The sequence below is a fragment of the Pseudomonas sp. ACM7 genome (assembly GCF_004136015.1).
Lineage (GTDB): Bacteria > Pseudomonadota > Gammaproteobacteria > Pseudomonadales > Pseudomonadaceae > Aquipseudomonas > Aquipseudomonas frigoris.
On sequence record NZ_CP024866.1, the window covers coordinates 5,183,737 to 5,227,858 of the forward strand.

The window sequence follows — 44,122 nt, forward strand, 5'->3', positions numbered from 1 at the left end:
GTGTTCAGCTTTCCGGCGGATCACGGTCCTCATGACGGTTTTCGCATCGAATGGTGGTACGTCACCGCCAACCTAAAGGACGATCAGGGACGCGAGTTCGGCGTGCAGTGGACGTTGTTTCGCAGCGCCTTGAAAGCGACGCCCGAGGTCGCTGGCTGGGGTAATCAAATCATCTGGCTTGGCCACGCGGCCGTGACGTCGGCGACAGTGCATCACGCCGCCGAGCGCTATGCCCGTGGTGGTGTTGGTCAGGCTGGCGTGAGTCTCGCACCGTTCAACGCGTGGATCGATGATTGGCATTTCAGCAGTCAGGGTTCCGACCCGTTGGCGGATCTTCAACTCAGCGCCCGGGACAAGGATTTTGGCTATCAACTGCGGCTGACCTCCACACGTCCTTTGGTGCTTCAGGGCGACAAAGGCTTCAGTCAGAAATCTGAACAAGGGCAGGCGTCGTACTACTACAGTCAGCCGTTTTTCCAGGCCAATGGCACACTGGAAATCGACGGTAAAATATATCAAGTCAGCGGCCCGGCCTGGCTCGACCGGGAATGGAGCAGCCAGCCCCTGACTGCCAACCAGACGGGCTGGGACTGGTTTTCCCTGCACCTGGACAGCGGCGAACAGGTGATGCTCTACCGCATGCGGCAGAAGGACGGCGCGCCTTACCTCACCGGCACCTGGATCGACGCTCAAGGCCAGACGCAGTTGCTGCACGCCGCAGACATAAGCCTCACACCGCAAGACACCGCCAAAGTGGCCGGACGTTCGATGCCGGTACGCTGGTCGATCAAAATCCCCGACAAACACCTCGACATCACGATCAGCGCGCTCAATCCCAATGCGTGGATGGCTTTGCGCATTCCCTATTGGGAAGGGCCGGTGCAATTGAGCGGCAGCCATGGTGGGCAGGGTTATCTGGAAATGACCGGGTATTAAGGCTCCCCTGTAGGCTGGCGAAGCCTGCGATCCTTTGACGTTGATCTTGATCCCCCGAAATCCCCCCGGAACTCCTCGCGACGCCCAACCCTCTACCGTGAGAACCCCCGCAGGAGCCCACACATGAGCGACGACCTAAAACCACCTGACCTTGCCTCGTGGCAGCGCCTGTTCGAAGACAAGGCCTACTGGCAACAGTCCCCTGATGCCCATTACGCCGAACTGCTGCGGGTGGCCGATGACTTGCTGGGGCAGGGCGCCATCGACCTGGAACAATGGCAGGCCTTGAAGGCCAAGGCCTATCAATCTCATAAAGACTCGCCTGCCGTGAACGTCGCCCAGGAGGTTGACGATCCCGAAGCCTGAGGAGAATTTCCATGAATCCCAAACCGCCTGACACTTTGGAAAACCCCGACGAGCCCCGACCACCGGGTGAAGTCGAGCGCGACAACGACGCCCTGCGCCCGACCGATCCAACCCGACGCAAGGAAAGCGGCAAGGGCACAGACAGTGGTGAATCCACCGCACAAGAAACCGCAAAAACTCCCTGATCAGCGTCTATGCTCATCTGCGCAGAGGGCGCTGGACGGTGGTTCAGCGCTCGTTGCTGCCTCCAAATCACAGGGAATGTACCGCTTATGAAACTTCACGCACTGACCAAAGCCATCACCCTTGCGACCCTCCTGTCTGCCGCCAGCCTTAGCGCCATGGCGGCGGACATCCCGCTGTCTGCCGTTGTGGAGGCGGATCAGGTCACCACCAAAGTTGTCTCGGTCGATGCTGCCAATCACCAGGTCGTCCTGGAGGGGCCGGAAGGTCGTCAGGTCCATGTGCAATTGACCGACAAGGCCAAAAACCTCGGCAAACTGAAAGTCGGCGACCAAGTCGATGTCAAGGTTACTAGCGCTGTCGCCGCCTACCTCGACACCGACGTCGACAAAGGCCTGCCAGGCACCGTCGAACGCGCTGGCGAAGTCCGCGCAGCTCCCGGCAGCGACAACCCGGGTGGCGAAGCCTACCGTCAGGTGCAGGTCCAACTAAAAATCACCAAAATCGACGTGAAGAAAAACCAGGTCACCTTCGAAAACCCCGCCGGCCAGTCCAAGACCGTTGACGTCGTAAGACCCGAAGTTCAAGCGGAATTGAAAGATCTGAAAGTTGGGCAGAGTGTCGTTGTCACCTATACCGATATATTGAAAGTGAACAGCAAGCACGGAAGTTGAGTATTAGCTCTATAGGTTGCTTGTACAATTTTTGTATAAGAACAATCAGTTTTAATGGTCTAACTGGTGAGTTTGCTAGTCTGTAAAATAGTATTTGGGCCGACATTTAATCGAAAGTTGTTTCGATAAATTTCATGTTCATATACGCGGACATATTCGAAAACTTCAATTAAAATACTTCCCGTTCGCCCAGTGTCAGGGCTCTTTACCGGTGCATGGATTGCCAGGCCATTACACTGGGCGAACACCTTCTCTGGAGAGCAGTTTAAAAGCTTCAGACATAAAAAATGGGAGACCGTGGTAGTCGCCCATTTTTATTGCCTGGATTAAACCGGTGCCTGCAATCGCTGCCTGGCCGCATCGCAGCAAATTGCGACTGTCGCGGAATTGAGATCTGTGGTCAGTTCGTTGAGTGATGCAGAGGTTTTCGCAGGCGTGGTTTAACAGGTTTCAGTGTCGATGGCCGGGAGGAGGGTGAAGACGAGGCCGGCGGGGTTGGATGTTGTGGATTGCACTGACGGCGCGTTGGGTTGCTTTGCTGAATTGGAGGGGATCGGGATACTCGGGTGGAAACATTTTCATGGTGAATCTCCTGAACCAACATAGCCACAAAGCGGCATTTGCATGCCTTGATTGTGTCCGATCTGTCAAAACCGGTTGCCGGGGCTTCAGTGATAGGCTCGGTATCGGGCTTTGTGGTGCAGGCGGGGAGTGATAAGGTTCTGGCATGGTTGTAGTTGATAAGGAAATCGCTTGTGTTACGTCAGCTTGTATTTGCCCTGCCAGCATTGATTCTGCTCGGCTGCCAGGCAGAATCCGAACCCTTGCCGCACAGCCAGAAACTCGCGCCAGAAAAAGTCGCGGCGATCGCGGCCACGATCAAGAATAAATACCCGAACTTTTCCAGCGAACTGCGTGGCAAGGTGCTCAACACCGTGGTGCAGTCGATCGACAATATGGTGTTTGTCGAAGGCGGTCAGTTTGATATGGGCGACTTCGGGTGGATTTGTGAGTATGACGAAAAGGATGTGTGCACCTGGCCTTGTGGTCAGGATCCGGAGGAGCTTTGTAATATCAGTTCGGGTGGTGATGATGATTTTGTGCATCCGGTAAAGCTGAGCAGTTATTACCTGTCGAAATTTCAGGTTGCGTTGGGTGATTTCGATTTGTTTTTTGTTGCGAACGGAAAGCCTCTGTTTGATGCTAAATATCGAGATAGAGAAGATCTAAAAGATATACTTTTTAATCCAGTATTACCTGCTCCCACACAAAGCTGGCAGGAGGCCAAAGATTACTGTCAATGGATTGGCCAACTAAGTGGTTATCCCGTGGACCTACCCTCTGAGGCGCAGTGGGAGTATGCCGCCCGCAGTCGAGGCGAGCATGTGTTGTTTCCAACCGATACTGGGAGTCTCAGTTACGGGGAAAATTTTCCAATGGAGTCTGAAACAGCCACGTTTCCTGTGAAACGTTTCCCTCCTAACCCTTTGGGTCTTTACGGTATGTCAGGCAATGCTATTGACTGGGTCAACGATTGGTATGGCAAAGATTATTATCAGCACTCACCCTTAGAAAATCCGCAAGGACCAGACACTGGTACTAAGAGAATAAAAAGGGGATCAAATCATTCTGAGGCGTCTTTGTTCGCCGCTCCTATAGTCCGACGTTGGGCTGAAGAGCCAGATCAAGGTGGTCACTATCAAGGTAACAGCTTCCGTTGTGCGATTCAGTCGGATAGGCCGCTATAGCTCACTGATCCGAAAACTCCGAGGTACAGCGGGGAAAATCAGTAGTCTGGCTTTGTTGTGCAGGCGTGGGATGTTAATGTTCGGTCTTTGTCGCATTTTATAAGGATATTGCCAGTGCTACGTCAGCTCGTACTTGCCTTGCCAGCCATGATGTTTTTGGTCGGCTGCGAGGCGGAATCCGGCCCTTTGCCAAACAGCAAGAGCCTTACCCCAGAGAAAGTCGCGTCCATCGCAACCACTATCGCGAAGAAGTACCCTGATCTTCCCAGCGAACTGCGTGGCAAGGTGCTCAACACCGTCCTGCAGTCCATCGAAAATATGGTGTTTGTCGAGGGTGGTCAGTTTGATATGGGTGATTTCGGCTGGATTTGTGAGTACGACGAAAAGGATGTGTGTACCTGGCCTTGTGGGCAGGATCCTGAGCAGCTTTGTAATATCAGTATGGACGGTAATGACGATTTCGTGCATCCGGTAAAACTGAGCAGCTACTACCTGTCGAAGTTTCAAACTATTTTGGGTGATTTCGATCTGTTTTTTACCGTGCAAAATAAGCCGTTGTTTGATACTAAATTCCGCGACAGAGCAGATTTGAAAAGTATGTATGCCCCGAATTTACCGGCGCCCACAAAGAGCTGGCAGGAGGCGAAAGATTACTGTCAATGGATTGGGCTGCTGAGTGGCTATCCGGTAGATTTGCCTACAGAAGCTCAGTGGGAATATGCCGCCCGTAGCCGCGGGCAACATGTGCTATTTCCTACCGATACCAGAAGCCTGAGTTTTGGGAAGAACTTTCCGGTAGAAGGTGAAGGTGAGACTTTTGCAGTTGGCCGATTCACCCCTAATCCCTTGGGTATTTACAATATGTCCGGTAATGCTACGGATTGGGTTAACGATTGGTATTCTAAAGATTATTATCAGCACTCGCCGTTGGAAAATCCGCAAGGTCCGAAGACAGGGGCAGATAAAGTTAAGCGCGGCTCGTATTATCCTGAGGGTCCATTGCTAGCAGCTTCAATTGTAAGGCGATGGCCCGATAAGCCAATACAGGATGCTTATTATCCTGGTACGAGCTTTCGCTGTGCTATTCAGTCAGATAAAAACCTATAGAGTATTAAATGTTAGGGCACCGATGGCGCCCTTATAATTAATTGTATATTTAAGACAAGCCATCAAATAGATTGCTGCGCCGTGCTGGAACCAAAAGGGGACACCCATTAGCCGGTCTCAAGTCAAGGCTAATGGGTGTCCCTTTAATCCATTTAATCCAGTCCCCCCTTTAATCCAGCGAGCAGCCACAGGTCGTTCCATTTGGCTTTCGGGTGTTGGGTCAGCGCCAGGAAGTGGCCGCTGACCAGCAACGGCTGATCGCTTTTGCCTTCCGCGAGTTGGAAGTCGCTGCGCTGATGCTCAAGGGCGCGTTCGGCCAAGTGATTGCCACGTTCGCGGTCGATGAAGCGACCGGGGTAGTCGTAGTCTTTTTCGAAGGCGTAGTGTTGGGCTTTGTTGTGCATGCGTAGGGTGGTAATGTTCTGCCCTTGTCGCATTTTATAAGGATATTCCCAGTGCTACGTCAGCTCGTGCTTGCCCTGCCAGCCATGATGTTTTTGGTTGGTTGCGAGGCGGAATCCGGCCCTTTGCCAAACAGCAAGAGCCTTACCCCAGAGAAAGTCGCGTCCATCGCCACCACTATCGCGAAGAAATACCCTGATCTTTCCAGCGAACTGCGTGGCAAGGTGCTCAACACCGTCGTGCAGTCCATCGACAATATGGTGTTTGTCGAGGGTGGTCAGTTTGATATGGGTGACTTCGGCTGGATTTGTGAATACGACGAAAAGGATGTGTGTACCTGGCCTTGTGGGCAAGATCCTGAACAGCTCTGCAATATCAGCAGGGATGGGAATGATGATTTTGTACATCCAGTAAAACTGAGTAGCTACTATCTCTCAAAGTTTCAGACCCGGTTAGGTGATTTTGACGTTTTTTTTATCGCGCAGGGTAAGCCAATACTTGATAATAAAGATCGAGAACAAGAGGATCTGAAACATCTCTATGCACCAAACTTACCCGCACCTACACAAAGTTGGCAAGAGGCTAAAGATTATTGTCTGTGGGTTGGTCAGCTAAGTGGATACCCTGTTGATTTGCCTACAGAGGCGCAGTGGGAGTATGCGGCCCGTAGTCGTGGTCAGCACGTACTATTTCCTACTGATAATGGCAGTCTAAACTTTGGACGCAATTTCCCAGTGAAGAGTGGCGGCAGCACATTTGCAGTCGATAGCTTTACTCCTAATCCTTTAGGTATATATAACTTGTCCGGAAATGCTACGGACTGGGTCAATGACTGGTATGGAAAAGACTATTATCAGCAGTCTCCTATGGATAACCCGCAAGGGCCTAAGACTGGTACTCAGAGGGTTAGACGCGGTTCAAACTATCCAGAGGGGCCTATAGGTGCAGCTCCGGTTGTTCGTCGCTGGGCTGATGCTCCCTCAAAGGACGCGCATTATCCTGGAACGAGTTTTCGATGTGCTGTTCAAACTGATAAGTCTTTTTAATTGGCTGAAAATCAGGGCGCCAACGGCGCCCTTATTAATTAGTTAAGTTTTACGCCAAGCCGTCAAATAGATTGCTGCGTCGAGCAGCGACTAACACACCTTCTTTACGCCACGGCAAACCTGGAGACCAAGCCAACATTCCATCGGTTCGTGCGGATGAATCGCTATTAATCGCTAAAGTTCCTATAAAACGATTGAACTCTCGTTGTTCGCTCCCATCCAGAAGCGCATTAATACGATCCAAACTATCTATCGCTTTGACTTTGCTGCCATTTTTTGAACAATGTTCCAATACTTCAAGGAAATGACGCCAGGTACGCAAATGAGATAGCAATAAAACAACGGCTTTTTCCTGGTTTTCGGCCCAGCTTTCAACAAAGCTCTCGGTTAACAAATAAAGCATGGGGCCAATGGTTTCAGGTGGCAGTATTTTGAGGGGGATTTTTTTGCTATTTACATTGATGGCTTGATTACTGAGTAGATATGCGGCCAAATTTTGGGCTTCTTCTTTAGTGGCCTTTCGTCTTAGCCACCAACGTTCCATGCTTTCAAAGCCTTCTACGAAAGCTTTTCCAGCTACTTCTCCTGGATGTGTTGCAACGTGAAATAGCCCCTTGGCCATGTAGCTAAAAGCCTCTTCCGTCACTGCCAACTGATAATGAAAGTCTGCTTTTGACAAGGCGCTGCATAAAATAAATGCAAGATTCCCAACCTGTTCTAAATCCACGGATGTACCAAAACCGCCTCCAGCCCCCGGGCCAAATACCAGACTGGCCTTGCAGTTGATCGCCAAACGATCCGCGTTGATTTCAATGCCGAAATCAAAACTTGCTCCAATGCCAAGCGCCACATTGCCTTCAGTCTTGATCTCAACCAGACTCGCCCAGTCTGTACTGCCACTGTCATTCGCCTGGCCCGCGACAATTTTGCCGCCCCCTTGCTTGGCCGGATCAAGCCACTTCAACGTTCCGGTTACGGTGCCGCCACTTTGTACGCCTGCAAAGGCATTGCCCTTCAAACCTACGGCACCTCCACGCTTTTTATCCACCGCCATGCTGGGTGAACTGAGCAGCGCCGTCGCACCCGAGGCTTCAACTTCCTTGGGTTTGTATTGTGCTTTAACGCCAGCCTGACCTTGTGCCGTCGCACCGACGAAACACGACAGCTCCACTTTTCCGTCAAGACGGAAGATGCCGATGTCGCTCACTACTTCCTTGCCTTCGGCGTTGCGATAAGGCATCCGCACCACATAACCTCCCTGATCGGGAAAGAAACTCTTGAGGGCGGCCGAGCCTTCTGCCAACGAAATCGCAGCGCTGCCCTTAACTCCCACCTCGATGTTGCCCTTGCCGGGTTCCCAGCTGTTGATGCCGGCGCTGGCGGTGGCGGCGAAACGGAAAGCGTGGGCTTCGGCGGAGACGGCGTATTTAGCCGAGTCTGCCTGGTTGGAAGTCCAGGAGCATTCTTTATGCAGCGCATTAAGCAAATTGTCGTCCTTGCTCGTCCAGGTCGTAAATTTGGCTTCCAGACCGCCCAGGGGACTGGTTTTACGGCTTTCATTGACGGCGGACTTAATGTCCTTGAACAGTTCTTTAGCCAGGTTTTTATCGAGCGGCTTGCCCTGCATTACCTTCGTGCTGACCTTCACTTTCCAGTCAAGCTGTTCCCGGTAACTCATCGGTATGTAGTGCCGGCGGCTTGGGTCGCTGAACGAGATGACTTCGATGACGGTAATGCCCGTTTTTACTTGCCGACCCTTTTGGCTTTCGGAGGTTTTTCCCTTGCCATGCTTGATGTCAGGCGCAGCGCTGTTGGCGCTGGTGGAACTGTCGCCGGCTTCGGCCTTTCCTTGCGCTGCGATTTTGGTTCGCAGGGATTCAATCTCGGCGTTCAATTCGAGTACTTTTTTGGCTTGCAGCTGTTTCCAGTTGCTCTCCAGGTAGTTGCCCCCAAGCGAAACCTTCGGCGTATAACGCTGATACCAGTCACGTGCCTGCTGCACGGTTGCCAACTGACCTTGCAAGTCTTCTTTGCGCGTAACCGCCTTTGCGGTCGCTTTTTCCGGCTGTGGCTCTGATCGCTGTACCAGGCCGGCATCTTCGGCCTTGGCGTTCCAGGCATCTTTGATACAGCGCGAGCAGGCGCAACTGGTCTGAGGATTTGACGCCTTGGTGCATTTGCTCGCTTCGGTAGCTTTGGCCAGGTTCTGGTGCAGCTCGTCCATGAGTTTCTTGACGAGGTCAGTCTGCGTTTTGAGTGCTTTTGACTCTTTTTCTGTCAGAACGTAAAAAGTGTCTTCACCGGTGATATGCACCACGTCCACCAGTTCGTCCTTGCATTGGGCTTCGCCCTTGACGCTGGTGGTGCTCTGGTTGTCCGCATGCTTGGGCGGCGGCAATATTTTGGCTGCGGGCAACGTCAACACCCAGCCGACCTTGATGTGGTTGGGGTCGGTAATGATTGGATTCAGTGCCCGCAGGTCTGCCGACGAGCATTTGTTCGTACTGGCGATACTGCCGAGGGTGTCGCCACTTTTAACCGTGTAGGTGTTGCTCATTGCTCATCGTCCTTGTGATTCAGAGGCTTTCCAGCTGAGTCAATTTTTCACCCAGCGCCACGTCGTTACGAGCCAGGAGTTCTGCATCAGGGGCGTTTGCCCAAAAGGAGTCTCCACGGCTTATGGCGAGGCGTAGCCAGCGCTCCTGATCTGCCATCTGTTGGTAGCCTGCTTGTTGTCCGGCCAGCAATTGACGATGTACAAACTCGACGGTGTCTTCGGCGGGTAATACTTCGCGATAGTCCTCGGCAAAGCGTGCTGCAATGACCTTCAATCGACCTTGTTCAATCGATTCTTCGCGCTCCGGGCTCAGGTACAGCCAAGCGGGCGGTTGCAGTTCGGTGGCGGGACTTTTGGGGGGCTTGGCGCAATACCGCCAGCCCATTTCGTTACGCCAGGCCATGCCGGTGAACGGCCCAATAAACTGGGCGCGCTCAGTTTCATTGAGGCTGCGCAGCAGGGGCTCCAACCAACGTGGATCGAAAAACCGCATCATTTGTTGCGGCGCGTCGTCGGTGCGCACAGTGAGCAGGCTTTGCCAGTGTTCAACCCCGTTATCCAAGGCTTGCTCATTGCTCAGCCAGGCCACGCAGCCGGCGTCGGACTGCTCCAGCAAGGCACTGGCATAGGCCGTCGAGTCGCCTTTTGCAGGGCACACGACAACGTAAGGTCCAGCAGGTTGAAGTTCGGCATATGGCGTGTTGAGGAATAGTGGAATACACCGAGGGCGAGATTGTTCGTCACCTTGAAACAGACGCGTCAGCAAATCCGCATCAAAGCTGCCATCCAGAATCAGGCACATGGTGCCCGGTGACGCAGCTTGCTCGAACGGCGAAGGAATCGAGTCCATCATGCTGTTTTACCCGGCTGGTGAATGGGGCAATGGCCGGAGGCATCGAGGTGGCACGAAGGAGTCGGCAGTAGCACCCCTGTCTTTGCTTGCGCTTTATACGATGCAAGGGAGGGCGCAACAACCTGGCCAGCCTTATCCGCATCCGCCTGTTTCAATACCCCCGGCATCAATGGCGCAGCACCTGTCCCATTTCCCGGACTGCCGCCGGAATTCATGTTGATCACCGGCCCGCTCAGCGTCACACCGCTGGCGTCGATCTTGATGAAGCTACCACCCCCCATGAGGGTCAGTTCGCTGCCCGCTTCGAGCACGACTTTCATGCCGCTGCTCAGGTGGATTTCCTGGCCGGCTTCGATGAATTGGCCTGTGCCGACCTTGATGTGCTGGTTGACGCCCACGGTGAGGTGGTCGTTGGCGCGGGTTTCGACTTTGCGGTCGGCGTAGACGGTGTGGTGTTCTTCGGCCTTGAATTCGCTGTAGCTGTTTTGCTCGACGGTGTCGTGGCGTTCGTTGCCGACGCGGATTTTCTGGTCGTGTTCGACGTTTTCGTCCCAGTCGCGCTGGGCGTGCAGGAAGATTTGTTCCTGGCCCTTTTTGTCTTCGATGCGCAGTTCGTTGTAGCCGCCGCCACCGGGGGAGCTGAGGGTTTTGAAGGTGCTGCGGGTTTTGTTCGCCGGCAGGGCGTACGGGACGACGTTTTCCTTGTGGTACAGGCAGCCGCTGATCAGCGGTTGGTCGGGGTCGCCTTCGAGGAAGCTGACGAGCACTTCCATGCCGATGCGCGGGATGGCGATGCCGCCGTAGTGGGCGCCAGCCCAGGCGGAGGAGACGCGCAGCCAGCAGCTGGTTTTGTCGTCGGCCTGGCCTTCGCGATCCCAGTGAAATTGCACTTTGACGCGGCCGTATTGGTCGCAGTGGATCTCTTCACCTTTTGGCCCGGTGACCACGGCGCTCTGGCTGCCGAGGATGCGCGGTTTTTTCTGGGTCAGCGGTGGGCGATTCGGCACGTCCCACGGGGTGGCCTGGAAGCGGTTGCGGTAGCCCTGGTGGAAATCGTCTTTCAGGTTAGTGGTGCTGCTGGTGACCGACTCTTCCAGCACTTGCGGCTGTTTGCCTTCGTGGAGGATTTCGGTCAGCAGCCACAGGTCGTTCCATTTGGCTTTTGGGTGTTGGGTCAGGGCCAGGAAGTGACCGCTGACCAGCAACGGCTGATCGCTTTTGCCTTCGGCGAGCTGGAAGTCGCTGCGGTGACGTTCGAGGGCGCGTTTGGCCAGGTGCTTGCCGCGTTCGCGGTCGACGAAGCGACCGGGGTAGTCGTAGTCTTCGAGGTCGGGCAGGGCGTCGCCACGGTTTTCGCTTTCCAGGGTCAGGCGCGGTTTTTCGAAGTCGTAGTCGCGGCGGGTGGTGCGGCTGGTGCGGGTTTCCAGGCGCAGGTCGAAGCGCTTGATCACCGGGTCATTGGCGACCATGCCGGAGTCTTGCTGGTAGGCCACGGGCGCGAGTTTAGGGAACACCGTCTGGTCATCGCCGAACACCAGCTTGTGGGCGGTGGCGCTGTGCTGAAAGTGGTAGTGGATACCTTCTTCCTCGCACAGACGCTGAACGAACTGCAGGTCCGATTCATCGTACTGAACGCAGTAAATGCGCTCCGGATAAATCGCCCCGACTTTGAATTCATAGGCGTTGCTTTGGATGCCGTGCTCTTCGAGGACGCTGCCGATGATTTTCGGCACGTTAAGGTTCTGGAAGATGCGTTGGTTGATGCGGTGCGCCAGGTAAGACAGTTGCGGGCGCAGGGTCACCGCGTAGCGGGTCAGGCGTTTGCCGGAATCACCCTGGGCGGCGCGGTAGATCTGGCCATGGATGCCGCTGCCGTCAGGCGAGAGCTGCAAGAAGGCCGGTTTGTGCAGCAGGGTCTCGAGGTCCAGGGACGGCTGTTCACTGACCAGCTCCACCTCAAACACAAAGGGCTGGCTGATGGCTTCCCGACCTTGCAGGGAAAGAACCTGGAAGTCGCTGGAAAGACCTTCGATAGTCAGGGCAAAGTGAGTTTGATTGGCCGGCGCGAACATCCCTTGTTCCTCGTGCAGTGCTGTGGCGTTCGCCAATACCGGAAAAAGGAATCAGCAGACGCAAAATTCTGAAAGGGCGTAAACAACATCGACCAGCAGAGCTGGCCGATGCGTGAAGCGGTCAGCCGCGATTAAGCGACTGGCTGACGCCAGTCATCGGAACCCGAAGTACCGGATACTTCGTGGGTCCAGGTGATTTTGCGGTAGGTGAACTGCACTTCTTCCAGGTGAGTGAAGTGCGAGTTCGACGGGTCCTGGCAGTTGTGCATTTTGTTGTTGATGGCGACGATGATCGCGTCTTCCAGTTTGGTGGTGTAGTAGTGCTCTTGGGTACCTTGAGCCGAAGTGCGGTACCACTGGATAACGATTTCGCTCATGCGCTCGCCGGAGGTCAGAGCAGCTTGCAGCAGTGGCGAAGCCTTGTCGTAGACCTTGGTGATCACGACTGGCTTGTGAACGCGCTGACCGGTCGGTTGGCCGGACTGTGGGTCACGCGGGATGATCACGTCGTGGCTGAAAGCCTGAACCATGACCTGGTCTTCGTGACCTTCCTGGTAGGTGTTGCCAACCGAGTCGGCGGTGAATGCGCCGGCAGTGATCAGACCTTGTTTCTCGCCAGTGACGGACATGTACGCTGGTGTAGCCATGGATGTGCTCCTTGCTAAAAATTGAGGGTGCCCGGGAGGCGGTATCGCCCGGTGGGTGCCTGACTGTTATCAAGGTCCGTGCCAGAAACGGTTAACGCTATATAAATCAGGTGGTTGAGAGGTTTTTTCGGCCGCGTGGAGAATGTTCGGCAGCGATTGCCTGTGAATGTGCGCAAGAAGTTGCGCAGTACTGCGCAACTTCTTGCGCACTTGGCTGGGGCGCCTGACAGGCCGGGCGATCAGCCCCCCGGGAAGGGCTTTCGCACCGTTGATTGCGCAACTTCTTGCGCATCAAGGCGCTTGGCCATCATCGGGTGACCAGTCGTCTCATTGGCCGAAAACCGGCAGCAGAAGCGCTAGGGTGACAGGTGCAACGAACACTGCAGCCTGGAGGTCAAACTCAGCGCCGAGATAAATGAACATCTGCGAACTCAAGGAGTACGACATGAAAATCCTGATGGTTCTAACGTCACACGATCAATTGGGTGACACGGGTAAGAAAACCGGCTTTTGGCTGGAAGAATTCGCCGCACCGTATTTCGCCTTCAAGGACGCCGGCGCTCAGTTGACCCTGGCCTCGCCCAAGGGCGGCCAACCGCCGCTGGACCCAAAAAGCGACGAGCCGGACGCGCAAACCGCGGCCACCGAGCGCTTTCGCAAAGACTCTGCCGCCCAGTCCGCATTGGCGTCTACCGCTCTGCTGAGCAGCGCGAGAGCTGAAGATTACGATGCGATTTTCTATCCGGGCGGCCATGGCCCGCTGTGGGATTTGGCCGAAGACAAAATTTCGATCGCTCTGATCGAGACGTTTTACCAGGCGGGCAAACCGGTCGCGGCCGTCTGCCACGCACCGGGTGTGTTGCGTCACGTCAAGGGCGCGGACGGCCAGCCGCTGGTCAAAGGCAAGCGCGTGACGGGGTTTACCAACACTGAGGAAGAGGCGGTGCAACTGACGAAGGTTGTGCCGTTTTTGGTGGAGGACATGCTTAAGGAGAAGGGGGGTGTTTATTCCAAGGGGGCTGACTGGGCCAGTTATGTGCTCACTGATGGTTTGCTGATCACCGGTCAGAATCCGGCTTCCTCTGAAGCAGCGGCACAAGAACTATTGGCGAAGCTCCGCTAAATCTGACGTGTAGCAGCTGGCGCAGCCTGCGTTCGGCTGCGCAGCAGTCGTAAAACCGGCAAACACGGTGTGTCTGAAAGACCGCGGCGGCGGATACAACGACTGCTGCGCAGCCGGACGCAGGCTGCGCCAGCTGCTACATGTTTGTGCCACGCTTCAGACAGCGAGGCTCGACGCTGCGAAACATTCCTCGATCGAGCGCCGCTGCGTCTCGGCATACAACGCCAACTCATCAATCGTCGATCGCCCCAGCGCCTTCTCGAACACCTGCCGGTTCGATTGCACACCATAGTGGGTTTGCGCCGCATCGCCCAGGTTCGACTGAAAAATCCCCGCAGCGCTGACTGGCAGGAAATCTTCGTACACCAACGGTTCAACCCGCAAATACCCGCCGCTGAGCAGATCCTCCAGCGACCACGATTTCAGCTCATCGGCCCCCAAACCTTTTTCCGTGACGAAGTAGCGAAAGTACGCCAGTTCCTGTTGGCGCATGCCCTCAACGGTGTCAGGGAATTCTGCAAAGTGCTGCGCCATCAGCGCGTTGTAGCGAGCGGCGTTGGCTTCGTTGGGGAAGTCTTTCAACTCATCACGGGCAACGTTGAGCAAACGGTCGTAAAGCGCCCGGCCTTTGGGGGTGAGCGCGGCACCGCGTTGCTCGATTTCGCCGAAACGGGCGCTGTGGCTGCCACGATTCTCGGCTTGATCGGTGAAGGCGACAGGCTCGTCCAGGGCCTTGAAACTGGTCTGGCGCAGCAGGATCGGGCACTGACGGCGGGGCGGGCCTTCGATCACCGCTTTGGGGGTGATGCCGTGGGCAGGCATTTGCGCCTGGACGATGTCGATGTCCAGGGTGCGCGGCGTCAGGTGGTTGATATGCGGGCCGGTGAACGCCACCACGTCGGCGATCAGGCGATGCTGGGCGCTGAGTTTGCGGTACTGCTCGGCGGTCACGGTGGCGGTGTGATGCCAGCGGAACGTTTCCAACGCCTGTTCGACGAAGTCCTGGGCCTCCTGTTCGGTGAGGCCGCCCTGGGTTTCGGCGCGCTCGATGAGAATCAGCGCAGTGGGCGTGAAGATCGAACGCTTATCCAGCACCGATTGGGCGAACGCGCGCAGTTCCAGGTCGTCGATCAGTTCCAGGCGCAGCAGGGAGGTGAATACCCGGAACGGGCTGACCTGCAACGCTGCTTCATGCACCGCGCGAAAAGCCGTGGAGTGCACCGGCACGCCGGCCGGGGTCAGGTCGTAATAACCCACCGGTTGCATGCCCATCACGGCAAACAGCCGGGCGAGGGTGGCCAGTTCATCGGCGGTGCCGACACGGATAGCGCCATGCCGCTCCAGGTCCAGGCGCTGGATTTCACCGGTGCTGTTCAACTGTCGGGCGATCTGTGGATCGCTGTCCAGCACGTGACGGTTGGTCTGTCCCACCAGTTCCATCAGCGCGCCGTACAGCGGCACTTCTTCGCGGTACATGTCGGACATCGCTTTGGAGAAGCGTTGGCGGATCAGGTCAGGGCTGACGAAGTTCGGGTGACTCATGAAAGAATTCCTGGCGCGGTGACGTAAAGGATGCGGGAAAAGATCGCAGCCTTGCGCGGCGCTGACAAACGAAGAATCTTACGAACTTCATTCTGCAAAGGACTGCTTGTTGTAGCAGCTGCCGAGCCTGCGAGGCTGCGTTCGGCTGCGAAGCAGTCGTGAAATCAGCCACTGTGGTGTGTCAGAAGGAACGTGCATACAGGGTTTGCGACTGCTGCGCAGCCGAACGCAGCCTCGCAGGCTCGGCAGCTGCTACACCGGAAGTTCCGAGCGCAGCGATGCCAAAAATTCCCGATACAGCCGCGCCGTGTTCGTCGGTTGTTCCACCATCGGCATATGGCCGGTGTGGTCCCAGACTTCCACTCGCAGATCGGCGATGCCTTTGCTCCAGATCGCCACGCTGCTGACATCGATCAAGCGGTCCTTGTGTCCCCACAGCAACAGCGCCTGGCACTTGATGTCGGGCAGTTTCGGCTCCATCGGCGGGCTGGCACGGAAGTCGTTGAAGATTTCTTCCAGCTCATCGCGACTCTGTTCATAGCGTTGCGCGATGGCGTCCAGCACCACCTTGGGTACCCACGGCGGTTCGGCCATGGTCATGGCGTAGAAACGCTGGAATTCTTCCCTTGAGTGAATAAGGAACGGGTTGTGGCCCTTGGCCAAATGCCGCTCCAGGTCGCTGGCTTCGGGGGCGGTGACACCCGCGGGGTCGATCAGGGCCACCGAAACAATGCGATCCGGGTACGTGGCCGCGAGCCACGCTGCCATGTAGCCGCCCATCGAGTTGCCGATCACGTGGACTTTCTCGACGCCGCAGACATCGAGCAACTGGATCATCCGCTTGGCCTGCAAAGGAATGTCGTAGCCGCCGCCCGCCTTGAAGCCGGTTTCGCCATGGCCGGCGATGTCGGGGATGATCACCCGATAGTTGCCGACAAAGTGCCGGGCAAAACGCAGCCAGATGTTTTTGTCGGCGCTGTAGCCGTGGAGCATCAGCACGCTGCTGGACGCTTCGTACGGCCCGCCTTGCCAGGTCGAGACGGTCATTTCGGCGATCGGCACGACAATTTTGTGCAGTCCATACAGCTTGGCCTCTATCGACATGTCCAAGTCATAGAGCCAATAACCGATGGCCGGGTAACTCAACCAGCTCCAGGCCGCGAAAACTGCGATAGCGACAACCAACAAAAGCATCAGGCATCTTCCTTTTACGTGATCAGGACAGAATGTGATCGGCGGGTTTCAGCGCCCTGGTCAACCGGTGATAGCTGAAACTGAAGCCCGGAAACATCGCAATCACATGACCGCTCTTGCTTTGATACCAACTGTGGCAGCCCCCGGACTTCCATACGGTGCGTTCCATCTCCCGGTGGATCATTTCAGTGTAGGTACGTTCTGCTTCGGGGCGTACTTCGATGCTGCGCAAACCGTGTTCTTTTAACGTGCGGATGCAATCGAGAATGTAATTCATCTGGGACTCGATGATGAACAGCGCCGAGGTGTGGCCAATGCCCGTGTTGGGGCCGGTGACGATAAACAGGTTGGGGAAGTCCGGCAGGCTGGTGCCGAGATAGGCCCGCGGATACTGGGCCCAGAAATCTTTGAGTTGTGTGCCGTTTTTGCCGGTGACCGGGTAGGAAATCACCCCGTCGGTGGCGTCGTAACCGGTGGACCAGACGATCAGGTCCAGGTCGATGTGTTGGCCGTCCTGGGTGACGATGCCGGTTTCATCGATGGCGGCGATGCCTTGCTCGCGGCTGTGCAGGCTCACGTTGCTGCGACCCAGCGCCGGGTACAGGGTGCTTGAGATGATCACCCGTTTGCAGCCGATGACGTAGTCGGGTGTCAGTTTTTGCCGTAATTGGGGGTCGGGCACTTGCCGTTTGAGGAAGCGCAGGGCGTGTTGCTGGACCAAGCGGATCGCTGGTTTCGAATACTTGAAGGCAATCACCCGGGTTTCGAACAGCCAGTAGATCATCCAGCGCAACAGTTTGTAGGCCGGTTTGAGCCCCAGTAACCAACGCTGGAATGGCCCAAAGGCACGGTCGGCCCGAGGCAATACCCAGTGAGGCGTGCGCTGGAACACATGCAGATGCTCGACGTCCGGGGCAATCGTCGGAATCACCTGGGCCGCGCTGGCGCCGCTGCCAACGATGGCCACGCGTTTTTGCCGGTAATCGTAGGTGTGATCCCAGTTGTTGGTGTGAAAAGTCTTGCCCTGAAACCGCTCCTGGCCCTCGAAGTGTGGAATCACGGGTTGGCTCAACGGCCCGGTGGCGTTGATCAGGAACTGCGCATGGAACGTGCCTTTGCTGGCGGTGTGCACCGCCCAGCGTTTGCCGTCATCGTCCCATTCGATGCGCTCGACATTGGCCTGCAGTTCCACCTTGTCTCGCAGGCCGAAGTGCTCCACCACGTACTGGGTGTAGTGGTGCAGTTCGGCCTGCTCGGCGAACATTTGCGTCCAGCGGTAGGGCGCGAAGGACAGCGAATAGAGTGGCGAGGGCACGTCGACCGCGGCACCAGGGTAGGTGTTTTGGCACCAGGTGCCGCCGAAAAAGTCCCGTCGTTCCAGCAGGCGGAAATCGTCGATGCCTGCCTTGAGCAAATTGATCGCCGCGCACTGGCCGCCAAAACCGCTGCCGATGATCAACACTTGAAAGGTCTGCATGGGCCTCCTTTTTTATCGTTATTGATCGAACCCTCCTTTCATGTATAGCCAAACATTGGGCGCTCGCCTCATGGCTATGCCTGGGTATTCAGACCGCCAGCCGGTGATGGCTATTTGACGTTACCCTGATAGACTCTCACCACACTTGAAACCCTAGTGTTTTCAGGTTCCGTTCTGTGGCGCAGAGGCTCCTATGGGAAAAACGGGAGGAAAAGGACTTTCACTGGCCAGGAGGCTTTATACATCGCGAATCCTGGGATTAGCTTTGGGGCTGTTGCTCGTGAGCGCGGCGATGTATCCACTCAACCCGGCACCGTGGGTCTGGGTGGCGATGCTGCTCAACGCCGTACTCTGGCCGCACTTGGCTTATCAATGGGCGCGCCGCGCGCAAGTGCCTTATCACGCTGAACACCGCAACCTGCTGGTGGACGCCTTTCTCGGCGGCTTTTGGGTCGCTGCCATGCAGTTCAATCCGCTGCCCAGCGCGACGACCCTGTCCATGATGGCGATGAACAACGTGGCCATTGGCGGTTTGCGTTTCCTGTTGGCGGGAACCGTGGCGCAGATTCTCGGGATAGGCGTCGGACTGCTGATTTTCTCCCCCTCCTTCATCCCGCAAACCAGCCAAGTGCAGATGTATGCCTGTTTGCCCTTGATGTGTTTGTATCCGCTGGCATTGGGCTGGATCTGCTTCCGCCAGGCCCACACCCTCGGCCGACAAAAGCGTGAATTGCTGGCCCTGAGCCGCACCGACAGCCTCACCGGCCTACTGAACCACGGCGCCTGGAAGGATCAACTGGAAGTCGAACTCCAGCGTTGCAAGCGTCAGCAGCAGGGCGGGGCGATTGCGCTGATCGACATCGATCATTTCAAATCCATAAACGACACCTACGGCCACGTTGCCGGGGACATCGTCCTGCGTCAGTTGAGCAAAATGCTCAAGCAGAACTTGCGCGCGGCGGATGTTGCCGGGCGCTACGGTGGCGACGAGTTCTGCGTGATCCTCCCGGACCTTCCGCTCACGAGCGCTGCGGCCGTGATGGATGCCCTGCGTGATCGCTTCGCCACCTTGGGTTATGAGCAGAGCCCGGCGCTGACAGTCAGCCTGAGCATCGGCCTGGCCGCCTTCAACCCGGCACACACCGACGCAACCCTGTGGCTCAACGACGCCGACCAGGCGCTCTACGAAGCCCAAGCCACCGGTCGCAACCGCGTCATCTGTTGCGGCGATGGCGAACCGCATCACGAATTACTTGATTCGGTGTGATCCATCACCAGTAATGTCGCCTGACATTCCGCCATCGCGAGCAAGCTCGCTCCCACAGGGGATCTGGGTGCTGCCCACATTTTGCGATCACCCGGATCACTGTGGGAGCGAGCTTGCTCGCGATGGCTTCAACTCGGTCCAAAGCCGAACGCTCAGTGTCGCATCGGGTCTAGAGCCTTGCGCCGTAGTCAGGTAGGGTGTTTTTCACCCCCGACACGAAACAAGGATCGATTCATGACGTTCAATCTCCCTCGCTCCCTACTGGCCACCAGCCTTGGCCTGACCCTCGCCCTCGGCGCTTTCGCTCCCGCCGTTTTCGCCGAACCGCACAAGCAAGTCCTCGCCGATTCCGAACAGTACAAGGGTGAAGCCCTGAAGTTACTGGAACGTTTGGTGAACATCGACTCCGGTTCCGGTTATGAGCCCGGCCTGACCCAAGTGCGCGACATCGCCATCGACGAACTGAAAAAACTCGGCGCGACCATCGAGCTTGTGCCCAATACCCCGGACAAAAGCAGCCACGTGATCGCGACCCTGAAAGGCGCTGGCAAGGCAAAAATCCTGTTGATGGCGCACATGGACACCGTCTTCAAGGAAGGTTCGGCCGCCGAGCGTCCGTTCCACATCAAGGACGGCCGCGCCTACGGACCGGGCGTGATGGATGACAAGGGCGGCATCGTTGCCGGGATCTACGCGCTGAAAGTCCTGAAAAACCTCGACTTCAAGGACTACGCGCAAATCACCTTCCTGCTCGACGCCAGCGAAGAAACCGGCTCGGACATCGCCACCGACCTGATCAAGAAAACCGCCAAGGCCCACGACGTCACCCTCAACCTCGAACCCGGCCGCCCGGCGGATGGCCTGGTGGTGTGGCGCAAAGGCAGTGCCACCGCGGTGGTCGAGGTCAAGGGTAAGGCGGCTCATGCCGGTGTCGCGCCGGAGCTGGGACGCAACGCCGCCATGGAAGCGGCACACCAGATTTTGCAGCTCGGCAAACTGGGCGATGCGGAGAAGAAAACCACCATCAACTTCACCGTGCTCAAGGCTGGCGACCGCACCAACGTGATTCCGGATCAAGCCACCGCCAAGGCAGACGTGCGGGCAGCGGTGCCGGAAGAGTTTGACCGGATCGAAAAGGACCTGGCGCGGGTTTCGAAAGACAAGCTGATTGCTGACACAGAAGTCACCACCACACTGCAGCGCGGATTGCCGCCGATGCCGCAAACGCCGGAATCGGATCGGCTGATGGCCATGGCTCAGGGGATTTACGGTGAAATTGGCCGCAAGTTGACGGAAGAAGGTAGCGGTGGGGCGGCGGATGCCAGCCTGTCAGCGGGCGTGGGTACGCCGACGCTGGATGGGTTCGGGATTGTTGGCGGGAATATTCATACGCCGGAGGAATACGCGGAGGTTGAGAGCGTGGCGCCGCGGATTTATCTGTTGTCGCGGATGATTATGGAGTTGGCCAAGCGCTGATCTCACTGCTGATCGTTCCCGCGCCAGAGCGTGGGAACGATCATTGTGTGGCTCACAACTTTCCAAGACGTTTCCTACGACGTACCCTGTTGCCGCGTTTCGGCATCGACCCCTATAGTTCGGGCTCGCGGAAAACACCGCGAACGACCTTGGCCGGTCGAGTTTAGGAATGCTTCAGCGTCCATAACACCATTTCAGACGTTTATTACGTCTGAAATGGTGTGTTATGGCGGCTGTGCGTGGGACACCTTCGGGTGTGCCGGGTCTTTCAGGTACCGGTCGGCCAACCCGCACACGGCTGCCACCTTACATTCGCTTGGCCGCGAACGGTGGTAGCTAAACCTGGAGTTAAACCCATGTTCGACCAAGTCATGCCCCGTTACCTCCCCATCGACACCTACGACGCCGAAACCCCGGTGCTCTTCATCAACACCCACAAAGAACTCAGCGACATCGCCGCTTGCGCTGCGCATCGCTTCACCGTCGTTCGCGATCTGGCGGACACCTTGTCCAGCCTGAACCTCAAAGACATTTCCGATTGCGATCTGATGCGCGTTACCCGGGCGGTTCATCTGCTGATGCGCGAAGGCTGCGCGATGCTGGATGTGGTTCAGGCGCGGGCGTTGCAGCGGGAGGTGGAGTTCAAAGCCGCGGTGTAGGCAAGATCAAAAGATCGCAGCCTGCGGCAGCTCCTACATAGAGATGGCGTACACCCTGTAGGAGCTGCCGAAGGCTGCGATCTTTTCGGTGGAATCGGTTACTCCTTCACGCTCATAAACTCTTCCGCCCAACGGATGTATTCCTCAGGCTGCGTATAGGTGTGGGTCAGTTCGGTAGCGCTCAGGTCCGACGCCTGATTAAAGATCTGCCGCTGTTCCCGCAGGCTGTCATACGTGGCCTTGATCGCGGCGAAGTAGGCGCCGTGACCATCGATGGTGACGCGCACACCCAGTTCGGCCAGGCGTTTATCGTCGCGCAGCAACGGATTGCCATAGGTGACCAGCATCAGCGGCACGCTCAGGTGCTCGGCGATTTGTTCGAGGTGGTCGAAGTCCCGCACGCCCACCATGCAAATCCCGTCCGCACCGGCCTGCTGGTAATGACAGGTACGGCTGATGACTTCCTGCACCGGCAGGATCCCGGCGTTGGTGCGGGCGATGATTGCCATTTCCGAATCGACCCGTGCTTCCAGTGCCGCACGAATCTTGCCGACGCCTTCCGCCACCCCGATCAGGTCAGTGGACTTGCGGCCGAACTGGGCGGGCAGGAGCGTGTCTTCGATGGTCAGGGCGGCCACACCGGCACGTTCGAGTTCGACGATGGTGCGCATGACGTTGAGCGCGTTGCCGTAGCCGTGGTCGGCGTCGGCGATGACCGGCAATTGGGCGACACGGCCAATGCGAGTGGCCTGCTCGGCAAACTCGCTGAGGGTGATCAAGGCAAAGTCGGGGGCGCCCAGTACCTGCAACGATGCGACTGAACCGCCCAGGATCCCCACTTCAAAACCCAGGTCAGCGGCAATGCGGGCCGACATCGGGTCGAAGACCGACGCCGTGTGATAGCAGGCGTTGGAGGCGAACAGCTCGCGAAAGTTACGGCGTAAATCTTGATGAGAAAGCCTGGACATATGAGTTCCACCACTGCAATGGGAATGGAAGGGCTTGAGCAAAAGTGTCAACGCCGAAGGAACAAAAGGCTATCACGCGAGCGGGGGAAGGATGATGACGAATTTGCAGAGGCGGATGGACCACCGTCGCTCACGCCGCCACCGACTGCTGTTGTTGATTGAGCAGCGGCACGGCGCGTACCGAGTTGCCGGGTTGCAGTTGCAGGCGTTTGGCGGTGAGGCGGTCGACGATCAGGCTGTTGCCCACCTGCCTGGCCTGGGCGGCGGTGATGCGGCAGTTCTCCAGGCGACGGTTATGGATCAGCCACACCGGGGCCTGCTCGTCGGGTGTGCCGATGGCCAGCAGCAGCGGTTGGCTGTCGCGCACGGCACGAATATTCGAGACCGGGGCTTCGATCACCGGGCCGGCGTCGAAGATGTCGATGTAACCCTTATGGGCAAACCCTTCGGCGGTGAGGATTTTCAGCGCCGGTTCAGTGTTCGGGTGCGCCTTGCCGATCACGGCCTGGGCCTGTTCGGTAAGCAGGCAGGTGTAGAGCGGTTGGCGTGGCATCAGTTCAGCGATGAACGACTTGCTGCCCAGCCCCGACAAGTGATCGGCGTGGTTGAAATCCATCTTGAAGAAGTGCCGGCCCAGGCTGTCCCAGAACGGTGAACAGCCATGTTCGTCGGCGCTGCCACGCAGTTCGGCGATGAGTTTGTCGCCGAACAGGTGCGGAAACTCGGCAACAAACAACAAACGCCCCAACGACAGCAATCGACCGTTACTGCCGTGGCGTTGATCGGGTCGCAGAAACAGCGAGCAAATCTCCGATTGGCCGGTCATTTCATTGTTCAGGAACAACGTCGGAATCTGTCGCCGGATACCCAGGTCCGGTGACGAACTGACCGTAAGCCCGACCCGGTAGTTGTACCAGGGCTCACGCAGGCCCACGGCGCCCACCAGGGCACTGACGCCCACCAGTTGCTGATCGTCGTCTTCGAGCACGAAGAGGTAATCGGCATCGGCGCGTTCGACCTGTTCGGCGAAGGTTCGTTGGGCCCAGCGCACCCGGTGGGTCAGGCGTTCCTCGTTGGCCGGCAGGGTGGTGAAGCCGGGGCCAGCCTGGTGCACCAGGTTCAGCAAGGCGGGCAGGTCGGTGACGTGAACCGGGCGGACAATCATGATGCAACTCCTTCTGCACGCCCGCTCGGGCGCTGTCGTTGGGCGCGGGGCCGGGTGATGCTCACAGGGCGATCAGCCGGATCGGGCTGCCTTCGGTCACGTTCAGGGCGGCGCACATCTCGGCGCTCAACCCCACAGGTTGCCCGGCCTGGTAATCCAGATCGGCGACGATGGCGCGATAGTCCTTCAGCGAATCGTTGCTCACCAGATAGCTGCCACGGGCATCGATCTGCGAGCCCGGTTCCGCCGTGCCGGTCTGGCTCTGGGCGATGGAGCGGATGCCGGGAGTGCGTGCATACAGCGTCGGACCGCCGTCGAACAGGTCGATATAGCTGTTGGTTTCGAAGCCTTCGCGTTCGAGGATATCGAAGGCTTCCTGGCCATCGGGGTGGATGCGGCCGATGCTGTCCTGTGCAGCCTGGGGCAGCATCGGCACGTAGATTGGGTATTGAGGCATCAGTTCGGCGAGGAAGGTTCGGCTTTCCAGGCCGCAAAGCCGCTCGGCCTCGGCGTAGGGCAGGTCGAAGAAGTGCTTGCCCACGGCATCCCAGAACGGCGAGTGCCCTTCATCGCTGCTGAAGCCGACGATCTCTGTAATGACGGCTTCGGCAAAGCGCCGCGAGTGGGCGGCGATGAACAACAGCCGTGCCCGGGACAGCAGTTCAGAGAACCGTGTTCGCACCAGCGCTGCGTCAATATGAAAACCTCGCAGCAAGGTATGGCCGCTGAGGTCGTGACACAACGACAGCGCGGGCACGCCGTGCTCGATGTTCAGCTCCCGCGAGGCGCTGGTGAAATGCCGGTTGCGCAGGCTGTAGAACGGCTCGCTGAAACCGGCGGTGGCAAGGATCTCCGAGCAACCCACCAAACGCTCTCGGGTCAGATCTTCCAGCACGAAGAAATAGTTCTCCGGGCCATGACCCTCAACGTCTTTTTCGAATGAGGCGCAGGAATCGAGAATCTTCTCGCGCAGGCATTCGGTGTCGTCCGGCAAGGACGTGACGCCTACCAGACTGTCGCGCGCCAGTTGCTGCAACTGGGGCAGGTCGGTTAACTCGACTGGGCGTAAGACCAGCATGGATGCACTCCTGTATCAAAGGGTTCGGCGGTTGGCACCGAACCTGACTATCACTGTCGGTTTCCACGCGTTAAATCGGCGGTCGCCTGATTTTTTGTCAGACGCCGCTCTTTTTCTTGTCAGCCGTTGCTTGGGTCGGGCAGTACCGTGCGGGTGCCCACCTTGTTGAGTACAAACAGGTAGACCAGGCCCAGGGCAATCCAGATCAGACCGAGTTTCTGTGCATCGACGCCCATGTTGTACATGATCGCCGCGACGATGATGAAGCCGATCGCCGGGCAGATCAGGTGACGGATCACCTGGCCGGATTTCTGCCGACGCCAGTAGTAGTTGATGACCGTCAGGTGCAGCAACATGAAACCGCTCAGTGCGCCGAAATTCACCAGCGAGGTGAGGGTGTCCACCGAGTTGATGAACAGGTAGCAGATCACCAGCGACAGCACGGCCACCAGGTAGATGCTCACATACGGCGTGTTGTGTTTGGGGTGAACCTTGGCCAGTACCTTTGGCAGCTTGCCGTCCCGGGCCATGCCGAACAGCAGACGAGACACTGCCGCTTGGGAGGTGATTGCCACCGCAACACCCCAGGCCAGCGCAGTAGCCACGGCGGTCAGGATGGCCAGCCAGCTGCCGGCCGCGAGTTCAGCGATTTCATAAAAAGCCGTGTCAGCCGATTTGAAACCCATGCCGGCCGCCAGATCTGTCGCAATCCAGGTCTGCACGACGAAGATCACACCCATGACCACCAGCGTGATCAGCGCGGCCTTGCCGACGCTGCGGCCCGGGTCACCCTTGATCTCTTCGGCGAGGGTGGAAATCGCATCGAAACCGAGGAACGACAGCACCGCAATCGACACCGCTTGCATCAGCAGGGCGAAGTTGAACGTCTCGGGGTTGTACAACGGCGCCAGTGTCAACTGACCGTTACCGCCGCCACTGTGCAGCGCGTTCCAGGCGTAGAACAGGAAGATCCCCAGCACCACCAGTTGCGCCAGCAGAAAGATGATGTTCATTCGCGCGGTGAAGGTGATGCCCCGCAAGTTGACGAACGTCGCGCTGACCAGGAAGGCCAGGATGAAACCGACCTTCGGAATGTCCGGGTACAAATGATTCAGGGCCATGGCCGCGTACACATACAGCAGCGGCGGAATCAGCAGGTAATCGAGGAGCATCAGCCAACCGGCGATAAACCCTACGTGCTGGTTCAGGCCCCGTTGCGCGTAGGAGTAAACCGAACCGGCAATCGGAAAGGCCCGAGCCATGCTGCCGTAACTCAGGGCAGTGAAGAGCATCGCCACCATGCCGATGATGTAGGCCAGCGGTACCAGCCCCGGTGCCTCGGCGTTGACGTAGCCATAAACACCAAACGGTGCGATGGGGATCATGAAGATCATCCCGTACACCACCAGGTCGGTCAGCGACAGGCTGCGTTTCAACTCTTGCTTGTAGCCGAATTCTTCTATTTCCATGAAGCCGTTCTCCTTGATATGAACGCAGCTACAAGCTGCGAGTTTGAAGCGATTCCTTTACAGCAGCGGTGCCAGGTATTCGGTAAAGCGACTGACGTCTTCAGGCGTGCGCAGCAGGTCGTTGCGCACCTCGATCAACACCGACTCCAGGCCGCGTGCATCGCCGTGGACCGGCACGGTCATGTCGCCCAGGGGGTTGATTTTGTACGGCTCATTACCGGCAACTTTCAATGGGTGCTGGCTCAAGCCATCGATCAAACGCTGGGCATATTCCTTGGCCTCTCTATACAACACGCCAACTTCAAGCGCGCGGGGCTGGCCGTGATAGACCGGCGTGAAACTGTGAATTCCCACCACCCGCACCGGCCGCCCTTCAGCGACACGTTCGTCGATCAAGTCTGTCAGACGCGAGTGAAACGGCTCGAACAGGGTTTGCCGACGGTACTCGCGGGTGGCTTCGTCCAGATCCCGATTTCCTGGTACCTGATAAATCTCGCTCTGCGCCGGAATGCTGTCCGGCGCTTGGCGCGGTCGGTTGAGGTCGACCAACAGTCGCGAATAATTGGCCGCCAACAAGGTTGCGCCCAGTGCCTGGGACAAGCCCTCGGCCAACGCCAGGGCACCGATGTCCCAGGCGATGTGCTCGCGGGCCGCCTCGTGACTCAGGCCCAGGTCATTTAACCCGGCCGGAATAAAACGGCTGGCGTGCTCGCACACCAGAATCAACGGGTGGCCAGAATCTTCCCGGCTCAAGGTGTACGCGGGCTCGGTGTATAGACCGAGCTCAGCGGATTCAGTACAGGCGCGCATAGTGCTCACAGCGTTCGGCGGGCGACAGCTGTTCCGTCAGCGTCAGTTCCTCGGTTTTAAGGGCAAAGTAGGTGTCCAGCAACGCGCTCGGCAGGGCTTCAATCAGTGCCTCGCTGTTGCGCAGGCAGTCCAGGGCCTGGGCAAGGGACGCGGGCAGGGCGACGATGCCGCGCGCCTGGCGTTGCTCTTCGTTCAAGGAGTCGGGGACTTCATCGGTGATTGCATTCAAGGCCAGGCGTTGCTCGATGCCCAGCCGACCGGCAATCAGCAGCGCGGCCATGGCCAGGTGCGGCGAGGACGTCGCGTCCATGGCGCGAAATTCCAGGTTGTATTGCGACGCCACCGATTTTCCGCCCAGGCTTGTCGTCGGGCAGATTCGCAGCGCCGCTTCGCGGTTGCGTTGCCCGAGGCACGCGTAGGACGCGCTCCAGTGATGAGGCTGCAAACGCTCGTAAGACACCGGCGTCGGCGCGGTAAACGCACAGAGTGCGGGCAGGTGATGCAGGATGCCGGCGGCCCAGTGCTGGCCGAGGGTCGACAAGCCATTGGTGGTGCCGGCGTCGTACATCACCGGTTGGCCAGACAGGTCCAGCAGGCTGATGTGCAGGTGCACGCCGTTGCACACCGCGTGCTCCGAGGTCTTGGGCGCGAAGCTCAACGCCAGGCCCATTTGCCGGGCGATCTCTCGGGTGATTTCACGAACGTTCACCGCGCGGTCGGCAGCGGCCACACCCAGGGTCGGGCGACAGGTGATTTCGTATTGATGCTTGCCGTACTCGGGCAGGAACATTTCTGGCTCGACGCCACCGGCACGCAGGGCGCTGAGCAGCCAACCGCCAAACTCGGCACCCTGACGCTGGGCTTGCAGAGAAAACGCCAGGTGTTCAACGTCGCCGGTGTTCAAGTTGAATTCATGCTCGAACGCCGCATTGACCTGCAAGCCCAACTCGGCGCGATAACGCTCTACCTCGTCGCGCAACACCGTACGCGGGCAGGCACCCCATGGGCGGCCATCGGTTTCGCGAATGTCACTGTGAATAAAATCCAGCGCCGGAGCGTTGGCATCCGGGCCGTTACTGACCGTCACTCGGCTGGGCAGATCGGGCATCAGCCGCAAATCGCCATAAGCGCCCCACGGGTTGGCGTAGGCGATGATGTCTTGCGGGGTCAGCGCACTGTTGGCCGGCACCCAGCCACACCCCGTCCTTTGATAGTGCTCGAGTTCGTCCGTGGGAAAGGAGCGCCCGCGTGTCACGCCGATCAGGTCGGTGGTGACGAGGGTGGTCATGGGCAGTGGCAACAGGCGCTCGCTCATGGCTGCATCTCCTGCAACCGGCCGAGCACAGTCTGGGTGTCGGTGATCCAGCAGTAACCCTTGATTGCATTCAGGCAGGCCTGATGCCGCGCGGGTGTGTAAGTCGCGCAGGCATCTTCCACCAGCGTTACCAGGTAGCCGCGGTCCGCGGCGTCACGCACGGCCATGTCCACGCACTGGTCGGTGACGATGCCGGCGATGATCAGATGCCGCGTCCCGAGGTTACGCAGCACGTAGTCGATGTGGGTGGAGTTGAAGACCCCGGACGAGGTCTTGGGCAGCACGATTTCGTTTTCTGCCGGGGTCAGGTCGTCGATGATCCGCGCTTGCGGGCTGCCCTTGGGCAAGTGCATGTCCGAGAGTTTGTGGTCCAGCGAGCGGTCGCGGCCGTCGGCGGTGAGGCTTTCGATGATCGTGTGCAGCACGTTTTGCCGGGCGCTGCGAAAGGCGCTGAGCAGCCGGCGTTGATTGGGCACCACCTGCATGTGGGTGCGGGTCAGGAAGTACTCGGCGTCCGGTCCGTTGAGGTGCGGGTCGAACTGCGGTTCAAGCCAGGCGCGTTGCATGTCCACCAGCAACAGCGCGGTGTGATCGGTGACGAATGGCAAATCCCGGGGCGAGTGGTGGGGGAGCGTGAACATCCTTATTTATCCTCCAGCAGGTGGGTATCGAAGTCGGTCCGCAGGGCGTCGATGCCTTCCAGGCGATCGGCCAGATCCGGGCTGCGCAAGGTCAGGCAGGCAATCAGCGCCTCGACCTGGGCCAGCGCCGGAACCAGGGTGTCGAAGGCCGATACCGACTCCACCGGCGCACTGATAATCAGGTCGGCCATTTCCCGCAACGGTGAAGCATAGATGTCGGTAAACAACACTACGCGTGCATATCGACTTTTCGCCGCATTGGCCACGCGCAGGGCCTGTGACTGGTAGCGGCGATAGTCGAACACCAGCACCACGTCCTGACGCTGCACGTCGAACAATCGATCGGGCAGTTGCGCGTTGTCTTCCAGGGCGAAACAGCCTGGACGCAGCAAGCGCAGGTGGTTAAGCAAGTAATTGGCGAGGAAACTGCTGAAGCGCCCCCCGAAGCAATGCACGTGATGGCGGGTGTCGAGCAGCCATTCCACCAGAATCCGCACATCTTCGGATTGGGTCAGCGCATGGGTGTCCGCCAGCGCTCGATGGCTGTCCGCCAGATAATGGCTCCAGGCGTCGCCTTTCTGAAGATGAGAGCGAGGCTGCAACAGGGCGCTGGGGGAGCGGAGGCGGTGGTCCATGTCGCTGAGCAGGGCATCCTGGAAATCGGCATAACCGCTGAAACCCAGTTTTTTGACCAGTCGCACGATGGTGGGATCGCTGACACCGGCATGTTCGGCCAAACGTGACATCGGGCCCAGTCCGTTACGCGGATACTGGTCCAGCAAGGCACGGATGACTTTGCGTTCCGACGGCGTAAGGTCCAGGCCGGGATCGGTGATCAGGTCTCTGAGAGAAGGCATCCGGGCTCCTGCTGGATGGATATGTTGGTTTCATTTCATAAATTGCTAAAACAGTATTTATGTAGCGGACTCTACATGTCTAGTGAATTTTTCAATGGTTTTTTAAAGCCCCAAAATAGAGCGAAAACCCCGTGAGCCGTGGGCTACATGGAAGTCGACTGAGCTTGTAGGCCATCGCCCATAGTGGTGTCGGATATCGCCGATTTTTTCAGGTGTGTGTGAGTTAGAACCCATGTTTGCTGGATCAAACGAAACGCCCTGGATCGCGCTTCTTGCGGCACAATTGGGCAATTGTTTGCGGCGTGTTGCCGTTTTCCATTCCATCGACAGAGTGATCCTTCGTGCAGGCGACCCGTTTGACCCTGATGTGCCACGCTCGAACCGTCGCACAGAAATTGGCGTGTTTTCCTACGAATGAGCCAATAGAGATGGATTGGCAATTGGCAAGGGGATCGCGTCGTGCTCAGTTCAAGGGGACGCCGCGACTGGTGTGTGGACCTGAACTGCGAACCCGGCAAACCGCCGAGTTGTTCGGCAGCGACGTGGAGATTGTCGAGGCATTGAGGGATTGCGATTTCGGGCTCTGGAACGGCGTACGGATCGACGATCTGCAAAAAACCGCAGCCGAAACGCTGCAGATCTGGCTCGATGACCCGAATTCGGCGCCCCACGGTGGCGAGTCGGTGGTGCAACTCGGTGAGCGGGTGGCCGCTTGGCTGAAAACGCTGGAGGCAACACCGGGGCACATCGTTGCCATCACCCATCCATTTGTCATGCGCGCCGCGCTGACGCAGGTGCTGCAAGGCGCGGCGTTCAACCTGATCGACGTTGAACCGCTGTCGGCCATCGAGTTGCGGTTCAACGGCCGCTGGCGCCTACGCTTGCTGGGCACGGACCTTGAGGGAACACGTTGATGAAAAAACTTCTGGTCATTGGCATCGGTGCCGGCAACCCCGACTACATCACGATGCAAGCCGTGAAAGCGCTGAACCTCGTCGACGTGTTTTTCCTCATGGACAAGGGCCAGAGCAAAGACAAACTGATCGACCTGCGCCGCGAGATCTGCGAGCGCTACATCACCGATCGCGACTACCGTTTCATTGAAGCCCACAGCCCGGAGCGCGAACGCGGTGATGTGGACTACAGGGCCAGCGTGGAAGACCTGAACCTGGCCAAACAGCAGACCTTCGAACGGTTGATCAACGAGGAAATGACCGACGACCAGTGCGCCGGTTTTCTGGTCTGGGGCGACCCGGCGTTGTACGACAGCACCATCCGGATCTTGCAGGCGATTCTGGCTTCGGGTCGGTGCGTCTTCGAATTTGACGTGATCCCCGGCATCACCAGTGTTCAGGCGTTGGCGGCGCAGCATAAGGTGCCGCTGAACCGCATTGGCCGTTCGATTGAAATCACCACGGGTCGACGGCTGGCGGCGGCGCAGGTGAGCGATGCCGACAGCCTGGTGGTGATGCTGGATGCAGAAGATTCCTACCTTCGAGTGGCGGACCAGGAGACGGAGATTTACTGGGGGGCCTACCTGGGGACGCCGGATGAAATCCTGATCAGCGGCAAGCTCAAGGATGTGGCGGATGAGATCGAACGGGTGCGCAAGGCTGCTCGGTTGGAGAATGGGTGGATTATGGATACGTATCTGTTGCGCAAGCCTTGATGAAATTGGTGTCTGGGCTGACGCCTTCGCGAGCAAGTCGGATCGCCGCACCGCCGCTCCCACAGTAGACCGCGTCCGTCCAGACAACTCGGTCAACTGTGCGAGCTTGCTCGCGATGAGGCTCTAAAGAACACCTCAAATTATTGCTTTAACCTCCCGCCCAAAACGCTCCCGATACACCGACGGCGGCACCCCTACCACGCCGCGAAACGCCACCCGAAAACTCTCCACCGAGCGATAACCGCAGCGTTGGGCAATCTGGTCGGTGTTCTGGCTCGTACTCTCAAGCAGCTCGCGGGCCCGGCCCAGGCGTTCGTGCTGTAACCAGGCTTTGGGCGGCATGCCGGTGGCTTCAGTGAAGCGGCGCAGAAACGTCCGTTCACTCATGGCCGCCTCACTCGCCAGCTCGCGAACCTCCAGCGGTTCATGCAAACGCTCGCGTGCCCACTGCATGACGCGGGACAAATCGCTACGCGGCGTAGGACTGACCGGTGTCGGAATGAACTGCGCCTGGCCGCCGGTGCGTTGCGGCGACATCACCAGCCGTCGCGCCACCGAGTTGGCCACCTGCGTACCGAAGTCCCGCGCCACCAAGTGCAGGCAGGCATCGATACCGGCAGCGCTGCCGGCCGAGGTGATCAGTTGACCTGAATCGACATAGAGCACGTCCGGATCGACCAGAATGTTCGGAAAACGCTCGGCCAACTCAGCGGTGTAGCGCCAGTGCGTGGTGGCGCCGCGACCGTCGAGCAAACCGGTGGCCGCCAGCACGAACACGCCCGAGCAGATCGACAGCAGCCGCGCACCCCGCTCATGGGCCTGGCGCAGGGCCGCGATCAATGCCTCAGGCACCGGGGCGCTGCGATCACGCCAGCCGGGAATGATGATGGTCCGGGCGTCCTCGAGCAGTTCCATGCCGCCATCGGCCAGCACCTGAATGCCGCCCATGGCGCGCATTGGGCCTTGATCGACGGCGGCGATCCGGTGCTCGTACCAAGGGAAGTCGAACTCCGGCCGTGCCAGGCCGAAGATCTCCACAGCGATGCCGAATTCGAATGTACAGAGGCCGTCGTAGGCCAGAATTGTGACCAATCCAGGGGTGGGCTGCATTTGGCGGAAAGTTCCCGGTGAGTGTCTTGTGCGCCACTGTAGCCGCAAGCGTCGGGCGGATAAAGTCTTCTCACACCCACCGAGACTTTGGAGTACAGCCCATGACCAGCCTGGTCCGCGAGATTCCCGCCGCCCCATCGGCCATCGCCCTGATGCATTTCAGCAACCGTCTGACCTTCGAAACCGACTGTTCCGACGTCCACTGCAGCCAACAGGCCTGCGAAGTGGATTTTGTCCTGGTGGACGTGCGCGGCCCGCTCGCGTTCGAGCGTGGCCATGTGCCGGGAGCGATCAATATTCCGGGGCGACTGCTGACCGCTGAAAGTCTGGCGGCCTACCCGAAAACCAGCGTGTTCGTGGTGTATTGCGCCGGGCCCCACTGCAACGGTGCCAACAAGGCTGCCGTGAAACTGGCGGCGCTGGGTTACCCGGTCAAGGAAATGATCGGCGGGGTGACCGGGTGGCTGGATGAAGGGTTTGAGTTGAGTGTTGCGGTGCAACGGCCTGCCAGCACCGTGATCGGTTGCGAATGTTGATGTAGTCGAAAAGATCGCAGCCTCGTTTCACTCGACAGCTCCTACAGGTCTACGCGATCCCCTGTAGGAGCTGTCGAGTGAAACGAGGCTGCGATCTGTTGATATTGCTTCTAAACGGATGCCCACCACCCATCCAGCGTCGCCTGCAACCACTCGAACACGGTTGCGTAGGCGGCGCTGTCCTGTTGACCCCGGGGCAGCGGTGACTCGTCGGCAAAGTGATCATTGAGCGTTGCCACCGATTCAGCCGTCCACTCCGGATGAAACTGCAACCCCACCCGCGTCGGCCCGACGCGATACATCTGCTGCTCGCACTGATCACTGCTGGCCAGCAACTGTGCGTTTGGCGGCAGGTCGATGGCGTCTTCGTGCCATTCCAGCACGTTCAGAGGCTGACCATCGACGAACGTCACGCGAGTCCAACCGGTTTCTGTTCGATCCATCCGCCGCACCTTTCCGCCCAGGCTCTGCGCCAGCAACTGCGCCCCCAGGCAAATCGCAAACACCGCCGCGCCTTGATCCAGACTGCCCGCCAACCACTGACGTTCGGCTTCCAGCCAGGCCGGCCCGCCGTTGGATTCATAAGGCCCGCCCAACAGGATCACGGGGGCTGCACTGACTGGCGGCAACTGGCCGAGGTCGGCGCGAAAGACGTTCAGGGTCAAACCTCGGGACGCAGCCCACGTGGCAATGGCGCCGGGACCTTCGGCGGGGTGGTGTTGGATCAGGTTCAACGTGGGCATAAGGGCTCTCTTGTAGTTTTTGCTTGTAGGTTTTGTCTGAAAAAAGGGCTTGTCCTACAGTCTTTGCACCGGCTTGGCGCGCGCTTCAAGGGGCTCGAATCCGTCGGCCACTTTTTTATAAGTATTTGTCGCTTAAACACAATTTGCCCTCCTTGCGCCGCTCTAGACTGCCGGCCACTTCGGTGCTCTCCAATCGGAAGCAGCTACCGAAAGCTGCCAATAAAAGCCTTCGCATACAGGAGTTATAAATGAAGAAGCTAGTGATGTTCGGTGCTCTGGCACTGTCGATGTTGTCCCTGACGGCTATGGCCGAAGACGCCAAGCCGATCCGCCTCGGTATCGAAGCCGGTTACCCGCCATTCTCGATGAAAACCCCTGATGGCAAACTCACCGGCTTCGACGTGGACATCGGCGACGCGCTGTGCGAGCAGATGAAAGTGAAGTGCACCTGGGTCGAGCAAGAGTTCGACGGCCTGATCCCGGCGCTGAAGGTCAAGAAAATCGACGCGATCCTGTCGTCCATGACCATCACCGACGATCGCAAAAAGAACGTCGACTTCACTATCAAGTACTACCACACCCCGGCGCGCTTCGTGATGAAGGAAGGCACCGACATCAAGGACCCGCTGACCGAACTCAAAGGCAAGAAAGTCGGTGTGCTGCGCGCCAGTACCCACGACCGCTTCGCCACTGAAGTGCTGGTGCCGGCCGGTATCAATCTGGTTCGCTACGGCTCCCAGCAGGAAGCCAACCTGGACATGGTCGCCGGTCGTCTCGACGCGATGCTGGCCGACTCGGTCAACCTGGACGACGGTTTCCTGAAAACCGACGCCGGTAAAGGCTTCGCTTTCGTCGGCCCGACCTACGAAGACGCCAAGTACTTCGGCGGCGGCGCTGGTATTGCTGTGCGCAAGGGCGATACCGCCCTGGCAGAGAAATTCAACACCGCCATCACCGAAATCCGCGCCAACGGCAAGTACAAGCAAGTGCAAGACAAGTACTTCAACTTTGACGTTTACGGCCAGTAATCACGCCGTTCAAAAAAGTGGCAACCGTTGACGCGGTTGCCACTTTTTTTATGTGATTTATCCTGCGACATACATCCCATGTAGGAGCTGCCGGAGGCTGCGATCTTTTGATTTTCTGCAGTTTCATTGCCGCTAAAGATCAAGATCTAAAGATCGCAGCCTTCGGCAGCTCCTACGCTCAGCGATCCTGAGCACCGATAGCTACAGGAGCACCCCATGCAACGCATCGATCATTCACTGCCCTGGAGCCACCTAGGCACCGAACGCACCCTCAGCGTGTTTCGTTATGGCGCGGGCACTCGCAAGGTCTACATCCAGGCCAGCCTGCACGCTGATGAACTGCCGGGCATGCGCACGGCGTGGGAACTGAAAAAGCGTCTGGCCGAACTCGAAACCCAGGGTCAGTTGCAGGGCGTGATCGAACTGGTCCTGGTGGCCAATCCCATCGGCCTCGATCAACACCTGCAAGGCAGCCACATGGGCCGCTTCGAGCTGGGCAGCGGCAAGAACTTCAACCGCTCCTTCGTCGAACTCAGCGCACCGGTGGCCGAGTTGATCGGCGATCGGTTGGGCCGTGATGCGGCTGCCAACATTGCGCTGATTCGCCAGACCATGGGCCAGGTACTCGACGGCTTGCCGGCACCGGCCTCGCAGCTTGAAGCCATGCACCGCTTGCTGCTGCGCCACGCCTGCGATGCCGACATCACCCTCGACCTGCATTGTGATTTCGACGCGGCGATTCATCTGTATGCCTTGCCGCAACACTGGCCGCAGTGGCAATCCCTGGCAGCGCGTTTGAAGGCTGGGGTGGCGTTGCTCTGTGAAGAATCCGGCGGCAGCTCATTCGATGAGTCGTGTTCAACGCCGTGGTTGCGTCTGGCAAGGGCTTTCCCTGAGGCCGCGATCCCGCCGGCCAACCTGGCGACGACGCTGGAGCTGGGCAGCATGGGTGATACGCGAGTCGATCAGGCGCAGGCCAATTGCGAGGCGATTCTCGGGTTTCTCGCCGAGCAGGGTTTCATCACAGGTACTTGGCCTGCGGCCCCGAGCGAATGCTGTGAAGGTATGCCGTTCGAAGGCACCCAATACCTGTTCGCACCGCATCACGGGGTCGTCAGTTTCCTGCGCGATTCGGGTGAATGGGTGGAGAAGGGGGATGCGCTGTTTGAAGTGGTCGACCCGCTGAATGATCGGGTCACGACCGTTTGCGCGGGGACCAGTGGCGTGTTGTTTGCGATTGATCGCGGGCGCTATACACAGCCGGGCACCTGGCAGGCGAAGGTCGCGGGGCGCGAGCCGATTCGGGTCGGGAAGTTGATTAACGACTGAGGATCTTAGTCGTTTTCGAGGCCGCCTTCGCGAGCAAGCCCGCTCCCACATTTCATCTCAGTCGGACACGAAATTTGTGTACACAGGAGATTCAATGTGTGTGCGGGCTTGCTCGCGAAGAGGCCCTATGAAGCGGCGATGATGTCCAGCCGATCATCGACATCCCGATTCACAGTGTTAGGCTCTCCCCCGAATCCTGCGCTCTGTGAAGGAAGGTTTATGTTGAAGTTTCTCGCTCTGCTGACACTCCTGGCGTCCGCCGCCGTCCACGCTCAAACCCCGCTGCAAACCGATCTGCCGCTCAAGTACCTGGAGCAGGCCCACCCCGAATCGCGTAATCAGCCCCTGGTGATTTTCCTCCACGGTTTTGGCAGTAACGAGGAGGACCTGTTCGACATCAAGGATGAATTGCCCGCGTCATACAACTACCTGTCGGTACGCGCACCGATGGTGATGGAGGAGGACAGTTACAAGTGGTTTCGCGAGAAGGGTAACGCTGCCTACAACGGTGAGACCGATGATCTGAAGTCCAGCGGCCAGGTGCTGCAGGATTTCGTCGCACAGGCGGCGAAGAAATATCACACCGAACCGAACAAGGTATTCCTGGTGGGTTTCAGCCAGGGCGCGATCATGTCCTATGAGGTGGCCCTGCGTCATCCCGAGGCGGTGGGCGGGATCGCGGCGTTGAGCGGACGGATTTTGCCGGTGCTCCAGTCCGAACTGAAACCGGATGAAAAGCGCCAGAAGCTGGCGATTTTCATCGGTCATGGCACTGCGGACAAACGCCTTCCGTACATTGACGGCACGGACGCCGACAGCCTGTTGCAGAGCCTGTCACTCAAGCCTGAATTTCATGCCTACCCTGGCGTCGGTCACAGCATCAGTGCCAACGAGATGCAGGACTTGAGCGCCTGGTTGCAGCGTCTCAATCCCTGATGCTTACTTGCCGGTGACGATCTGTTTGACCAGCGTCTCGTGGCCAGCATTGTCGCTGAGGCGGGAAATCACCTGAACGATCGCCATGCGCGTGTTGGACGCGGCCATCACTGTGGTGTCGAGGGTTTTGCCGCCGCCCTGGGTGGCGGTACTGTCGATCTGCCGCAGCCCCAGGCCAGTGCCTTTCTGGGTCAGGCTTTTTTCACTGAGCTTGGTGAAGTCCGGCAGCGCCGTGGCTTGTTCGGTGGCGAAGTCAGACGCCGCGGAGTCGAGGAATTGACCGTCGTTGTCTTTGACATTGAGGCCGCCGGGGATGGTGTTTTCAGCGGCGATCACGACGGTTTTAGTCGCCTGATTGGTGTACATGGTGCCCGTTGCCCCGGCGGTGCCGGTGGCCGCGTCGCCGGCAGGCAGCGGGTTGGCGATGAAACCTTTGGGCAGGGTGAACGTGAACTTGCCGCCGAGCATCGAGACTTTCTGTGCGGGCGCGGTATCGCTGGCAGTGGCCTTGGCGGCCTGCGCATTCAGCGCTCCCAGACTGGCAACCGCCGTCAACAACAGGACAACGGTTTTTTTACTCAACAATGACATTCAGAAACTCCAGGGGATGGTCGGTCTCGCGGTGGGGGGCGATCATCCCATGGAGGTTACGGCGCATTCCAGCGCAGTCTAACGGACGGTCACGTTCCTTTGGCTACTTATGGACCCGCTCCAACCAACCGCTGCTGGGCGTCATCGGCCTGAAACGGCCACTCACCGCACGCATCGACGGCGCCACCAGCGAGGTCAACCTGCTCAACGAACATGGCATCACCACCGTCTTCAATTCCTACGGCACCGGCCTGCGCTTATGGGGCTACCGCACCGCGGCATGGCCCAGCGTCACCCACATGCGCAACTTCGAAAACGTGCGCCGCACTGATCTCCGATTCTTGCCGGTGCTCGCTGGTATTTGGTCGATTTCTGTCGGTCGCTACCGGCAGAAATCGGCCAAAAGCGGCCACTAAGGAGCTGACTGTCGGTACTCAAGATCCAAATGCCTCATACAGGCGCATCAGACGTCACACTACGTGGGTTATCGGGACCTTTACGAGCCGGCTGTTTGCGCCGGGTTTCACGGGGGACTTAGCGTAAGCGTCCGGCGAAGTCACCTACCCGATCCCAGCGATAAGGGCGATGTTGTCCACTTAAAAATACGTGGACACTATCGCCCCTATCATCAGGGTTGCCATGCGCCAAAGAACCTCTTACTCCAAACCCTTTAAAGCCCAGATCGTCCAAGAATGCCTGCAACCTGGCGTGTCGATGGCCAGCGTGGCCCTGCGTCACGGCATTAACGCCAACCTGGTTCGAAAGTGGATACCTGCTTATCGTGATCATCAGGCGCCAGCGTTGGCTGCTTTTGTTCCGATGAAACTTGCGTCCGCAACCCGGCCCGATCAGCAGATGTCGGTCAACATCGAGGTTCCTTTCGGGCAGCAAAAACTCACTGTGAAGTGGCCATCCTCAGATCCTGACGGGTGTGCTCGTTTTGTCCGTGAGCTTGCCAAGTGATCCGCATCGACGCCATCTGGCTAGCCACCGAGCCCATGGATATGCGCGCAGGTACCGAGACCGCGTTGGCCAGAGTGATTGCAGTATTCGGTGCGGCGAAGCCGCACTGTGCTTATCTCTTTGCCAATCGACGTGCTAACCGAATGAAAGTCCTGGTTCATGACGGGATTGGTGTTTGGCTGGCTGCACGGCGTTTGAACCAAGGCAAATTCCACTGGCCAGGCATTCGGCAAGGCTGCGAGATGGAGCTAGATACCGAGCAACTTCAGGCCTTGGTATTAGGTCTGCCTTGGCAGCGTGTTGGCGCTGCCGGCACAATCACACTGCTTTAAAAACTGTAATTAGATTCTTGGCTTACTACCGCAAGCGATCTGCTTTGGTAAAATCCAAGGCATGACTTCTTCGCCCAATCTCGATCAGATGACCCCCGACCAACTGCGTGCATTTGCTGCGCAGTTGATGTCGAAGGTCGACACCATGGGCAGAAAGACCCACCGCGATCAAACCATCATCGAACAGCTGACCCACGAGATCGCCATCCTCAAGCGGCACAGGTTTGCCAAGCGCAGCGAGCAGATCAGCCCTGAGCAAGGCAACTTGCTCGACGACCTGCTCAACACAGATCTTGAGGCTATCGACGCCGAGTTGAAGGCCCTCCGACCAGCTCCCGCTCCAGAAGAGAAACGCCAGCAACCCAAGCGCGCGCCGCTACCACCGCAGTTTCCACGCACCGTAATTCATCACGAACCGGAAAACACCCAGTGCGCCTGCGGCTGCCAACTTCAGCGCATCGGCGAGGACGTCAGCGAGAAGCTGGATTACACTCCGGGCGTGTTCACCGTCGAACAGCATGTGCGTGAAAAATGGGCCTGCCGTCAGTGCGAAACACTGATCCAGGCACCGGTGCCGCCCCAGGTAATCGACAAGGGAATACCTACAGCAGCTCTGCTCGCTCATGTAATGGTGGCGAAATTCGCCGACCACTTGCCGCTGTACCGGCAGGAGAAAATCTTTGGCCGCGCCGGCTTAGCCATCGCGCGTTCAACTCTCGCGCAATGGGTTGGACAGACCGGTGTACAGCTTCAGCCATTGGTTGATGCCTTGCGAGAAGCTGTTCTGGCCCAACGAGTTGTCCATGCCGACGAAACTCCGGTGCAGATGCTTGCGCCCGGAGAGAAGAAAACTCACCGCGCTTATGTCTGGGCTTACTGCACCACGCCGTTCTCGGCGCTTAAGGCAGTGGTTTATGACTTCAGCCCGAACCGCGCCGGTGAGCATGCACGTAACTTCCTCGGCTCGTGGAACGGCAAGCTGGTGTGCGACGATTTTGCTGGCTACAAGGCCGGTTTCGAGAAGGGCATGACCGAAATTGGTTGCATGGCCCACGCACGCCGCAAGTTTTTCGATCTGCACGTGGCAAATAAAAGCCAGCTGGCGGAACAGGCACTGCACTCGATTGGCGGTTTGTACGAAGTTGAGCACCAAGCGCGGGACATGAGTGATGAGGATCGCTGGCGGATACGGCAAGAAAAAGCGGCGCCGTTAGTGAAAGCACTGCACGACTGGATGTTGACCCAGCGCGATCTTGTGCCCAACGGATCAGCGACGGCAAAGGCCTTGGATTACAGCCTTAAACGCTGGATAGCGCTGACGCGCTACCTGGACGATGGGGCTGTGCCCATCGACAACAACCAGGTAGAGAACCAGATCCGGCCGTGGGCCCTTGGGCGTTCGAATTGGTTATTTGCCGGATCGCTACGCAGCGGAAAACGGGCGGCTGCGATCATGAGTTTGATCCAGTCGGCGCGATTAAATGGACATGATCCATATGCCTACCTGAAGAATGTTCTCATGCGACTGCCGACGCAGCGGGCGAATGAAATTACCGAGCTGCTGCCGCATAAATGGGCGTCCGTTTAACCACGCGGGTGCATGGGGCGCTTAGCTAACGTAGCGAACTTTCTGATTGGCCAAATCCTACGATTTACTGCTGCGTTGGCATGCTGCGGTCTGTGTCGTAACGGCCATGATTTAGGTCGTATTTGGATGCACCTCAATCTTACCGGTCAGTATAGTCAACTCCGTCCCGATGCCGGAGTGCCTTAAATTGGACAATACCCGTGAGCGCTTGATTGACTCAGCGCTGAAGCTGTTTCTGTCACAAGGTATATACATTACTGGTGTGATGGCCATCGCCGCGATGGCGGGTGTTACCAAGATGACGCTCTACAGCCATTTCCCCTCCAAGGATGCGCTGATAGTGGCTTGCCTTGAGGAACGTGACCGACGCTGGCGTGAAGAGGTAGCGCGCACCTTGGCAGGGCATCCTGACCCGGTCAGTGGCATGCTCGCGTTTTTCGATTTGTATCAACGCTTTCTTTTGCAAGATAGCGGGCGCGGGTGCCTGTTTGTCAACAGCGCGGCTGAATTCCCCCAGTTTAGCCACCCTGTGCATTTGGCAGTGAGCAGGCATAAGCAAGGGATACGCGAAAATCTTACTGCATTGGCCATGAGCGCCGGTATAAGCGACCCTGACGTAGTTGCTGAGGGGCTGTTTATCTTACTGGAGGGCAGTTTTGTCAGCGGCGCCATGCGCCAGGACTTACGGGTATTCGACACTGCCCGCCACGTAGCTCATTGCTGGATCCGGAAGCAGGGCCAGCAGGAGCAGAGCGTATGACCCTAGGCCTATTAGCGGCCATTGCCGCCACTTTTTCCTGGTCGCTGCTCTACATCTTTCCGGGGTTGGTCGGCGATTACAGCCTTTTTGATCTGGCTGTGGTGAGCTATGCCTTTGCCGGTTTAGGTAGCCTGCTAGTGCTGTTTGTTTACCGTAGCGAAGTGCGGCAATTGCGACTGAGCGACTGGGCCTGCGCCGCACTGCTGGGCTTCTTGGGATACATCGGTTACTTCTTTCTGATTACCACTGCGGTCTTGGCAGCTGGGCCGGTGATCCCTCCGGTGATGATGGGGTCAGTACCGATCGTGCTCGCGATTGCCGGCAACATGCGAAGCTCCAGCGTGCCCTGGCGCGCCATTGCCGGGCCACTGTTGCTCGCGGCATTGGGTATAAGTTTGGTCAATCTGAGCGTGTTTGATTTTAGCAGCGCAACGGTGGTGCTCCCGACCGATTCGATACTGCTTGGGCTGCTCGCATCGTTAATGGCAATTGGATTTTGGACTGGTTTTGGATTGTTAAATGAAAGTGCTTTGGCTCAACGCCCAAGCATATCTCCCATGTTGTGGTCAGCCATGCTGATCTTCATGTGCAGCGTCGAAATGCTGGCCTTCATCCCAGTTGGGCTGTACTTGAAACTGTCCCACTTCGCTAGCCATCCGAGCGGGTTAGCAGGTACTCAGGCGCTAATAATCTGTGGGTTAATTCAGGGGTTAGGGGCCACCCTTGCAGGTGCTTGGGCATGGTCAATCGCAACTCGGCGCCTACCTCTGGCTCTAAGCGGACAATTGATCGCCAGCGAAACCATTTATGCAACTACGATGGGCCTGCTCATCAACCAACGCTGGCCCTCTCCTATGGAAGCGCTTGGGACAGGGTTGCTATTCGTAGGGGTGGTGTGGGCAATTCACACCTTTTATCGCAGGCAAACACGCCTCGAAACGCATGGTGGGATAACTGACCTTAGCCAAAACTAATGCGAATGTGCCGGTATCGGCATTTCAGGTGTCCGCTTTGGATTGATTTGGCATCATTGCCCTAAGTGCTGGGGTCGGGAAGGTGTGTTGGGCGGACGGTTACGACTTAGCTGCTGGTCTTGCTGGCGCTTTTGTGGCGACAGCCTTAGGCGCGATGGTCGAACTCAGCCTTAGTCGACGTGGCTAGTGGACTGGCTCACTTTAATGTTGCGATCTTCGGCGAAATGCCGTTAAAAGAATAGAACAACACCACTGACTAACGGACTTGGTTGAAATTACCTGCTCTGGATCTTGACATCGTGGAAAACGTATGGAGAAATGCAGGGGTCGCTAGATTCTGTGAAATGCTAGGAATAGATAATGGGCGATTTAGTAAAATTTCCAGGGAGCGCGAAAAGCAAAGCCGTCCAAGCGGATCCGATTACACCGAGTGCGCTTGTAAGAAAAATGCTTGTTCCTGGCTATGCCTCTGAGGAACTAGACACGGTAGCTCACATTAAAGGTTATCTAGCCTCCAGAAAAATTAAATTTTCTTCGACTAGCAAATTTGTATCGATTGAAAAGTCGGCGCGCAAACATACACTGATTTTTGTCAAACAAAAAATCGTGGTCGTTCTATTTTCCCCAAAAGGAAAAATTGAGTTGCCACCGGAATGGAATAAGATTGTTATAAAATTCGACTCTGACCGTCAGGTGATCGATTACTCATCCATGATAATTAACGCTATAGAGGAGCAAAAAAATGGCTGAACCTAAAGCAGCAACTTCGGTCGCAAATCCAGCAAGCCAGAACGCACAGAGGGCTTATAAAAAGCTGGACGATCTTTGAACTGTGATAAGACCCCGGGCGGAGATGGGTTCTGCCCTGGGTATTTTTTGACGTTTTGCGAAACGCTTTTGAATGATCGCAGTTCATCACTAGCCGCTTTCGTCCCGATTGCATGCACTGCGGAATTTTTTACTTCACCTGCTCTTCCAATTTCTCAGAAGCCAATGAGCATACGATTTTCGAAGCGACGCACGCTGATGCCTCTCCCTTATCCAGGTAGTGAAGCGCAATAAACGCAATACCCACAGGGATACCGACTTGTTGCAACCGATCCTCGTAATTTGCGGTAGGCGCACTGTAGTATTTCCCACTCAAGTCGCGCGAGTCGAACCACTCGTGAAAAAACCGGTTGAACTTGTATCTGGGCGCTCAGACCAAACCGTCGAGCAGCCTCAGCGCCGTTTGTCTGAATTATTCCCCCCTGACCTTGGTCATTACTTTGACGACGCGTATGGGGCTAGGCCGCACCTAATCAATGTAGATACTTTCTTTTGGGTGCATATAAAAGCTTCGGACCACACACCCTAAAACTACCGACTGGCCTAGTTGGCAGAGCGCTTTGTTCATAGATGCCGTCGACCTAAGTTCATGAACGAAGAGCCGGCGAACGGCCAACCTGTTTTCAAGTATTTGATCCTGTTGCATACGGTCATTCCCACAGACCTATTGCAGTCCGTCGGTGTACCGTATCCGCTCCATGAACTCCACATTCCAAGCGGATAGCTGACGGCTGATGCTGTGCTCCCGATTTCCATCAGGAGCCCATCACCATGATGCGTCCCAATGCCAGCGTTGAAAAAGTGTACCTCTACCCAAAGCCTGTCGATTTGTATCCGCTCCATGAACTCCACATTCCAAGCGGATAGCTGACGGCTGATGCTGTGCTCCCGATTTCCATCAGGAGCCCATCACCATGATGCGTCCCAATGCCAGCGTTGAAAAAGTGTACCTCTACCCAAAGCCTGTCGATTTTCGAAAGTCCATCGACGGCCTGGCTGCATTGGTCGAACTGGACATCAAAGTTGCGGTGTTCGACCCTGTGCTTTTCGTCTTTCTAAATCGCCACCGCAACCGCGTCAAAGTGTTGTACTGGGAGCGCAAC

General features: G+C 57.6%; 43 protein-coding genes and 1 pseudogene (1 of these 44 cut by a window edge). 25 read left to right on the forward strand and 19 right to left on the reverse strand.

The genetic code is table 11. The annotated features are described in order from the left end of the window. From CUN63_RS24680 to CUN63_RS24700, 6 genes are all read left to right on the forward strand, one after another. A protein-coding gene (locus CUN63_RS24680; RefSeq protein WP_129443276.1) for a lipocalin-like domain-containing protein crosses the window boundary here: on the forward strand, positions 1-936 show its 3' portion. It extends 129 nt beyond the left edge of the window; only the last 936 of its 1,065 coding nucleotides appear in the window; its start codon lies beyond the left edge, outside the window; it ends in the stop codon at positions 934-936. 123 nt (positions 937-1,059) lie between these two features. Continuing rightward, a complete protein-coding gene (locus CUN63_RS24685) occupies positions 1,060-1,302 on the forward strand; it encodes a hypothetical protein (RefSeq protein WP_129443278.1) in 243 nt (80 codons plus the stop codon). Between the two features lie 11 nt (positions 1,303-1,313). Further along, positions 1,314-1,487 (forward strand): hypothetical protein, encoded by a 174-nt coding sequence (locus tag CUN63_RS31755; RefSeq protein WP_165353279.1) that lies wholly within the window; start codon positions 1,314-1,316, stop codon positions 1,485-1,487. Positions 1,488-1,574: 87 nt separating this feature from the next. Then, positions 1,575-2,159: a hypothetical protein gene (locus CUN63_RS24690; protein ID WP_129443280.1), complete on the forward strand. Its 585-nt coding sequence runs from the start codon at positions 1,575-1,577 to the stop codon at positions 2,157-2,159. Positions 2,160-2,914: 755 nt separating this feature from the next. Beyond that, positions 2,915-3,907, forward strand: a complete 993-nt coding sequence (locus CUN63_RS24695; RefSeq protein WP_129443282.1) for an SUMF1/EgtB/PvdO family nonheme iron enzyme — start codon at positions 2,915-2,917, stop codon at positions 3,905-3,907. Positions 3,908-4,021: 114 nt separating this feature from the next. Further along, positions 4,022-5,014: an SUMF1/EgtB/PvdO family nonheme iron enzyme gene (locus CUN63_RS24700; protein ID WP_178082670.1), complete on the forward strand. Its 993-nt coding sequence runs from the start codon at positions 4,022-4,024 to the stop codon at positions 5,012-5,014. Positions 5,015-5,193: 179 nt separating this feature from the next. Here CUN63_RS24700 and CUN63_RS24705 read toward each other — a convergent pair. Beyond that, positions 5,194-5,460 (reverse strand): annotated as a pseudogene (locus CUN63_RS24705) (contractile injection system protein, VgrG/Pvc8 family); the annotation flags it as partial. Positions 5,461-5,469: 9 nt separating this feature from the next. On the opposite strand from CUN63_RS24705, the gene CUN63_RS24710 reads away from it, so the two are divergent. Continuing rightward, positions 5,470-6,462, forward strand: coding sequence for an SUMF1/EgtB/PvdO family nonheme iron enzyme (locus tag CUN63_RS24710; RefSeq protein WP_256657588.1), 993 nt, complete (start codon positions 5,470-5,472; stop codon positions 6,460-6,462). Between the two features lie 49 nt (positions 6,463-6,511). Here the strand turns inward: CUN63_RS24710 and CUN63_RS24715 are convergent, their stop codons facing one another. The 4 genes from CUN63_RS24715 to CUN63_RS24730 all read right to left on the reverse strand — a co-directional run bounded on the left by CUN63_RS24715 (position 6,512) and on the right by CUN63_RS24730 (position 12,591). After that, on the reverse strand, positions 6,512-9,019 hold the full coding sequence (locus CUN63_RS24715) for a LysM domain-containing protein (RefSeq protein ID WP_129443284.1): 2,508 nt from the start codon (positions 9,017-9,019) through the stop codon (positions 6,512-6,514). 19 nt (positions 9,020-9,038) lie between these two features. Next, positions 9,039-9,872 carry a DUF4123 domain-containing protein gene (locus CUN63_RS24720; protein ID WP_129443285.1) on the reverse strand — a complete coding sequence of 278 codons (834 nt, stop codon included), beginning with the start codon at positions 9,870-9,872 and terminating at the stop codon, positions 9,039-9,041. After that, positions 9,869-11,944, reverse strand: coding sequence for a type VI secretion system tip protein TssI/VgrG (gene tssI, locus CUN63_RS24725; RefSeq protein WP_129443287.1), 2,076 nt, complete (start codon positions 11,942-11,944; stop codon positions 9,869-9,871). Before tssI ends, CUN63_RS24720 begins: the two co-directional genes overlap by 4 nt. 131 nt (positions 11,945-12,075) lie before the next feature. Beyond that, positions 12,076-12,591 (reverse strand): Hcp family type VI secretion system effector, encoded by a 516-nt coding sequence (locus tag CUN63_RS24730; RefSeq protein ID WP_054051032.1) that lies wholly within the window; start codon positions 12,589-12,591, stop codon positions 12,076-12,078. Between the two features lie 445 nt (positions 12,592-13,036). On the opposite strand from CUN63_RS24730, the gene CUN63_RS24735 reads away from it, so the two are divergent. Then, complete coding sequence (locus CUN63_RS24735; protein ID WP_129443289.1) at positions 13,037-13,714, forward strand: type 1 glutamine amidotransferase domain-containing protein; 678 nt, start codon at positions 13,037-13,039, stop codon at positions 13,712-13,714. A 156-nt stretch (positions 13,715-13,870) separates the two neighbouring features. Here the strand turns inward: CUN63_RS24735 and CUN63_RS24740 are convergent, their stop codons facing one another. From CUN63_RS24740 to CUN63_RS24750, 3 genes are all read right to left on the reverse strand, one after another. Further along, positions 13,871-15,256, reverse strand: coding sequence for a VOC family protein (locus tag CUN63_RS24740; RefSeq protein WP_129443291.1), 1,386 nt, complete (start codon positions 15,254-15,256; stop codon positions 13,871-13,873). Positions 15,257-15,508: 252 nt separating this feature from the next. Continuing rightward, positions 15,509-16,450: an alpha/beta fold hydrolase gene (locus tag CUN63_RS24745; protein WP_129443293.1), complete on the reverse strand. Its 942-nt coding sequence runs from the start codon at positions 16,448-16,450 to the stop codon at positions 15,509-15,511. A gap of 22 nt (positions 16,451-16,472) precedes the next feature. After that, entirely contained in the window at positions 16,473-17,927 is a 1,455-nt protein-coding gene (locus CUN63_RS24750; RefSeq protein ID WP_129443295.1) for an NAD(P)/FAD-dependent oxidoreductase, read from the reverse strand. A 193-nt stretch (positions 17,928-18,120) separates the two neighbouring features. On the opposite strand from CUN63_RS24750, the gene CUN63_RS24755 reads away from it, so the two are divergent. The 3 genes from CUN63_RS24755 to CUN63_RS24765 all read left to right on the forward strand — a co-directional run bounded on the left by CUN63_RS24755 (position 18,121) and on the right by CUN63_RS24765 (position 21,329). Then, positions 18,121-19,194, forward strand: a complete 1,074-nt coding sequence (locus CUN63_RS24755) for a diguanylate cyclase (protein ID WP_129443297.1) — start codon at positions 18,121-18,123, stop codon at positions 19,192-19,194. Positions 19,195-19,428: 234 nt separating this feature from the next. Continuing rightward, positions 19,429-20,670: a M20/M25/M40 family metallo-hydrolase gene (locus CUN63_RS24760; protein ID WP_129443299.1), complete on the forward strand. Its 1,242-nt coding sequence runs from the start codon at positions 19,429-19,431 to the stop codon at positions 20,668-20,670. 356 nt (positions 20,671-21,026) lie between these two features. Continuing rightward, positions 21,027-21,329, forward strand: a complete 303-nt coding sequence (locus CUN63_RS24765) for a hypothetical protein (protein ID WP_129443301.1) — start codon at positions 21,027-21,029, stop codon at positions 21,327-21,329. A gap of 98 nt (positions 21,330-21,427) precedes the next feature. Here the strand turns inward: CUN63_RS24765 and CUN63_RS24770 are convergent, their stop codons facing one another. The 8 genes from CUN63_RS24770 to CUN63_RS24805 form a co-directional block, all read right to left on the reverse strand. Next, positions 21,428-22,297, reverse strand: coding sequence for an oxaloacetate decarboxylase (locus CUN63_RS24770; protein WP_129443303.1), 870 nt, complete (start codon positions 22,295-22,297; stop codon positions 21,428-21,430). Positions 22,298-22,427: 130 nt separating this feature from the next. Then, positions 22,428-23,462, reverse strand: a complete 1,035-nt coding sequence (gene astA, locus CUN63_RS24775; protein ID WP_129443305.1) for an arginine N-succinyltransferase — start codon at positions 23,460-23,462, stop codon at positions 22,428-22,430. A 61-nt stretch (positions 23,463-23,523) separates the two neighbouring features. Then, a complete protein-coding gene (locus CUN63_RS24780) occupies positions 23,524-24,540 on the reverse strand; it encodes an arginine N-succinyltransferase (protein ID WP_129443307.1) in 1,017 nt (338 codons plus the stop codon). A gap of 119 nt (positions 24,541-24,659) precedes the next feature. Continuing rightward, the gene (locus tag CUN63_RS24785) at positions 24,660-26,009 is read right to left on the reverse strand and encodes an APC family permease (protein ID WP_129443309.1); all 1,350 of its coding nucleotides are present in this window, start codon (positions 26,007-26,009) and stop codon (positions 24,660-24,662) included. Positions 26,010-26,066: 57 nt separating this feature from the next. Continuing rightward, positions 26,067-26,819, reverse strand: coding sequence for an N-formylglutamate amidohydrolase (locus tag CUN63_RS24790; RefSeq protein ID WP_129443311.1), 753 nt, complete (start codon positions 26,817-26,819; stop codon positions 26,067-26,069). After that, positions 26,803-28,134 (reverse strand): glutamine synthetase family protein, encoded by a 1,332-nt coding sequence (locus tag CUN63_RS24795; protein WP_129443313.1) that lies wholly within the window; start codon positions 28,132-28,134, stop codon positions 26,803-26,805. Before CUN63_RS24795 ends, CUN63_RS24790 begins: the two co-directional genes overlap by 17 nt. Beyond that, the gene (locus CUN63_RS24800) at positions 28,131-28,775 is read right to left on the reverse strand and encodes an isochorismatase family cysteine hydrolase (protein WP_129443315.1); all 645 of its coding nucleotides are present in this window, start codon (positions 28,773-28,775) and stop codon (positions 28,131-28,133) included. Before CUN63_RS24800 ends, CUN63_RS24795 begins: the two co-directional genes overlap by 4 nt. A gap of 2 nt (positions 28,776-28,777) precedes the next feature. Continuing rightward, on the reverse strand, positions 28,778-29,632 hold the full coding sequence (locus CUN63_RS24805) for a MurR/RpiR family transcriptional regulator (RefSeq protein ID WP_129443317.1): 855 nt from the start codon (positions 29,630-29,632) through the stop codon (positions 28,778-28,780). A 341-nt stretch (positions 29,633-29,973) separates the two neighbouring features. Here CUN63_RS24805 and CUN63_RS24810 point away from each other — a divergent pair, with 341 nt between their 5' ends. Both CUN63_RS24810 and cobF read left to right on the forward strand, forming a co-directional pair. Beyond that, the gene (locus CUN63_RS24810; RefSeq protein ID WP_129443319.1) at positions 29,974-30,546 is read left to right on the forward strand and encodes a histidine phosphatase family protein; all 573 of its coding nucleotides are present in this window, start codon (positions 29,974-29,976) and stop codon (positions 30,544-30,546) included. Further along, positions 30,546-31,301 (forward strand): precorrin-6A synthase (deacetylating), encoded by a 756-nt coding sequence (gene cobF / locus CUN63_RS24815; protein WP_129443321.1) that lies wholly within the window; start codon positions 30,546-30,548, stop codon positions 31,299-31,301. Before CUN63_RS24810 ends, cobF begins: the two co-directional genes overlap by 1 nt. A gap of 135 nt (positions 31,302-31,436) precedes the next feature. Here cobF and ftrA read toward each other — a convergent pair whose 3' ends face one another. Continuing rightward, positions 31,437-32,411, reverse strand: coding sequence for a transcriptional regulator FtrA (ftrA, locus tag CUN63_RS24820; RefSeq protein ID WP_129443323.1), 975 nt, complete (start codon positions 32,409-32,411; stop codon positions 31,437-31,439). Between the two features lie 101 nt (positions 32,412-32,512). On the opposite strand from ftrA, the gene CUN63_RS24825 reads away from it, so the two are divergent. Next, on the forward strand, positions 32,513-32,947 hold the full coding sequence (locus tag CUN63_RS24825; protein WP_129443325.1) for a rhodanese-like domain-containing protein: 435 nt from the start codon (positions 32,513-32,515) through the stop codon (positions 32,945-32,947). Positions 32,948-33,057: 110 nt separating this feature from the next. On the opposite strand, the gene CUN63_RS24830 is transcribed toward CUN63_RS24825, so the two are convergent. After that, positions 33,058-33,690, reverse strand: coding sequence for a type 1 glutamine amidotransferase (locus CUN63_RS24830; RefSeq protein ID WP_129443327.1), 633 nt, complete (start codon positions 33,688-33,690; stop codon positions 33,058-33,060). A gap of 248 nt (positions 33,691-33,938) precedes the next feature. Here CUN63_RS24830 and CUN63_RS24835 point away from each other — a divergent pair, with 248 nt between their 5' ends. The 3 genes from CUN63_RS24835 to CUN63_RS24845 all read left to right on the forward strand — a co-directional run bounded on the left by CUN63_RS24835 (position 33,939) and on the right by CUN63_RS24845 (position 36,983). Then, positions 33,939-34,718 carry an ABC transporter substrate-binding protein gene (locus CUN63_RS24835; RefSeq protein WP_129443329.1) on the forward strand — a complete coding sequence of 260 codons (780 nt, stop codon included), beginning with the start codon at positions 33,939-33,941 and terminating at the stop codon, positions 34,716-34,718. A gap of 216 nt (positions 34,719-34,934) precedes the next feature. Beyond that, positions 34,935-36,047, forward strand: coding sequence for a succinylglutamate desuccinylase/aspartoacylase family protein (locus CUN63_RS24840; protein ID WP_129443331.1), 1,113 nt, complete (start codon positions 34,935-34,937; stop codon positions 36,045-36,047). Between the two features lie 219 nt (positions 36,048-36,266). Then, positions 36,267-36,983: an alpha/beta hydrolase gene (locus CUN63_RS24845; protein WP_129443333.1), complete on the forward strand. Its 717-nt coding sequence runs from the start codon at positions 36,267-36,269 to the stop codon at positions 36,981-36,983. 3 nt (positions 36,984-36,986) lie between these two features. Here the strand turns inward: CUN63_RS24845 and CUN63_RS24850 are convergent, their stop codons facing one another. Beyond that, entirely contained in the window at positions 36,987-37,574 is a 588-nt protein-coding gene (locus CUN63_RS24850) for a hypothetical protein (RefSeq protein ID WP_129443335.1), read from the reverse strand. Here CUN63_RS24850 and CUN63_RS32385 point away from each other — a divergent pair. The 8 genes from CUN63_RS32385 to tnpB (CUN63_RS24890) all read left to right on the forward strand — a co-directional run. After that, on the forward strand, positions 37,568-37,990 hold the full coding sequence (locus tag CUN63_RS32385; protein WP_256657589.1) for a hypothetical protein: 423 nt from the start codon (positions 37,568-37,570) through the stop codon (positions 37,988-37,990). The two genes, CUN63_RS24850 and CUN63_RS32385, sit on opposite strands and share 7 nt — an antisense overlap. A gap of 223 nt (positions 37,991-38,213) precedes the next feature. Continuing rightward, positions 38,214-38,537, forward strand: a complete 324-nt coding sequence (locus CUN63_RS24860; protein WP_129443336.1) for a transposase — start codon at positions 38,214-38,216, stop codon at positions 38,535-38,537. After that, positions 38,534-38,869 (forward strand): IS66 family insertion sequence element accessory protein TnpB, encoded by a 336-nt coding sequence (gene tnpB, locus CUN63_RS32390; protein ID WP_165353280.1) that lies wholly within the window; start codon positions 38,534-38,536, stop codon positions 38,867-38,869. Before CUN63_RS24860 ends, tnpB (CUN63_RS32390) begins: the two co-directional genes overlap by 4 nt. A 61-nt stretch (positions 38,870-38,930) precedes the next feature. Continuing rightward, positions 38,931-40,457 (forward strand): IS66 family transposase, encoded by a 1,527-nt coding sequence (locus CUN63_RS24870; RefSeq protein WP_129443338.1) that lies wholly within the window; start codon positions 38,931-38,933, stop codon positions 40,455-40,457. Between the two features lie 187 nt (positions 40,458-40,644). Beyond that, positions 40,645-41,217, forward strand: coding sequence for a TetR/AcrR family transcriptional regulator (locus CUN63_RS24875; RefSeq protein WP_129443340.1), 573 nt, complete (start codon positions 40,645-40,647; stop codon positions 41,215-41,217). Continuing rightward, a complete protein-coding gene (locus CUN63_RS24880; RefSeq protein ID WP_129443342.1) occupies positions 41,214-42,191 on the forward strand; it encodes a DMT family transporter in 978 nt (325 codons plus the stop codon). The genes CUN63_RS24875 and CUN63_RS24880 overlap by 4 nt, the downstream gene beginning before the upstream one ends. A 360-nt stretch (positions 42,192-42,551) precedes the next feature. Next, the gene (locus tag CUN63_RS24885) at positions 42,552-42,941 is read left to right on the forward strand and encodes a hypothetical protein (RefSeq protein WP_129443344.1); all 390 of its coding nucleotides are present in this window, start codon (positions 42,552-42,554) and stop codon (positions 42,939-42,941) included. Between the two features lie 995 nt (positions 42,942-43,936). Beyond that, positions 43,937-44,122, forward strand: a 186-nt coding sequence (gene tnpB, locus CUN63_RS24890) for an IS66 family insertion sequence element accessory protein TnpB (RefSeq protein WP_129445152.1), incomplete at its 3' end; no start/stop codon positions are given.

Coding starts and splice junctions, on each gene's coding strand:
- CUN63_RS24685 (WP_129443278.1), top strand. CDS start 1,060: ATGAGCGACGACCTAAAACCACCTGACCTTGCCTCGTGGCAGCGCCTG.
- CUN63_RS31755 (WP_165353279.1), top strand. CDS start 1,314: ATGAATCCCAAACCGCCTGACACTTTGGAAAACCCCGACGAGCCCCGA.
- CUN63_RS24690 (WP_129443280.1), top strand. CDS start 1,575: ATGAAACTTCACGCACTGACCAAAGCCATCACCCTTGCGACCCTCCTG.
- CUN63_RS24715 (WP_129443284.1), bottom strand. CDS start 9,019: ATGAGCAACACCTACACGGTTAAAAGTGGCGACACCCTCGGCAGTATC.
- CUN63_RS24720 (WP_129443285.1), bottom strand. CDS start 9,872: ATGATGGACTCGATTCCTTCGCCGTTCGAGCAAGCTGCGTCACCGGGC.
- tssI (WP_129443287.1), bottom strand. CDS start 11,944: ATGTTCGCGCCGGCCAATCAAACTCACTTTGCCCTGACTATCGAAGGT.
- CUN63_RS24730 (WP_054051032.1), bottom strand. CDS start 12,591: ATGGCTACACCAGCGTACATGTCCGTCACTGGCGAGAAACAAGGTCTG.
- CUN63_RS24735 (WP_129443289.1), top strand. CDS start 13,037: ATGAAAATCCTGATGGTTCTAACGTCACACGATCAATTGGGTGACACG.
- CUN63_RS24740 (WP_129443291.1), bottom strand. CDS start 15,256: ATGAGTCACCCGAACTTCGTCAGCCCTGACCTGATCCGCCAACGCTTC.
- CUN63_RS24745 (WP_129443293.1), bottom strand. CDS start 16,450: ATGCTTTTGTTGGTTGTCGCTATCGCAGTTTTCGCGGCCTGGAGCTGG.
- CUN63_RS24750 (WP_129443295.1), bottom strand. CDS start 17,927: ATGCAGACCTTTCAAGTGTTGATCATCGGCAGCGGTTTTGGCGGCCAG.
- CUN63_RS24755 (WP_129443297.1), top strand. CDS start 18,121: ATGGGAAAAACGGGAGGAAAAGGACTTTCACTGGCCAGGAGGCTTTAT.
- CUN63_RS24760 (WP_129443299.1), top strand. CDS start 19,429: ATGACGTTCAATCTCCCTCGCTCCCTACTGGCCACCAGCCTTGGCCTG.
- CUN63_RS24765 (WP_129443301.1), top strand. CDS start 21,027: ATGTTCGACCAAGTCATGCCCCGTTACCTCCCCATCGACACCTACGAC.
- CUN63_RS24770 (WP_129443303.1), bottom strand. CDS start 22,297: ATGTCCAGGCTTTCTCATCAAGATTTACGCCGTAACTTTCGCGAGCTG.
- astA (WP_129443305.1), bottom strand. CDS start 23,462: ATGATTGTCCGCCCGGTTCACGTCACCGACCTGCCCGCCTTGCTGAAC.
- CUN63_RS24780 (WP_129443307.1), bottom strand. CDS start 24,540: ATGCTGGTCTTACGCCCAGTCGAGTTAACCGACCTGCCCCAGTTGCAG.
- CUN63_RS24785 (WP_129443309.1), bottom strand. CDS start 26,009: ATGGAAATAGAAGAATTCGGCTACAAGCAAGAGTTGAAACGCAGCCTG.
- CUN63_RS24790 (WP_129443311.1), bottom strand. CDS start 26,819: ATGCGCGCCTGTACTGAATCCGCTGAGCTCGGTCTATACACCGAGCCC.
- CUN63_RS24795 (WP_129443313.1), bottom strand. CDS start 28,134: ATGAGCGAGCGCCTGTTGCCACTGCCCATGACCACCCTCGTCACCACC.
- CUN63_RS24800 (WP_129443315.1), bottom strand. CDS start 28,775: ATGTTCACGCTCCCCCACCACTCGCCCCGGGATTTGCCATTCGTCACC.
- CUN63_RS24805 (WP_129443317.1), bottom strand. CDS start 29,632: ATGCCTTCTCTCAGAGACCTGATCACCGATCCCGGCCTGGACCTTACG.
- cobF (WP_129443321.1), top strand. CDS start 30,546: ATGAAAAAACTTCTGGTCATTGGCATCGGTGCCGGCAACCCCGACTAC.
- ftrA (WP_129443323.1), bottom strand. CDS start 32,411: ATGCAGCCCACCCCTGGATTGGTCACAATTCTGGCCTACGACGGCCTC.
- CUN63_RS24825 (WP_129443325.1), top strand. CDS start 32,513: ATGACCAGCCTGGTCCGCGAGATTCCCGCCGCCCCATCGGCCATCGCC.
- CUN63_RS24830 (WP_129443327.1), bottom strand. CDS start 33,690: ATGCCCACGTTGAACCTGATCCAACACCACCCCGCCGAAGGTCCCGGC.
- CUN63_RS24835 (WP_129443329.1), top strand. CDS start 33,939: ATGAAGAAGCTAGTGATGTTCGGTGCTCTGGCACTGTCGATGTTGTCC.
- CUN63_RS24840 (WP_129443331.1), top strand. CDS start 34,935: ATGCAACGCATCGATCATTCACTGCCCTGGAGCCACCTAGGCACCGAA.
- CUN63_RS24845 (WP_129443333.1), top strand. CDS start 36,267: ATGTTGAAGTTTCTCGCTCTGCTGACACTCCTGGCGTCCGCCGCCGTC.
- CUN63_RS32385 (WP_256657589.1), top strand. CDS start 37,568: ATGACATTCAGAAACTCCAGGGGATGGTCGGTCTCGCGGTGGGGGGCG.
- CUN63_RS24850 (WP_129443335.1), bottom strand. CDS start 37,574: ATGTCATTGTTGAGTAAAAAAACCGTTGTCCTGTTGTTGACGGCGGTT.
- CUN63_RS24860 (WP_129443336.1), top strand. CDS start 38,214: ATGCGCCAAAGAACCTCTTACTCCAAACCCTTTAAAGCCCAGATCGTC.
- CUN63_RS24870 (WP_129443338.1), top strand. CDS start 38,931: ATGACTTCTTCGCCCAATCTCGATCAGATGACCCCCGACCAACTGCGT.
- CUN63_RS24880 (WP_129443342.1), top strand. CDS start 41,214: ATGACCCTAGGCCTATTAGCGGCCATTGCCGCCACTTTTTCCTGGTCG.
- CUN63_RS24885 (WP_129443344.1), top strand. CDS start 42,552: ATGGGCGATTTAGTAAAATTTCCAGGGAGCGCGAAAAGCAAAGCCGTC.